Source organism: Cyclobacterium salsum (genome assembly GCF_010119245.1).
GTDB lineage: Bacteria > Bacteroidota > Bacteroidia > Cytophagales > Cyclobacteriaceae > Cyclobacterium > Cyclobacterium salsum.
Genome location: NZ_WNKG01000006.1, coordinates 346,030 through 403,700, shown reverse-complemented (window position 1 = coordinate 403,700; position 57,671 = coordinate 346,030). Strand labels below are relative to the sequence as shown.

Annotated in this window: 54 protein-coding genes (2 of these 54 only partly in view); 43 read left to right on the top strand and 11 right to left on the bottom strand. The window is 46.0% G+C overall.

Annotated features, from left to right (window positions below):
- The 13 genes in view from mraZ to ftsZ are tightly spaced (at most 46 nt apart) and all read left to right on the top strand, a layout consistent with a single transcriptional unit that may run on beyond the window.
- Positions 1 to 264, top strand: the 3' portion of a protein-coding gene (gene mraZ / locus GJS45_RS13025) for a division/cell wall cluster transcriptional repressor MraZ (RefSeq protein WP_162342276.1). Its footprint begins 186 nt before the window's first position; the window shows 264 of its 450 coding nt (coding positions 187-450); the start codon falls outside the window, past its left edge; it ends in the stop codon at positions 262 to 264.
- Positions 257 to 1,162, top strand: a complete 906-nt coding sequence (gene rsmH, locus GJS45_RS13020; protein WP_162342275.1) for a 16S rRNA (cytosine(1402)-N(4))-methyltransferase RsmH — start codon at positions 257 to 259, stop codon at positions 1,160 to 1,162. The genes mraZ and rsmH overlap by 8 nt, the downstream gene beginning before the upstream one ends.
- 2 nt (positions 1,163 to 1,164) lie before the next feature.
- Positions 1,165 to 1,545, top strand: coding sequence for an FtsL-like putative cell division protein (locus tag GJS45_RS13015; RefSeq protein WP_162342274.1), 381 nt, complete (start codon positions 1,165 to 1,167; stop codon positions 1,543 to 1,545).
- Complete coding sequence (locus tag GJS45_RS13010) at positions 1,542 to 3,650, top strand: penicillin-binding protein (protein ID WP_162342273.1); 2,109 nt, start codon at positions 1,542 to 1,544, stop codon at positions 3,648 to 3,650. The genes GJS45_RS13015 and GJS45_RS13010 overlap by 4 nt, the downstream gene beginning before the upstream one ends.
- Positions 3,647 to 5,113, top strand: coding sequence for a UDP-N-acetylmuramoyl-L-alanyl-D-glutamate--2,6-diaminopimelate ligase (locus GJS45_RS13005; protein ID WP_162342272.1), 1,467 nt, complete (start codon positions 3,647 to 3,649; stop codon positions 5,111 to 5,113). The genes GJS45_RS13010 and GJS45_RS13005 overlap by 4 nt, the downstream gene beginning before the upstream one ends.
- Before the next feature lies 1 nt (position 5,114).
- Entirely contained in the window at positions 5,115 to 6,326 is a 1,212-nt protein-coding gene (mraY, locus tag GJS45_RS13000) for a phospho-N-acetylmuramoyl-pentapeptide-transferase (RefSeq protein WP_162342271.1), read from the top strand.
- Entirely contained in the window at positions 6,327 to 7,688 is a 1,362-nt protein-coding gene (gene murD / locus GJS45_RS12995; RefSeq protein ID WP_162342270.1) for a UDP-N-acetylmuramoyl-L-alanine--D-glutamate ligase, read from the top strand.
- A complete protein-coding gene (locus GJS45_RS12990; protein ID WP_162342269.1) occupies positions 7,675 to 8,844 on the top strand; it encodes an FtsW/RodA/SpoVE family cell cycle protein in 1,170 nt (389 codons plus the stop codon). The genes murD and GJS45_RS12990 overlap by 14 nt, the downstream gene beginning before the upstream one ends.
- Before the next feature lie 4 nt (positions 8,845 to 8,848).
- The gene (gene murG / locus GJS45_RS12985) at positions 8,849 to 9,961 is read left to right on the top strand and encodes an undecaprenyldiphospho-muramoylpentapeptide beta-N-acetylglucosaminyltransferase (protein WP_235954742.1); all 1,113 of its coding nucleotides are present in this window, start codon (positions 8,849 to 8,851) and stop codon (positions 9,959 to 9,961) included.
- Positions 9,958 to 11,358, top strand: coding sequence for a UDP-N-acetylmuramate--L-alanine ligase (gene murC, locus GJS45_RS12980; protein WP_162342268.1), 1,401 nt, complete (start codon positions 9,958 to 9,960; stop codon positions 11,356 to 11,358). Before murG ends, murC begins: the two co-directional genes overlap by 4 nt.
- The gene (locus GJS45_RS12975) at positions 11,345 to 12,112 is read left to right on the top strand and encodes a cell division protein FtsQ/DivIB (protein WP_162342267.1); all 768 of its coding nucleotides are present in this window, start codon (positions 11,345 to 11,347) and stop codon (positions 12,110 to 12,112) included. The genes murC and GJS45_RS12975 overlap by 14 nt, the downstream gene beginning before the upstream one ends.
- 11 nt (positions 12,113 to 12,123) lie before the next feature.
- The gene (ftsA, locus tag GJS45_RS12970; protein WP_162342266.1) at positions 12,124 to 13,440 is read left to right on the top strand and encodes a cell division protein FtsA; all 1,317 of its coding nucleotides are present in this window, start codon (positions 12,124 to 12,126) and stop codon (positions 13,438 to 13,440) included.
- 46 nt (positions 13,441 to 13,486) lie between these two features.
- The gene (gene ftsZ, locus GJS45_RS12965) at positions 13,487 to 15,103 is read left to right on the top strand and encodes a cell division protein FtsZ (RefSeq protein WP_162342265.1); all 1,617 of its coding nucleotides are present in this window, start codon (positions 13,487 to 13,489) and stop codon (positions 15,101 to 15,103) included.
- A 2-nt stretch (positions 15,104 to 15,105) separates the two neighbouring features.
- Here ftsZ and GJS45_RS12960 read toward each other — a convergent pair whose 3' ends face one another.
- The gene (locus tag GJS45_RS12960; RefSeq protein ID WP_162342264.1) at positions 15,106 to 15,630 is read right to left on the bottom strand and encodes an NADPH-dependent FMN reductase; all 525 of its coding nucleotides are present in this window, start codon (positions 15,628 to 15,630) and stop codon (positions 15,106 to 15,108) included.
- A 120-nt stretch (positions 15,631 to 15,750) separates the two neighbouring features.
- On the opposite strand from GJS45_RS12960, the gene GJS45_RS12955 reads away from it, so the two are divergent.
- The 4 genes from GJS45_RS12955 (at position 15,751) to GJS45_RS12940 (ending at position 19,685) form a co-directional block, all read left to right on the top strand.
- Complete coding sequence (locus GJS45_RS12955; protein WP_162342263.1) at positions 15,751 to 16,596, top strand: purine-nucleoside phosphorylase; 846 nt, start codon at positions 15,751 to 15,753, stop codon at positions 16,594 to 16,596.
- A 102-nt stretch (positions 16,597 to 16,698) separates the two neighbouring features.
- The gene (locus tag GJS45_RS12950) at positions 16,699 to 17,364 is read left to right on the top strand and encodes an SDR family oxidoreductase (protein ID WP_162342262.1); all 666 of its coding nucleotides are present in this window, start codon (positions 16,699 to 16,701) and stop codon (positions 17,362 to 17,364) included.
- Between the two features lie 78 nt (positions 17,365 to 17,442).
- Positions 17,443 to 18,612: an FG-GAP repeat domain-containing protein gene (locus tag GJS45_RS12945; RefSeq protein WP_162342261.1), complete on the top strand. Its 1,170-nt coding sequence runs from the start codon at positions 17,443 to 17,445 to the stop codon at positions 18,610 to 18,612.
- Between the two features lie 44 nt (positions 18,613 to 18,656).
- Positions 18,657 to 19,685 carry a DUF3500 domain-containing protein gene (locus tag GJS45_RS12940; RefSeq protein ID WP_162342260.1) on the top strand — a complete coding sequence of 343 codons (1,029 nt, stop codon included), beginning with the start codon at positions 18,657 to 18,659 and terminating at the stop codon, positions 19,683 to 19,685.
- An 87-nt stretch (positions 19,686 to 19,772) separates the two neighbouring features.
- Here the strand turns inward: GJS45_RS12940 and GJS45_RS12935 are convergent, their stop codons facing one another.
- Together GJS45_RS12935 and GJS45_RS12930 are read right to left on the bottom strand one after the other, a co-directional pair.
- Positions 19,773 to 20,411, bottom strand: a complete 639-nt coding sequence (locus GJS45_RS12935; protein WP_235954741.1) for a glycoside hydrolase family 16 protein — start codon at positions 20,409 to 20,411, stop codon at positions 19,773 to 19,775.
- Positions 20,412 to 20,681: 270 nt separating this feature from the next.
- Positions 20,682 to 21,554, bottom strand: coding sequence for a sterol desaturase family protein (locus GJS45_RS12930; RefSeq protein ID WP_162342259.1), 873 nt, complete (start codon positions 21,552 to 21,554; stop codon positions 20,682 to 20,684).
- Positions 21,555 to 21,878: 324 nt separating this feature from the next.
- Here GJS45_RS12930 and GJS45_RS12925 point away from each other — a divergent pair, with 324 nt between their 5' ends.
- The 4 genes from GJS45_RS12925 (at position 21,879) to GJS45_RS12910 (ending at position 27,950) form a co-directional block, all read left to right on the top strand.
- Positions 21,879 to 23,813 carry a fumarate reductase/succinate dehydrogenase flavoprotein subunit gene (locus GJS45_RS12925; RefSeq protein ID WP_162342258.1) on the top strand — a complete coding sequence of 645 codons (1,935 nt, stop codon included), beginning with the start codon at positions 21,879 to 21,881 and terminating at the stop codon, positions 23,811 to 23,813.
- The gene (locus tag GJS45_RS12920) at positions 23,813 to 24,541 is read left to right on the top strand and encodes a succinate dehydrogenase/fumarate reductase iron-sulfur subunit (RefSeq protein WP_162342257.1); all 729 of its coding nucleotides are present in this window, start codon (positions 23,813 to 23,815) and stop codon (positions 24,539 to 24,541) included. Before GJS45_RS12925 ends, GJS45_RS12920 begins: the two co-directional genes overlap by 1 nt.
- 10 nt (positions 24,542 to 24,551) lie before the next feature.
- On the top strand, positions 24,552 to 26,084 hold the full coding sequence (locus GJS45_RS12915) for a Ppx/GppA phosphatase family protein (RefSeq protein ID WP_162342256.1): 1,533 nt from the start codon (positions 24,552 to 24,554) through the stop codon (positions 26,082 to 26,084).
- 126 nt (positions 26,085 to 26,210) lie between these two features.
- Positions 26,211 to 27,950 (top strand): SulP family inorganic anion transporter, encoded by a 1,740-nt coding sequence (locus tag GJS45_RS12910; RefSeq protein ID WP_162342255.1) that lies wholly within the window; start codon positions 26,211 to 26,213, stop codon positions 27,948 to 27,950.
- Positions 27,951 to 28,139: 189 nt separating this feature from the next.
- On the opposite strand, the gene GJS45_RS12905 is transcribed toward GJS45_RS12910, so the two are convergent.
- The gene (locus GJS45_RS12905; protein ID WP_235954740.1) at positions 28,140 to 28,739 is read right to left on the bottom strand and encodes a superoxide dismutase family protein; all 600 of its coding nucleotides are present in this window, start codon (positions 28,737 to 28,739) and stop codon (positions 28,140 to 28,142) included.
- A 284-nt stretch (positions 28,740 to 29,023) separates the two neighbouring features.
- Between GJS45_RS12905 and GJS45_RS12900 the strand changes: the two genes are divergently transcribed.
- Positions 29,024 to 30,586 carry an ArnT family glycosyltransferase gene (locus GJS45_RS12900; RefSeq protein WP_162342254.1) on the top strand — a complete coding sequence of 521 codons (1,563 nt, stop codon included), beginning with the start codon at positions 29,024 to 29,026 and terminating at the stop codon, positions 30,584 to 30,586.
- Here the strand turns inward: GJS45_RS12900 and GJS45_RS12895 are convergent.
- The gene (locus GJS45_RS12895; protein WP_162342253.1) at positions 30,576 to 31,292 is read right to left on the bottom strand and encodes a phosphatase PAP2 family protein; all 717 of its coding nucleotides are present in this window, start codon (positions 31,290 to 31,292) and stop codon (positions 30,576 to 30,578) included. The genes GJS45_RS12900 and GJS45_RS12895 overlap by 11 nt on opposite strands.
- Positions 31,293 to 31,609: 317 nt before the next feature.
- On the opposite strand from GJS45_RS12895, the gene GJS45_RS12890 reads away from it, so the two are divergent.
- Entirely contained in the window at positions 31,610 to 32,254 is a 645-nt protein-coding gene (locus tag GJS45_RS12890) for an ureidoglycolate lyase (protein WP_162342252.1), read from the top strand.
- 218 nt (positions 32,255 to 32,472) lie between these two features.
- Positions 32,473 to 32,682, top strand: coding sequence for a hypothetical protein (locus GJS45_RS12885; protein WP_162342251.1), 210 nt, complete (start codon positions 32,473 to 32,475; stop codon positions 32,680 to 32,682).
- A gap of 251 nt (positions 32,683 to 32,933) precedes the next feature.
- On the opposite strand, the gene GJS45_RS12880 is transcribed toward GJS45_RS12885, so the two are convergent.
- On the bottom strand, positions 32,934 to 33,146 hold the full coding sequence (locus GJS45_RS12880; RefSeq protein WP_162342250.1) for a hypothetical protein: 213 nt from the start codon (positions 33,144 to 33,146) through the stop codon (positions 32,934 to 32,936).
- Positions 33,147 to 33,578: 432 nt separating this feature from the next.
- On the opposite strand from GJS45_RS12880, the gene GJS45_RS12875 reads away from it, so the two are divergent.
- The 5 genes from GJS45_RS12875 (at position 33,579) to GJS45_RS12855 (ending at position 39,736) form a co-directional block, all read left to right on the top strand.
- A complete protein-coding gene (locus tag GJS45_RS12875; RefSeq protein WP_162342249.1) occupies positions 33,579 to 35,165 on the top strand; it encodes a PKD domain-containing protein in 1,587 nt (528 codons plus the stop codon).
- A 95-nt stretch (positions 35,166 to 35,260) separates the two neighbouring features.
- On the top strand, positions 35,261 to 36,496 hold the full coding sequence (locus GJS45_RS12870) for a M16 family metallopeptidase (RefSeq protein ID WP_162342248.1): 1,236 nt from the start codon (positions 35,261 to 35,263) through the stop codon (positions 36,494 to 36,496).
- Positions 36,493 to 37,134: an O-methyltransferase gene (locus GJS45_RS12865; protein WP_162342247.1), complete on the top strand. Its 642-nt coding sequence runs from the start codon at positions 36,493 to 36,495 to the stop codon at positions 37,132 to 37,134. Before GJS45_RS12870 ends, GJS45_RS12865 begins: the two co-directional genes overlap by 4 nt.
- 4 nt (positions 37,135 to 37,138) lie before the next feature.
- Entirely contained in the window at positions 37,139 to 38,707 is a 1,569-nt protein-coding gene (locus tag GJS45_RS12860) for a LysM peptidoglycan-binding domain-containing protein (protein WP_162342246.1), read from the top strand.
- Positions 38,708 to 38,752: 45 nt separating this feature from the next.
- The gene (locus tag GJS45_RS12855) at positions 38,753 to 39,736 is read left to right on the top strand and encodes a DUF3078 domain-containing protein (RefSeq protein WP_162342245.1); all 984 of its coding nucleotides are present in this window, start codon (positions 38,753 to 38,755) and stop codon (positions 39,734 to 39,736) included.
- Here GJS45_RS12855 and GJS45_RS12850 read toward each other — a convergent pair.
- From GJS45_RS12850 to GJS45_RS12840, 3 genes are all read right to left on the bottom strand, one after another.
- Positions 39,733 to 40,182 (bottom strand): DNA polymerase III subunit gamma/tau, encoded by a 450-nt coding sequence (locus tag GJS45_RS12850; RefSeq protein ID WP_162342244.1) that lies wholly within the window; start codon positions 40,180 to 40,182, stop codon positions 39,733 to 39,735. The two genes, GJS45_RS12855 and GJS45_RS12850, sit on opposite strands and share 4 nt — an antisense overlap.
- A gap of 125 nt (positions 40,183 to 40,307) precedes the next feature.
- A complete protein-coding gene (locus GJS45_RS12845; protein WP_162342243.1) occupies positions 40,308 to 41,453 on the bottom strand; it encodes a DNA polymerase III subunit gamma/tau in 1,146 nt (381 codons plus the stop codon).
- Between the two features lie 139 nt (positions 41,454 to 41,592).
- Positions 41,593 to 42,453 carry a GNAT family N-acetyltransferase gene (locus tag GJS45_RS12840; protein WP_162342242.1) on the bottom strand — a complete coding sequence of 287 codons (861 nt, stop codon included), beginning with the start codon at positions 42,451 to 42,453 and terminating at the stop codon, positions 41,593 to 41,595.
- 160 nt (positions 42,454 to 42,613) lie between these two features.
- Here GJS45_RS12840 and GJS45_RS12835 point away from each other — a divergent pair, with 160 nt between their 5' ends.
- The 4 genes from GJS45_RS12835 to GJS45_RS12820 all read left to right on the top strand — a co-directional run bounded on the left by GJS45_RS12835 (position 42,614) and on the right by GJS45_RS12820 (position 46,545).
- Positions 42,614 to 44,080: a DUF5687 family protein gene (locus tag GJS45_RS12835; RefSeq protein ID WP_317165105.1), complete on the top strand. Its 1,467-nt coding sequence runs from the start codon at positions 42,614 to 42,616 to the stop codon at positions 44,078 to 44,080.
- Positions 44,077 to 44,775, top strand: a complete 699-nt coding sequence (locus GJS45_RS12830; protein ID WP_162342240.1) for an ABC transporter ATP-binding protein — start codon at positions 44,077 to 44,079, stop codon at positions 44,773 to 44,775. Before GJS45_RS12835 ends, GJS45_RS12830 begins: the two co-directional genes overlap by 4 nt.
- Before the next feature lie 72 nt (positions 44,776 to 44,847).
- Positions 44,848 to 46,077 carry a sulfite oxidase gene (locus tag GJS45_RS12825; protein ID WP_162342239.1) on the top strand — a complete coding sequence of 410 codons (1,230 nt, stop codon included), beginning with the start codon at positions 44,848 to 44,850 and terminating at the stop codon, positions 46,075 to 46,077.
- A gap of 3 nt (positions 46,078 to 46,080) precedes the next feature.
- On the top strand, positions 46,081 to 46,545 hold the full coding sequence (locus GJS45_RS12820) for a hypothetical protein (RefSeq protein WP_162342238.1): 465 nt from the start codon (positions 46,081 to 46,083) through the stop codon (positions 46,543 to 46,545).
- A gap of 1 nt (position 46,546) precedes the next feature.
- Here GJS45_RS12820 and GJS45_RS12815 read toward each other — a convergent pair whose 3' ends face one another.
- Positions 46,547 to 47,809 carry a DUF3748 domain-containing protein gene (locus tag GJS45_RS12815; protein ID WP_235954738.1) on the bottom strand — a complete coding sequence of 421 codons (1,263 nt, stop codon included), beginning with the start codon at positions 47,807 to 47,809 and terminating at the stop codon, positions 46,547 to 46,549.
- A 273-nt stretch (positions 47,810 to 48,082) separates the two neighbouring features.
- On the opposite strand from GJS45_RS12815, the gene GJS45_RS12810 reads away from it, so the two are divergent.
- The 5 genes from GJS45_RS12810 to GJS45_RS12790 all read left to right on the top strand — a co-directional run bounded on the left by GJS45_RS12810 (position 48,083) and on the right by GJS45_RS12790 (position 54,249).
- Complete coding sequence (locus GJS45_RS12810; RefSeq protein WP_162342236.1) at positions 48,083 to 50,239, top strand: glycoside hydrolase family 31 protein; 2,157 nt, start codon at positions 48,083 to 48,085, stop codon at positions 50,237 to 50,239.
- 134 nt (positions 50,240 to 50,373) lie between these two features.
- Positions 50,374 to 50,820, top strand: a complete 447-nt coding sequence (locus GJS45_RS12805) for a hypothetical protein (protein ID WP_162342235.1) — start codon at positions 50,374 to 50,376, stop codon at positions 50,818 to 50,820.
- 117 nt (positions 50,821 to 50,937) lie between these two features.
- Entirely contained in the window at positions 50,938 to 52,746 is a 1,809-nt protein-coding gene (gene typA, locus GJS45_RS12800; protein ID WP_162342234.1) for a translational GTPase TypA, read from the top strand.
- 161 nt (positions 52,747 to 52,907) lie between these two features.
- Positions 52,908 to 53,882 (top strand): 6-phosphofructokinase, encoded by a 975-nt coding sequence (gene pfkA / locus GJS45_RS12795; protein WP_162342233.1) that lies wholly within the window; start codon positions 52,908 to 52,910, stop codon positions 53,880 to 53,882.
- 73 nt (positions 53,883 to 53,955) lie between these two features.
- Positions 53,956 to 54,249 carry a LemA family protein gene (locus GJS45_RS12790; RefSeq protein ID WP_162342232.1) on the top strand — a complete coding sequence of 98 codons (294 nt, stop codon included), beginning with the start codon at positions 53,956 to 53,958 and terminating at the stop codon, positions 54,247 to 54,249.
- Here the strand turns inward: GJS45_RS12790 and miaA are convergent.
- Positions 54,234 to 55,148: a tRNA (adenosine(37)-N6)-dimethylallyltransferase MiaA gene (gene miaA, locus GJS45_RS12785; RefSeq protein WP_162342231.1), complete on the bottom strand. Its 915-nt coding sequence runs from the start codon at positions 55,146 to 55,148 to the stop codon at positions 54,234 to 54,236. The genes GJS45_RS12790 and miaA overlap by 16 nt on opposite strands.
- A gap of 47 nt (positions 55,149 to 55,195) precedes the next feature.
- On the opposite strand from miaA, the gene GJS45_RS12780 reads away from it, so the two are divergent.
- The 5 genes from GJS45_RS12780 to GJS45_RS12760 all read left to right on the top strand — a co-directional run.
- Positions 55,196 to 55,954 (top strand): Hpt domain-containing response regulator, encoded by a 759-nt coding sequence (locus GJS45_RS12780; protein ID WP_162342230.1) that lies wholly within the window; start codon positions 55,196 to 55,198, stop codon positions 55,952 to 55,954.
- Positions 55,947 to 56,327, top strand: coding sequence for a response regulator (locus tag GJS45_RS12775; protein WP_162342229.1), 381 nt, complete (start codon positions 55,947 to 55,949; stop codon positions 56,325 to 56,327). Before GJS45_RS12780 ends, GJS45_RS12775 begins: the two co-directional genes overlap by 8 nt.
- 1 nt (position 56,328) lies before the next feature.
- Positions 56,329 to 56,607 (top strand): hypothetical protein, encoded by a 279-nt coding sequence (locus GJS45_RS12770; RefSeq protein WP_162342228.1) that lies wholly within the window; start codon positions 56,329 to 56,331, stop codon positions 56,605 to 56,607.
- The gene (locus tag GJS45_RS12765) at positions 56,604 to 57,365 is read left to right on the top strand and encodes an MBL fold metallo-hydrolase (RefSeq protein WP_162342227.1); all 762 of its coding nucleotides are present in this window, start codon (positions 56,604 to 56,606) and stop codon (positions 57,363 to 57,365) included. Before GJS45_RS12770 ends, GJS45_RS12765 begins: the two co-directional genes overlap by 4 nt.
- A 109-nt stretch (positions 57,366 to 57,474) precedes the next feature.
- Positions 57,475 to 57,671, top strand: partial view of an NFACT RNA binding domain-containing protein gene (locus tag GJS45_RS12760; protein WP_317165104.1) — the 5' end (the start) only. It continues 1,261 nt past the right edge of the window; 197 of the gene's 1,458 nt are visible here — the first part of the coding sequence; its start codon is at positions 57,475 to 57,477; its stop codon lies off the right edge, out of view.

Sequence of the window (57,671 nt, the reverse complement as noted above, 5' to 3'; positions counted from 1 at the left end):
AGTCTGGACGATACGGATGATGATGTCAGGCGCTTTAAGCGGTCCTTTTTCAGAAGGGAATCGCCTGTTGAGCTGGATACCGCGGGAAGATTTCTGATACCAAAAAACATGCTTCGGCATGGGCAATTAGAGAAAGATGCTGTACTCATTGGAATGGGTACCAAAATAGAAATCTGGAACCCGGATCTCCACGATGCCTATTCGGCCAAAGAGGAACAGGTATACAAAGATTTGAATAAAAAGTTTTTAGGAAAAAGTGGATAACCCGGCCTACCATATCCCCGTGATGCTTGAAGCCTGTCTTTCGGGACTGGCGATAGATCCTGATGGTATTTACCTGGACCTTACGTTCGGTGGAGGCGGCCATGCTATGGAAATCCTGAAGCGGCTGGAAAAAGGACATCTATATGCCTTTGACCAGGATCCGGATGCGGAAGCAAATATCCCTAAAGATGATCGGTTCACATTCATCCAGGCGAATTTTCGGGATATAAAACGCTATTTAAAACTTTACGGGGTAACGAAAGTAGATGGAATACTGGCCGATTTGGGAATTTCCTCTCATCAGATAGACGAACCGTCAAGAGGCTTTTCAACACGCTTTGAGGGGAAGCTGGACATGCGAATGAGCCAGTCCGGAGACCTGACGGCAGCGGAGGTTTTAAACACTTATTCCGAAGCAGCACTTCAAAAAATGCTTGGCCTCTATGGAGAAGTGAAAAATGCCAAAACACTGGCCAAAGCGATCGTAGCCTTCCGGGCAAACACTCGTTTCGAGAGCAGTACGGAATTCAAGAAACTACTGGATAAGTATGCCCCCAAAGGGAAATATGCGAAATACTCCGCTCAGGTATATCAGGCCCTTCGGATAGAAGTAAATCAGGAACTGGCGGCTCTGGAGGAAATGCTGGTCCAAAGCATTGACCTGCTGAACCCAGGAGGGCGTTTGGTAGTGATGAGCTACCATTCGTTGGAAGACCGATTGGTAAAAAACATTATGACCAAAGGTAAATTGCATGGAGAACTGGAAAAGGATTTCTATGGAAACCCGTTAAGACCTCTGGAACCGGTCAGCAGAAAAGCCATTGTTGCCGGTCCGGAAGAAGTGGAGGCCAATAAACGCGCAAGAAGTGCCAGATTACGAATAGCAAGGAAAGGATAACCATGAGTAGAAATAGTTTTAGAAAACCCATCAAACCCACCGGGAAACAAAAAAAGTCCTGGTTCAACCCTTTTGCTCTTATGGAGCAAAAGCTGGACATCAGCGGATTGGTAGGCGATAACGTACCAGTCAAGCTGGTACTTCCTTTTCTATACGCTGCATTTCTAGCTATGATTTACATCTGGAGCAACCATCAGGCGGAAAACACCATACGAAAAATTGACCGGCTCCAACAGGAAGTAGAAGATATCCGCGCAGATGTCACCACGTTAGAAGCAGAATACATGTATTCGAGCAAGCAGTCCGAAGTGGCCAAAAAAATACAGGTATTGGGAATATTTGAAATTGAAGAACCACCTCAACGAATTGTTTTAGAAAAGTGAATATAAAAAAATCCATATTGCTCCGGGTCAGGCTTTCCTTTTTGGTGGTAACCATGATAGCCGGTGCTATTTTTTATAGGATAGGCACCATTCAGTTTGTCGAAGGGGACAAATGGCGGCAATTATCGGAGGATATCCACCTGCAATACCGACCGGTAAAGGCCACCAGAGGGAATATCTATAGTACAGATGGCAGTCTGCTTGCTACCAGTTTGCCTTTTTACCGCGTAGCCATGGACCCGTCCATTGCTTCCGGCGCTCAACTTAAGGCAGGAATTGATTCCTTAGCCACCCTGCTTTCCGGATTTTACATGGACCGGTCCGCCGCCTCTTACAAGCGAATGATCCTGGATGCCCGAAATGAAGGCAAAAAATACCTGACGCTGAACAGGAAACAAATCGGCTACCAGGAAAAGCTTAAGATGATGAATTGGCCGCTATTCAGGGAAGGCAGAATGGGTGGTGGAATCATTTTTGAAAAAATTGACAAAAGGTACCGGCCGTTCAAAAACCTGGCTGGGAGAACGGTAGGCTTTTTAAACGAAGACCAATACGGAGTGGGCTTGGAATATAGTTTTAATGAGTACCTGGAAGGCAGAAATGGGGAAGCCCTTTTTCAAAAAATAGCAGGTGGCAGTTGGAAGCCGCTGCACGATGCGGAGGACATCAAACCTACCGATGGATTTGATATACACACTACGCTGGACGTGAATATCCAGGACCTGGCGGAGTCCGCTTTATTAAGACAGTTGATGAATAAGGATGCTGCCTATGGTTCGGTGATCGTCATGGAGGTAGCTACCGGACACATCAAAGCAATCACGAATCTCCAACGAAACAAAAACGGCTATGGCTATGGAGAATACTATAATTATGCCGTAGGAGAGCAAGGCCTCACCGAGCCTGGATCCACCTTTAAGTTGCTTTCCATGTTGGCCTTGCTGGAAGAGGGAAAAATAAATCTGGAAGACAGCATTGATACCGGCAACGGCAGCTATAAGTTTTACGACCGTTACATGCGAGATGCCAAACACGGGGGCTACGGAAAAATTACGGTTCGGGAGGCATTCGAAAAATCTTCGAATGTCGGCATTTCAAAAATGGTCCATGACCATTTTGGCCACCAGCCCCACCGCTTTATAGAATACATTTCCCAGGTAAAACTGGATGGGCCGCTCGGGTTTCAGATCATTGGTGAAGGCATCCCTTATTTTAAAAATCCCGACGATAAAAACTGGTATGGAACCACTCTCCCCTGGATGTCGATTGGATACGAACTCAAAATAACTCCCTTGCAGACGCTCTCCTTATACAACGCGGTAGCCAACGGAGGAACGCTGGTGAAACCCATGATCGTCAAACAGGTGTCCAAAGGCAATACGGTGGAAAAAAGCTACCGTACCGAAACCATACGAAAAAACATTGCCTCCAAAAAGACCTTAACCCAACTTCGAAGTCTATTGGAGGGCGTGGTAGCGAATGGTACCGCAAAAAATATTCATAATGAATCCTATTCCATAGCCGGGAAGACCGGAACAGCGCAGAAATTGGAGAATGGCAGGTATACTCAGAAATACTATACCTCCTTTGTAGGTTATTTTCCGGCAGACCGACCGAAATACAGCGCGATCGTGGTCATCGATAGCCCAAAAGGCTTCAATGCCTACGGAGGGGATATTTCCGCGCCGGTTTTCCGCGAAATTGCCGATAAGATCTTTGCGCAGGACTTGCACATACAGGAGGAGTCTACAAGCGAGAAGGAAATTCCGCAAATCGACAGGGAAGAATTTCCTTTCATTCAGGCGGGCAATGTAGAAGAATTACAAATGATCTGTAACCGCATGGGCATTTCAAATCATTACAGCGGTTCCGAGACCTGGGTAAAAACAAAGGTTGCCAACCGCTCCATACAATGGGTGAGCAATGCGGTAGAAAAACCAGTTGTTCCGGACGTTTCGGGAATGACCCTCCGGGACGCACTATACATATTGGAAAACAAGGGATTACGCGTGCAACATTCCGGAAAAGGGAGGGTTCGTTTCCAATCTTTGGCTTCCGGAAGCCGGTTTGAAAGCGATCAGGTGATTAAACTAACGTTACGTTGAACATACAGCTAAAGGACATATTGTACAAAGTTTCTTTGGTTTCAACCAAAGGCAACATGGAGGTTTCCGTCAACCAACTGGCTTTTGACAGCCGGAAGGTCGTTGCGGGGTCCGTATTTGTGGCTATTCCTGGCACTCAGGTGGACGGGCATGCCTTTATTAATAATGCGGAGGATAAAGGAGCCGTTGCCATCGTTTGTGAATCATTACCGAAAGAGCTACAAGAGGGAATTACGTACGTGCAGGTGGTGAATGCGGCCCAATCCCTGGGCTTGATGGCGGCCAATTTTTATGGAAACCCATCTGAAAAGTTGACGCTGGTAGCGGTCACCGGCACCAACGGAAAAACGACTACCGTCACGCTGCTCCACCAGTTGTATTCGGAAATGGGCTACTCTTGCGGGTTGATATCCACCGTCGAAAACCGAATCATGGATCAGGTGCTTTCGGCCAGTCATACCACCCCGGATGTATTGGCCATCAACGAATTGCTTCTGAAAATGCTGGAGGAAGGCTGTACCCACTGTTTTATGGAAGCGAGCTCTCATGCCATTGTACAGGAAAGGACGGCGGGGTTGAAATTTGCAGGGGCTCTATTTACGAATATTTCGCACGACCACCTGGATTATCACGGAGATTTTGATAGCTATATCAAAGCAAAGAAAAAATTATTTGATGAACTCCCAAGGGATGCCTTTGCCCTGATCAATGCAGATGATAAAAGGGGCCGGGTAATGCTTCAAAACTGCAAAGCCAGGCAATTTACCTTTGGCTTGAAGTATCCCGCTGATTTTAAGGCAAAAATACTGGCAAACTCGCTTCACGGGCTGGAACTTGACCTGGAAGGCAAGCAGGTTTGGTTCAGGCTTATCGGTGAATTTAATGCCTATAATCTGCTTGGGGTGCTGGGGATTTCCTTGCTCCTGGGTGAGGAGGAAGAAGAAATCTTGCGGCAATTATCGAAGTTAACCGGCGCGGCGGGTAGATTTGATCAGGTCGTTTATGCAGGTATCACCGCGATCGTGGATTATGCGCACACTCCCGATGCGCTGGAAAATGTACTGAAAACCATTCAAAAACTCCGGACGGGCGGTGAGACACTGATCTCACTGGTAGGCTGTGGCGGAAACAGGGATCGTAGTAAACGACCGGTAATGGCCAAAATTGCCTGTACGTTAAGCGATCGGGTAATATTTACCTCCGACAATCCGCGGGATGAGGATCCGATGGCCATCATACAGGAAATGGAGGCAGGTATTAACCCTATTGATCATAAGAAAACGCTTACCCTTGCCGATAGAAAAGCTGCCATCAAAGCAGCATGCAGCCTGGCCAAAAAGGGAGACATCATTTTGATTGCAGGGAAAGGCCACGAAACCTATCAGGAAATCAAGGGAGTCAAACATCCCTTTGATGATAAAAAAATGGTGAAAGAATTTTTAGAATTAATACATAAGGAATGACATGCTCTACCATCTTTTTGACTATATAGACCAAACGTATGATTTTCCCGGTGCGGGTGTATTCCGGTATATCTCCTTTCGAGCAGGTATGGCCGCACTGTTTTCGCTCCTGATTACCATTACGCTGGGAAAAGGGATCATTGACTGGATCCGGAAAAAATCAATCGGTGAAACCGTGAGGGAATTGGGACTGCAAGGCCAGTTGGAGAAAAAAGGCACTCCCACCATGGGCGGGTTGATGATTATGGCTGCCATAGTCATTCCAACCCTTTTGTTCGCCAATATTTACAACATCTATATCATCCTACTTTTGGTGACCACCCTTTGGCTGGGGGGCATCGGCTTTCTGGATGATTACATTAAGGTATTCCGGAAAAACAAGGAAGGGCTGGCCGGTTGGTTTAAAATTATCGGACAGGTATCCATCGGGATTATTGTGGGTGTCACCCTTTACTTCCATGAAGACGTGGTGGTCCGGGAATTTCAGGATACGGTATCCATCGCAGAAGGGATCGTAGCCACGCCTGCATTTCAGGATGCAAAGTCCATGAAGACCACCATTCCTTTCCTCAAAAACAACGAGCTCAACTACGACCTGGTATTCGGTTTTTTAGGTGAAAACTTCACTCCTGTGCTCTACATAATTCTGGTGATTTTTGTCGTCACAGCAGTTTCCAATGGAGCTAATATCACCGATGGAATAGACGGGCTGGCTGCCGGGACTTCTGCCATCATTGGCCTTACCATTGCCATTTATGCCTACATCAGTGGCAACGCCATCTTCTCCCAATACCTGAATGTAATGTTTATACCCAACTCCGGGGAATTGGTGATTTTCTGTGCGGCATTTGTGGGAGCCTGTGTGGGTTTTCTTTGGTACAACTCCTACCCTGCCCAGGTATTTATGGGAGACACTGGAAGTCTGATGATTGGTGGTGTTATTGCCGTGCTTTCCCTTACGCTTAGAAAGGAACTCTTGTTACCGGTTCTATGCGGTATTTTCCTGATCGAACTGCTTTCAGTCATCATCCAGGTCAGCTACTTTAAATATACGAAAAAGAAATATGGAGAGGGACGAAGGGTATTCCTGATGTCTCCGCTACACCACCATTATCAGAAAAGAAATGTTCCGGAGGCGAAGATAACGGTAAGATTTTGGATACTGGGAATCTTGTTTGCCATCATGGCATTGGCGACACTTAAATTGAGGTAAATGCAAAAAACGGCGATCATAGGATCCGGAGAAAGCGGTTTTGGAGCAGCCCTGCTTGCCAGGCAACAGGGTCACAGCGTATTTGTGTCCGATGCTGGCAAAATAGCTGAAGAAAAGAAAACCGTTTTCTGGGAAAAGGGAATTGACTTTGAGGAAGGACAACATACGGTGGGCTCCTTTTTAACTGCTGATACGGTGGTCAAAAGTCCGGGAATTCCCTATTCCAATCCGCTGGTTGCTCAGCTAATCTCCTCTGGTGTCCCCGTAGTGGATGAACTGGAATTTGCCTTTGGCTTTAGCCGGGGAAAGGTGATCGCCATTACCGGTACCAATGGCAAAACGACCACCACCCTGCTGACTTATCACCTCCTGAAAGCAGGGGGATTGAACGTAGGCCTGGCTGGCAATGTAGGGAAAAGCTGGGCACTGCAATTGTGCGAAAACGACCACGACTGGTGGGTCCTGGAAGTTAGCAGCTTTCAGATAGAGGGGTTTGTGAAATTCTGCCCTGCTATTGCCATGCTGCTAAACATTACACCTGACCATCTGGGCCGGTATGATAATGACCTGGCGTTGTATGCTGCGACCAAACTAAAATTGACGGATAAGATGGGAATAGCGGACCATTTTATTTATTACGATGAAGATCCAATCATTAAATCTACGCTGCATAACCGAAAAAGCCAGCCAGTGGACCTGCCTTATGGGTTAACCATCAGTCCAGAGCGAAAGGCTTTTGTGGAAGAAAAAAAATTGACTGTAAAAACCGATGAGGAGATCTGGACCTGGCCCATGGAGGAAATGTCCCTGCAGGGAAAGCATAACCTCTGCAATTCCCTGGCAGCTGTATTGGCGGCTAAAACGGCCGGAGTACCCTCCGAAAAACTCGGACCTGGACTGAAAACCTTCGTAAACGCGGCACATCGAATGGAATGGGTGGCTGAGGTTGACGGTATCCAGTTTATAAATGATAGCAAAGGTACGAATGTGGATGCTACGGCATTTGCATTAGAGGCCTACCAAAACGATCTCGTCTGGATTGCCGGAGGCGTTGATAAGGGAAACGACTACAGCCTGTTGGATGAAAAAGTCAAAGGGCACGTAAAAGTGCTGATTTGCCTTGGGAAAGATAACGAAAAACTAAAAGCGGCATTTTCTGGGAAAATACCCGAAATACTTACGACACAGGACTTGCGACAGGCCATTAACTGGGCTTTGGAAAAAGGTTCTAAAGGTGATCTGGTATTGCTATCTCCGGCCTGTGCCAGTTTTGATCTTTTTAAAAATTACGAAGACCGCGGCAACCAATTTAAGGAGGCAGTTTTGAACTTGAAAAAAGCATTTGAAGATGGCAAAAGTTAAAATCTGGCTGGAAGAAAACCTAAAAGGCGACCCCATTATCTGGGGTATCGTCATCCTGTTGTCCATGATCAGCATCCTGGCGGTGTATTCCGCTACGGGATCTCTTGCCTACCGCAAAATGGGAGGAAATACGGAGATCTATTTATTTAAACACAGTGCGCTGATTCTGACCAGTCTGGTGGTCATGTGGGCGGTGCACACCATTCCCTATAAATATTTCTCTAAACTGAGTTTGTTCGCTTTATGGGTAAGCGTCCCCTTGCTATTAATTACCTACCTTTTTGGGTCTACCATCAACCAGGCCAGCAGGTGGCTTACGATCCCCATCATTGACCAGGCATTTCAGCCCTCGGATCTGGCTAAACTGGCCCTTATAGCAGCCGTGGCCGGCATGTTGGCAAAACGGCAGCGGAAAATAACGGACATCAAAGGCACCTTTATTCCGATTATCGTATGGATCGGTATCATTTGCCTGCTTATTGCCATTGCTAACATGTCCACTGCTGTCATGCTGTTGGCTACCTGCCTTCTATTGATGTTTATAGGCAGGGTCCCCTTAAAATACCTGCTGGTTGTTGGCATGGTGGGCACGCTGGTATTATCCACCGCGATCCTAATGGGCCAGCGAGGAGGAGTGTTCTTTTCCCGGATAGAAAAATTCATGAATGATGAGCCCAAAGAAATTCCATTTCAGGCCAAGCACTCCTATATAGCGATCGCCACCGGAGGCATCACCGGCAAAGGTCCCGGTAAAAGTGAACAACGAAACATACTCCCGCACCCCTATTCAGACTTCATCTATGCCATTATCATTGAAGAGTACGGGATGGTCGGGGGAGGCTTTGTGCTCTTTATGTACCTGGCCTTGCTTTACCGCGGCATGCGCGTGGTAGCCATTTCCACCCGGCCTTTTGGAGGCCTGCTGTCTGCAGGGTTAAGTTTTTCCCTGGTCATTCAGGCCATGATTAATATGGGGGTAGCAGTGGGGCTTATCCCCATCACAGGATTGCCCCTCCCCATGGTAAGCATGGGTGGGACTTCCCTGATATTCACGGGCATATCCTTGGGTATTATCCTGAGCGTTAGCAGGGGAGATCATGAAGATGCCTTTCTGGGAGAAGAAAAAACGATAAGAAATAGGGTAAACGTAGCGTAAAATTTTGAAAAACAGCACCGAGACATATCGAATCATCATAAGCGGAGGGGGCACTGGAGGCCATATATACCCCGCTATAGCCATTGCTAAAGCCTGGAATGAAAGCTATCCGGAAAGCGAGGTATTATTCGTGGGTGCCGAAAACAAAATGGAAATGCAAAAAGTCCCGGAGGCAGGGTACCCCATTGAAGGCTTGCCGATTGCCGGATTGCAGCGAAGGTTCACCCTTGAAAACCTGAGTTTCCCCTTTAAGCTCTTGGACAGCCTTCAAAAAGCTCGAAAACTCATCAAAAACTTCAAACCACACCTGATAGTGGGTGTAGGAGGATATGCCAGTGGCCCGGTGCTTTTCGCCGCTCAGGCAAAAGGAATACCCACCCTGATCCAGGAGCAAAATAGCTATGCCGGACTGACCAATAAGTTGCTGGCCAAGAAAGCAACTGCCATTTGCGTGGCCTATCCTGAAATGGATCGCTATTTCCCCGCCGGAAAGATCCACTATACAGGAAATCCCGTACGAAAGGATATTTTGAGCCTGGAGGGCAAGAAAGAAAAAGGCTTGCAGCATTTTGGCCTGAATCCGGCAAAACCGGTGATTCTATCTATAGGAGGCAGTCTCGGGGCACGTACCATTAATGACGCGCTCCTGGCGAGTATGGCCAGCTTTGAAGCCAACGGATACCAGGTACTCTGGCAAACGGGCACCTATTATTACGGTAATGTGGTCAAAAAAGTAACGGACTCCGGTTTGAATTCTATTTTCCCCAAGGAATTTATCAAAGAAATGGACCTTGCCTATGCCGCAGCAGACATGGTTATATCCCGATCCGGGGCCCTTTCCGTTTCCGAGTTGAGCCTTGTGGGCAAACCCGTCATCTTTATTCCTTCACCCAATGTGGCCGAGGACCACCAAACCAAAAACGCCATGGCGTTCGTGTCCCAGGGTGCCGCCCTTTTACTTAAAGACAGCGAAGCCGTTCAAAACCTGGAACCGATGGTACATTCCTTGCTACAAAACCCGGAAAAACAGCAGGCCCTGTCGCAGGGCATTAAACTGCTTTCGAAACCAAATGCGGCAAAGGAAATCGTTCACGTAATGGAAACCCTGGTACAATGAACTTAAATAACCTACATAGCGTCTATTTTCTTGGCATCGGAGGGATCGGGATGAGTGCGATCGCCCGCTGGTTTAATCACATCGGGGTACCTGTCTATGGTTATGACAAGACCCCTTCTCCCCTCACAGAAGCACTGGAACGGGAAGGCATGCAAATCAGCTATGCCGATGACAGCAGTCAGATCCCCAACGAATTTAGCTCTTCTACCGAAAACAAACTGGTAATCTGGACCCCTGCCGTTCCTCAGAGTAGCCAACTTTTTCGCTACTTCGAAGGGCAAGCCTATCCCTTGATGAAACGATCTGCTGCACTGGGTCTGATTACCAAATCCATGGAAACGGTAGCTGTTGCAGGCACTCATGGTAAAACCACCACTTCTTCCATGATTGCGCACCTACTCAAGAATGCCGGTAGAAATACGGCTGCTTTCCTGGGAGGCCTCACCCAAAACTACCAGAGCAACCTGATCCTCCACGACGAAGGGAGCAAGGAAGCCCCTCTGGTAGTGGTGGAAGCTGATGAATTCGACCGCTCCTTTTTGCAACTGCACCCAAATGTGAGCATTGTGACGAGTATCGATCCCGATCATTTGGACATATATGGCGATCCGGATCAATTTCTGGACGGATTCTTAGCCTTTATAGGCCTGACAAGCCCGGATGGACACCTGTTTATCCATCATGGAGCCTATGAAAAAATTAAGGGAAAGGATTTTGGAAACGTCGCTGTCAGCACCTACGGCCTGGATGCCGGAACGGTCCGGGCAGAAAATATCCAGGCCGGCACCGTGGCTTTTTCTTTTGATTACCTTTCCGGGGATGACCGGATCGAAGGCCTGAAATTACGGGTACCCGGTTTTCATAACATTGAAAATGCGGTAGCTGCCATAGGGGTTGCCCGGTATTTCGGCCTATCGAAAGAAGCCATTAAAGAAGGGATTGCCACCTACAAAGGGGTAAAAAGAAGGTTTGAATGCATTCATTCAACTGATACCATCACTTACATCGATGATTATGCCCACCATCCGGAGGAGATCAGGTCCTTTTTGACTTCCGTCAAGGCGATGTATCCTTCAAAAAAGCTGACCGCGGTATTTCAGCCGCATTTATTTACCCGAACCAGGGATTTTGCGGCCGGGTTTTCCGAAAGCCTTTCTCTGGCCGATGAGGTCATCCTGCTCGACATTTATCCAGCCAGGGAATTGCCCATTGAAGGCGTGACGGCAGCCATGTTGCTACCTGAAATAAACAGCCCCAAAAAGCAGGTACTTTCAAAAGAAGCCCTTCTGCCCTATCTGAAGCAACAGCCTCCTGAAGTATTGGTAACCATTGGGGCAGGTGATATAGATCGTTTGGTAGAACCAATAGCAAAATGGATAGCAGATGACAAAGCTTAGAGGTAGAAAAATAAAAAAACCCATCCTCCTGATTTTGGTGGGACTGGTACTCTCTGGGTTTATTGCCTTTATAGAGCACAAAGCCGGGTCACATACGATCACGGGATTGGAAATTTACGTGGAAGGGGTAAGTGATGTTTATTTTGTGGACGAAAAAGAGGTAGCCAGCTTGTTAACCAATGCCTTTCCCGGCCTGGAAAAGAAGGCCGCTTTAAGTGAGGTTTCCATTAATGAGATGGAGAAAAAAGTAGAAGCCCATCCCTTTGTCAGAAAAGCGGAGGTGTTCCGGGATTTGAAAGGAGAAATTATGGTAAAAGTGAGTCAGCACGTTCCGATGGCAAGAATTGTGAGGCCCAAGGCTGCCGATGGCTATATCAGCACCAAGGGGAGAATATTGCCCACCTCTGCCAACTATACCAGCAGGGTGCTCATCCTTACCGGGCCAAGGGCTGAGCGTTTATTGAAGCTCGATGATTTGTCGGAGCAGGAATCCAGGTTACTGGCACTCATTCAGTTTATCAGTCAGGACCCTTTTTGGGCCGCTCAGATCAGCTCCCTGGAATTACTGGGGAATGGGGACATCAACCTGCACCAGCAGGTAGGAAAGCAGGTCATTGAATTTGGGGAACCAGAGGATATTAAGCTGAAATTTAGAAAAATAAAAACCTATTATAAGAGAATTCTTCCCGAGAAAGGATGGAATACCTATGATCGGGTAAATGTAAAATATAAGGATCAAATCATTTGTGAATAACTGTTAGCGCTATGGAAAACGAAAAACTCATTGTAGGACTGGATATAGGTACGACGAAAATCTGCGCGATTATCGGACGCAAAAACGAATATGGGAAACTGGAGGTTTTGGGAATGGGAAAGGCGGTATCCGATGGCGTGATTCGAGGCATCGTCACGAATATCGACAAAACCGTCAATGCCATCACCAAAGCGGTCAATGAAGCCTCCGAAATGTCGAATGTTGACATTGGAGAGGTGATTGTGGGCATCGCGGGACAACATATCAGAAGCGCAATTCACCATGGAGTCATCATCCGAAATCCCAAAGATGATGAAATCACCGTAGAGGATGTCCGTCGGCTTGCCAACGATATGGAAAACATCGTCGTTCCTCCCGGAAACAGCATCATTCACGTAATGCCTCAGGACTATACCGTAGACTACGAAGAAGGAATCCGCGATCCGGTAGGAATGTCGGGCGCCAGGCTGGAAGCCGATTTTCACATCATCACTGCCCAATCAGCAGCGATAAACAACATCGATCGCTGTGTCAAACGGGCCAGCCTTCTATCCAAAGCCCTGATCCTGGAGCCTTTGGCCAGTTCCCTTTCCGTGCTCAGTGATTTAGACAAAGAGGCCGGCGTATGCCTGGTAGATATCGGAGGCGGTACCACCGATGTGGCCATCTTTTACGAAAATATCATCCGGCATACGGCAGTCATTCCCTTTGGTGGAAACATCATCACGGCCGATATCAAGGAGGGCTGCATGGTCATGCAACATCAGGCAGAACTGTTGAAAACCAAATTCGGAAAAGCGATCGCTGAAGAAGCCAATCCCAATGAGATTGTATCCATTCCTGGCTTGCGAAACCGGCCGCCAAAGGAGATTTCCGTTAAAAACCTGGCTTCCATTATTCAAGCCCGTATGGAAGAGATCGTTGAAATGGTACAATCTGAGATTGCCACCAGCGGGGTGTACAAAAAACTGGCTGGGGGAATCGTCCTGACCGGTGGCGGATCCCTACTGCACGGCGTTGGTCCTTTATTTGAATACCTGACCGGGCTGGATACACGGATAGGCTATCCCAATGAACATTTGGGCAAATCCAAAATAGAGGACGTAAAAAGCCCCATGTATGCCACCACAGTAGGCTTGGTATTGGCGGGCTTCAAAGCCCTGGATGACCGGGAGGATACTTACCGACTGAAGGAAACCAGCGGCAACATGCCAGCCAGAAAAGGCTACCGATCGGACCAAATGGGAAGGGATATCTTTGGTTCCATTACCAAAAAATTAAAAAACTTCATCACGGATGATATCAGCGATGAAAACGAACATTATTAATTAACCATAGCGCAAACACTCGCCCAAGGCGGAAAAAGCATACATCATGAAAGACTATTCATTTGATATTCAAAAAAATCACCGATCGATCATCAAGGTCATTGGTGTAGGAGGAGGTGGTTCCAACGCCGTAAACCACATGTTCAACCAAGGCATAAAAGATGTGGAATTCGTTGTCGTCAATACGGATTCCCAGGCCCTCAAAAGCAGTCCCGTGCCGCTAAAATTACAAATCGGTGCCCACCTCACAGAGGGGCTGGGAGCCGGTGCCAACCCCGAAAAGGGGAAGAATGCGGCTCTGGAAAGCAAAGAAGAGATTCGTAAATTACTGGAAGACAACACCAAAATGGTCTTCATCACCGCCGGGATGGGCGGAGGTACCGGTACGGGTGCGGCTCCTGTAATTGCAAAAATCGCTAAGGACATGGATATCCTTACGGTGGGCATCGTCACCGCTCCTTTTGTATTTGAGGGAAGGAAAAAAACCTTTTCGGCACAAGCTGGGATCGAAGCCCTTCGGGAAAATTGCGACACCGTACTGGTCATTCTCAACGATAAGCTCCGGGAGATTTACGGCAACCTACCCATCCGTCAGGCTTTTGGCAAAGCCGATAATATCCTGAGTACGGCTGCCAAGTCTATCGCAGAAATCATCACCGAAACCCAGGACGTAAACGTCGATTTTGAAGATGTCAAAACCGTCATGAAAGATGCCGGTGCCGCCGTAATGGGTTCTGCCATGGAGGAAGGGGAAGACCGTGCCATCAAAGCCGCAGAGAAAGCCATCTCTTCTCCTTTGCTCAACAATGTGGATATCAAAGGAGCCGAAAAAATCCTCCTTTCCATTATGTCCGGTGAAGACGAAGAACTTTCCATGGATGAGTTGGTGGAAATCACCGAATACATTCAGGACCGGGCCGGAGACATGGCGGATGTTATTTTCGGCCAGGGTATCGATCCGGATCTGAAAAAAGCCATTCGAGTAACGGTAATTGCCACTGGATTCGAAACCGATTCTTTAGCTGATAAAAATTTCATGCAGCAAAAGAAAAAGGAAGAGGACCTGTCCAAAAAAGTGATCCATTTAGAATCCGGCAAAACGTCGAAAGTAGACGAGGAGGCAAGTGCAGGGCAAAAGGTGAATTTCACCGTCAAACAACCCCCACAGCCCGCGCCGGAAGAAGATGCCACCGAACAGCGGAACCCAACCAATGAATCCAATTCACAGAACTCAGCCCAATCAAAGCCCGCAAATAAAGAACGGGAAGATGAGGCTGAAGAATTTGAATATGTTTCCCGTGAACCTGCTCCGCAACAAAAAAAGGTATTGACCTTATTTGATACTCCCGAAAAAGCGGGAACCAATGAAAGGGCTAACGAAAAAGAGGAAACCAATATCTATCAAAACGACTATTTTGAGCAAATCAAGGAAAAGGCTTTGAAAAGGGCCCATGACCGGTTTGAAAAGTTACGTCAAATGCGTTCGATCAACCAGACTCCGGAAGAGTTTAAGGAAAAACTGGAAGTCCCTGCCTACCAAAGGAAGAACATCAAACTTCACGAGGTACAGCATAGCTCCGAAAGAAGTCTTTCCAAGTTTAACCTTAATGACGACAACGAGATCATTAGCAACAATCGTTTCTTACACGACAACGTTGATTAAGGTTAAAAATCAATCAGCAATCGGGCCTGCTCTTGTAGCAGGCTGATGTATAATTTATTTGAGAGCTGACCTTCGGTCATGTTTTCTTCAATTTTGGCCAATTTGATTTTATTAGCCAGCACATGCATTCCCAGGTAATTGAAAATATCGGTCAGGTGGCTTAGCCCAATGCTGCCACCTCCGATACCTGAGGAAATTCCTACCAAGGCGCATTTCTTAGATCTGAAGCTATTTGGATAGGTCATCCCGTCTATAAAAGACTTCAAAATCCCAGGAAAGGAACCGTTGTATTCCGGAACAATGAAAACATATTTCTGCCCGCTTTTAACTCGGTTATGAATGGTGTTGTACGCTTTGTTTTTGCCATTGTTCTCATAAAGCGCGGTAAACACAAAATCGTCTGGTAATTCGGTTAGGTTAATAATTTCGCTCTCCGCACCATTCTGATTCAGTATGTCCTGGTATAACTCGGCCATTTTCGCCGAAACAGCGTTCTTCCTGTTGGTGCTTACTATAATTTTGATCATATAGTCTTGATTTAAGTTACATAAATACAAACGAGGACCCCATAAAGTTTCCGAATTATTATATTTGGTTGGTAACCGGTTTGCGTTTCCTTCAGTCATTAATTGCTTGTTCCATCCATCATGCGTAAAGAACCAGAAATCACCTATCTCGAAAAAATCACCCATGCGGTGAACTACCTTTCCGCTTTTCTAAACGACAAACCTGAAACCGCTATCATTATTGGGACCGGTCTGGGAAGCCTGGCCAATGATATCGAAATAATAACCGAAATCCCTTATGAGGATATCCCCTATTTTCCGGTTTCTACCGTCACCTCTCACCATGGGAAATTAATTGTCGGTAAATGGGGCACCAAAACCATCCTTGCGATGAAAGGCAGGTTCCATTATTACGAGGGGTATTCCATGAAAGAAGTTACATTTCCCATTCGCATCTTACGAGAACTGGGCATTCTCAATCTTCTTATTTCCAATGCTTCCGGGGGATTGGATCCCATCCAAAAAGTGGGGGATATCCTGCTCATTCGGGATCATATTGATTTATTCCCTGAAAATCCCCTTAGGGGGCCCAACCTGGGGCAATTCGGTGACAGGTTTCCGGATATGAGTCAGGCCTACTTTCCAACGTTTATCGAATGGGCGTTAGAAATTGCCAGGGAAAAAGCCATTCCTATTCACCAAGGGGTGTATGTCGGTGTACAGGGACCCAATCTGGAAACCCCTGCAGAATACCGCTACCTTCGGATCATTGGGGCTGATGCGGTGGGTATGAGTACCGTTCCGGAAGTGCAGGTAGCCGTTCATTCCGGCATGAGGGTTTTTGCCCTGACAGCAATAACCGACCTGGGAACCCCTGGAAATATTAAAAAAATTAAGTTAGAGGATGTGTTACGCGCTGCAGCCAAAGCAGAACCGGCCATGCGCGAAATCATACATGGGATTTTGAATAAACTTTACCCATCCTGATTTCTGAAGGATGGGACAGGAAAATCACCCGGAGATTTGAAGCTCGGCCATACTTGGAACAATTTTTGGTCAAAATTTGGAAAACAAATAACTACTGAAGATATGGAAAAAGTATTGATTATTGGAGCCAATGGCTCGACGGGACGCTTGATAGCAAAAAGGTTGGTCTCTCACCCCAGCTATTCTCCGGTCGCGATGATACGGGATAGCTCCCAACAAGACTATTTTGAAAAAATAGGGGTACAAACCGTTTTGGGAGATTTGGAAAAGGATTTTAGTGAAGCGTTTAAAGGTATTGACAGGGTTATTTTTGCTGCCGGTTCCGGATCGAAAACCGGGAAAGATAAAACCCAGTTGGTGGACAAAATCGGTGCGATCAAAAGCGTAGACCTGGCAACTCAGCAGCAGGTAAAAAAATTCGTAATGTTAAGCTCCAGAGGGGCTGAAAATGCCGAAAAAGCCGATGAGTCCATGCAGCACTACTTGCTGGCAAAAAAAGAAGCGGACGAATATTTGAAATCTTCTTCCCTGCCCTTTGCCATCGTTCGCCCGGGAAAACTAACGAACGGGCCCTACACCGGAAAAATAAAGGTCTCCTCCGTTTTCAATGAAAATGGAGAGATTTCCAGAGAGGATGTGGCTGCGGTTTTGGTACACATGCTGGACCCTGCCATCGACGGCCGCCAAATCTTTGAAATTCTTGGCGGGAAAGTGGATATTCCTGAGGCAATAAAATTGTATCAGAAATCCGGTCAGCCAGTAATTTAATCTTCTTACCATCAAACAGGTAGCCATTTATCAATTTTTTGGTTAAATTTATTCAAACATAAACCCAAACCAAACAGCATGATACATTGGCTCTTCACCCTGGCAGTAATAAGTGCTTTCAATAACGATCCAAATCCCTCCTTTGAACCCCAGGTACTGGACGAACAAGTCGAAATAGGCTATGGCCTGGCCATCGGGGATGTAGATGGAGATGGCAAACCGGATATTTTATTGGCGGATAAAAAGCAATTCGTCTGGTATAGAAACGGAGACTGGAAGCGGTTCGTCATGGTAGACAACCTAACCCAACGGGATAACGTGTGCATTGCGGCCAGAGACATCAATGGAGACGGGCAGGTGGAGGTGGCTGTGGGTGCCCAATGGAACCCCGGCGAAACCAGCGATGAGAGCCAATCCGGATCGGTGCACTACCTGATCCGCCCTGAAGATCCTACCCAAAAGTGGGAGCCAGTGAAACTTCCCCATGAACCAACGGTACACCGGATGCGCTGGATAAAGGCAAAAGACGGCCTGTTCCACTTGATCATGCTGCCCCTTCATGGTCGTGGAAACTCCGGGGGTGAAGGCGCAGGAGTAAAGGTAATCGGCTACGAAATGCAAGATACGAAAGGAAGGGACTGGAGCCATTGGGTAATTGATCAATCCATGCACATCACCCATAACCTCGAGATTGTACCCCATGAAAATCAGGCAGAATCCTTATACATCGGAGGTAAAGAAGGAGTCAAAGCATTTTATTTTTCTAACGATCAATGGGAAATTCATCCCAACGGTGCCTGGTTGGTCAATGATCATGGTTTCGGAGAAATCCGAGTGGGAAAAACGGCTTCGGGAGATCGGTTCCTGACAGGGGTTGAACCCTTTCACGGGCCAACGCTCACTGCCTACCTTCCGAAGGGAAATACTTTCTCCAGAGAAAACCTGAATCGGCAGGTGCTGACCGCTGAGATGAATCAGGGACACGGCCTGGCCACCGGCGATTTATTGGAGCAGGGAAAAGACCAGATTGTCATCGGGTGGAGGGAACCCAACGATTCAGGGGAAATGGGCATAAAGCTCTTTTACGCTTTAGCTGATAATTCCTGGCGAGAACACTGGGTGGATAAAAACGGCATGGCTTGTGAAGATCTGAAAGTAGCCGACCTCAATGGGGATGGAAAACCGGACATCATTGCCTCCGGGAGAGCTACCCGTAACCTTAAAATTTACTGGAATACCAGCAACTGATTGGAAATAATCCTCTACTCTTACCATTCGTTAACCCAACCCTGATGAATAACCTATTAAAAATCTCCCTTTTTCTGTTTGCCCTCTTGGGTTCCGTCTTGCAAAGTTCTTCGCAGAATCTGGCCCCTTTAGCCAAGCAATTTATCGAAAGCCTGGATGCCGATCTCAAAAAGCAAGCCTGTTTTCCCTTTGACCATACCGAACGATTCAATTGGCATTTTGTCCCCAGAGAACGAAAGGGGCCTACTTTTCACGATTTTAATGAGCAACAGAAAGCAGCAGCACTGACGCTGATGCGGGCATCCCTGGGTGAACCGGGAATAGAAAGAACAGAGGCCATTTTTGCGCTTGAAAATATACTTCGGGAGGTAGAAAACCGGCCTCCCAATGACGCCTACCGGGATCCGTTAAATTACCATTTCAGCGTTTTTGGAGATCCTGCAGGTGCAAAGGAATGGGGCTGGCGCCTGGAAGGGCATCATCTTTCGCTTAATTTTTCCTCTGACAGGCATACCATCATCTCTTCGACACCTTCCTTTATGGGCTCCAATCCGGCGTTGGTGCTCTCTGGCCCGGAAAAGAATCGGCAGGTCTTGGCAAACGAAACCCATATGGGATTTGCCATGGTACATGCCCTGAATGAAACGCAAAAAAGCACCGCCATTTTTTCGGAAAAAGTCCCTTATGATATCCTCACATCCAACGATCGCCGGGCCTCTCTTTTGCAGCCTTTGGGCATCGCGTATTCCGCACTAAACTCAGATCAGCAGCAACTATTTCAGGAACTGGTGACGCTTTACCTTTCCAGATTTACACCCGCTTACCAAGGACTGTTACAGGACCGGATCCAAGAGCAAGGCTGGGAGGGTTTCACATTTGCCTGGGCAGGGAGCGAAATCAATGCGGTAGGAGAACCTCATTACTACCGCATTCAGGGAGCGGATTTGCTGATCGAATACGATAACATTCAGAATGATGCCAATCATGTACATACCGTCATTCGGGATCTTCAAAATGACTTTGGGGGCGATTTGTTATTAAGCCACTACCAAAAAAATCACCTCAGGCCATAAGAAGGTGAAACTGGCAAAATGACAGCTGCTGTAAAAATACTCTCAAAGGTCATCTTGCCTGAACATTTATATAACCTGAAATCCGGTTTATTCTTTCTGATATACCCTCACGTAATCCACCTGATAGGTAACTGGAAAGACCGTGGAATCCGGATTCCCCCCATTACTACCTATGGCTAGGTTTAACAATAAGTAATGGGGCTGGTGAAAAGGGTTCGTTCCATCCGGATTTACCGCGGCCGAAACATCGACCTCATTGATCAACGCGTCATCCAGGTAAATTTTCAGGTATTCGGCCGTCCAGTCCAACCTCCAGATATGAAATTTATCAGGCCATTCCGGATCTTGTTTTAAAAGGTCGGATAGTGGAATTTTAGCTTCATCCCAGGCAGCCCGCTTTTCCGGATGGGCCCAGGCTGCATTGGCCAGGATCGTGGGCTCTCCATCTGCCAGGTAATATTCCATCACATCGATTTCTCCGTTTGCCGGCCAGGGTCCTTCCACGCCCAGGGTCCAGATAGCTGGCCAAAGCCCGGAGGCGGTATCAATTTTCGCCCTTACTTCCATAAGTCCATACTGAAAGGAAAACTTTCCCCGGGTATGAATACTGGAAGAGGTGTATTGCGCAAAAGGCCGGTTCTTTTTCCAGTCCCGACTTCCTTCTTCAAAACCGGGATTTCTTACCCGCTCCCTTCTTCCCTCAATAAGCAATAAACCCTTTTCCAAACGAGCATTATCAGGTTGGTACCACTGTAGCTCCTCATTTCGTTCAAAACCATGTTCAAACGACCAAAAGCGGTGATCCGGTACGCTTTCTCCTGTAAAATCATCTGCCCAAACGAGTCGATATCCCGGCTTTTCCGGAGCTTCTGCCCCAATCTGAGCTTTTAGGTCGCCTAGGATAAGAAAAATAGGATAAGAAAAAGTAGTGTGCTACTAATCAATAGGTATTTCATCCGAACATAAGGTTAGACAGGCTGAAAGATAGCCCAAAAATCACCTTTTTTTCTTATAGGGATAGGTAATTTGTTCCCAAAATGTTTTTGGGAATTTTTCCATACCATCAAAGCCTAAGGGGATATCCCTTCCCTCGTGAGGGATGTATGCGGTGCCAAATAAATAATCCCAGATGCTTAAGGTCAGTCCGTAATTCACCCCATAAGACCCTTTTGGAAGGGTTTTGGCATGATGCCAGATGTGCATGATGGGGTTATTTAGCAGGTATTTCAACGGCCCGTAGGTTACTCGGAGGTTGGCATGATTAAGATGGCCAATGGCCGTGGTGAAAATATGCACTAAGAAGAAGTCTGTCAAACCAAACCCAATCATGGCCAGCGGAATGTATTGGGCACTTTTATAGAGAATGGTTTCCATCCAGTGAAACCTCAGGTGGGCTGCAAATCCCATTTGCTCTACGGAGTGATGCACTTTGTGAAATTCCCAAAGTGCTGGAACCCGATGCAACATGCGGTGAACGTTCCATTGAATGAAATCAGCCAGGATGAATAACAAGCCAAATTGTGCCCACCTCGGCCAGGAGCTGACCTCAATAGCTACCAGGTTGGTAATCCCAAATAGGCCAAGAAAATCGTTGAAAGCCTCCACGGCCACATTGGAAATGGCATTGTAGGCAATCAACGAAAAAAGGAAAAAGTTGAAAAACATGTAAAAGCCATCCAGCCAGAAATCTTTCCGCAGTGCCGGTTGACTTTTTCTCCAGGGAAAAACCAGCTCCAGCAGCCACACTGCCAGGGAAAGACCTACCAACCACCAGAAATAATTATTCCAGGAAGGATACATGATTTCATCCAGGAGGTAGGTGAAATATCCGTAGTAGGCGTCGGCAATTATTTTAATGTATTTTTCCATTTTTACTGCTATTCATAACAAGGTTTTGTTTTGTCAAGTTTAAAACCTTTCCCTCCGCGGCAGGAAAAACTCCCTTAACCAAACAGAAAGCCCCACGGGAATCCAAGCTTCGCCTAAATAAACTCAAACATGCCAAGAGGAGTTTATTTTTTTGAAAACTTGGCTTTCATTATGCAATGTAAAATTAGCAAGGAAAATTCATTTAATCAGTGACAGGAGTTACAGTAGCCAGGTCGTTACTAAATGCTTTCGCCTGGCACTTTCATTGGGAACAATGGATATAATTTAGTATTATTAACATATATCAGCAGTAAATAAGTTTTCATGTATTTCAGCACAGACACCGCGACGACCCCAATACCTAAAATTCCAGAAGGAGACTTAAAGGATAAATGGAGTAATTTCAAAACCCATGCACGTTTGGTAAGCCCCAATAACCGGAAAAACTACCGGATTCTGGTAGTTGGAACGGGGCTTTCCGGAGCTTCGGCAGCCGCTTCGCTGGCGGAACTTGGTTACCAGGTAACTACTTTTTGTTTTCAGGACTCCCCCAGAAGAGCCCATTCGGTAGCAGCCCAGGGTGGTGTAAATGCCATGAAAAATTACAAAAACGACGGCGACAGTGTGTTCAGGATGTTTTATGACACCTTGAAAGGCGGAGATTTTCGATCCCGGGAAGCAAATGTCTATCGCCTGGCCGAATGCTCTGCCTCGCTCATTGACCAGGCAGTAGCACAGGGAGTGCCCTTTGCCAGGGAATACAGTGGGTATCTCAGCAACCGATCCTTTGGGGGGGTGCAGGTAAGCCGGACATTTTACGCCAGAGGGCAGACCGGGCAGCAACTACTCCTGGGTGCCTATCAGGCCATGATGCGTCAGGTTCATTTGGGCAGGGTTACTTGTTACAGTCGGCACGAGATGTTGGATTTGGTGACAGAAAATGGGGTAGCCAAAGGAATTTTGGTGCGAAACCTGGATACGGGGGAGATCAGCCGGCATGCGGCCCATGCAGTCGTGTTGGCCACCGGCGGTTTTGGGAAAATTTACTATTTGTCTACGCTGGCCATGGGTTGCAATGGATCGGCCATTTGGCGTGCTCATAAGAAAGGAGCATGGGCTTCCTGCCCTAGTTGGACCCAAATCCATCCAACCTGCCTGCCTCAATCCGGAAACCATCAGTCCAAGCTCACGCTCATGTCCGAATCCCTCCGAAACGATGGGAGGATTTGGACCCCGCGGGTTAAAAATGAAGATCGAAAACCCCTGGATATTCCCGAAGAAGACCGGGATTACTACCTGGAGCGAAGATATCCTTCTTTCGGAAACCTGGCACCGCGAGATATTGCATCCAGGGCTGCCAAGGAGCGCATTGATTCCGGTCATGGCGTGGGGCCGTTAAAAAATGCCGTTTTCCTGGATTTCAAGGATGCCATTGCCAATCAGGGAAAAGAGACGATCGTAAAAAAATACGGTAACCTTTTCAGCATGTACGAAAAAATAACCGGTATAAATGCCTACGAGCAGCCCATGATGATTTCGCCTGCGGCCCATTTTTCCATGGGAGGTCTTTGGGTAGACTATGAGCTCAGTTCCAGCATTTCCGGTTTGTATGTTATCGGAGAAGCTAACTTTTCAGACCACGGAGCCAATCGTCTTGGCGCTAATTCCCTGCTTCAGGCTTGCGTGGATGGTTACTACATTTTACCACAAACCCTGCCCCATTACCTGGCACAGCTAGTAAAAAGTGAAAAACCGGAAACGAATACCCCTGCCTTCGAAGAAAGTGAAAACAAGGTGAGAAAGCAACTCAGTGAATTATGTCAAATAAACGGCAGCAAAACAGTGGATCACTTTCACCGGGAACTGGGGAAAATTCTCTACGACAAATGCGGGCTTTCCCGGACCGAAAAGGGCCTTACGGCCGCAATCGAAGCCATCCGCAGCCTTAGGCAGGAATTTTACCAGAATTTAAAAATTCCTCCAAACGAAAACGGCATCAACGAGGAACTGGAAAAAGCCGGACGGGTGGCTGATTACCTGGAAATTGGAGAATTAATGTGTATTGATGCATTGAGCAGGCAAGAATCCTGTGGGGCCCATTTCAGGGAAGAGTTCCAGACCCCGGATGGGGAAGCAAAACGAAATGACCGGGAATATGCCTTTATATCCTGCTGGAAACCTGGGAATCCAAATCCGGTCCTTATCAAAGAACCGCTACATTTTGAGTTTACAGAACCCACTGAAAGAAGCTACAAATAATGAAGTTTAAATTAAAAATCTGGAGACAGGAAAGCACATCCGCCAAGGGGAAATTAGTCGATTATGAGGTAAAAGACATCTCAGCAGACACTTCCTTTCTGGAAATGTTGGATCAATTAAACGAAACGTTAATTCTCAGAGGAGAAAATCCGGTTTCTTTTGATTATGATTGCCGGGAAGGAATCTGCGGGCAATGCTGCCTATTTATTAACGGAAGAGCGCACGGACCCCTGGATCAAACCAGCACCTGCCAATTGCACATGCGTTCCTTCAAAGACGGGCAAACTATCTACGTAGAGCCTTTCCGCGCATCCGCATTTCCTATTAAAAAAGACCTTCGTATCGACCGGCAGGCACTGGACAAAATCATTGCCTCCGGCGGATACATTTCGGTATCAACCGGCCAAGCCCCGGAAGCGAATCAAACCCGCATCAGCAGTGAGGAGGTGGAAAGTGCCTTTGATGCAGCTTCCTGCATTGGATGTGGTGCTTGTGTCGCCTCCTGCAAAAATGGAAGTGCCGCCCTGTTCACCGCTGCGAAAATCAGCCACTTGTTTCAATTGCCTCAGGGGAAAATAGAGCACAAAAAAAGGACCCAAAACATGGTAAAAGCCATGGACCAGCTAGGCTTTGGTGCCTGTAGCAATACCGGTGCCTGTGAAGTAGAGTGCCCCCAAGGAATCTCTATTCGCCACATTGCCCTGATGAACAAGGAATATTGGAAATAACCAGGAAAAAATGAATCTGGCAGCAATAGATATTGGCACCAACAGCATCCACATGATCATCGTGAAGTTGCAACCCGAAAGTCGTTTTGATATTTTAATGCAGGAAAAAAGCATGGTCAAATTGGGAGCAGGCGTTTTTGCAAATAACGAACTGAGCCCTGAAGCCCTGGATACCGGCGTGGAAACCATCAAAAGGTACGTGCAACTGGCTGATCAATACGGCGTGGATGATATCATTGTAAACGCAACCAGTGCCAGCCGTGAGGCCAAAAACGGCAGGGAATTTCTAGACAGACTAATCCACGAGGCCGGTATTTCTCCCAGGTTGATCTCAGGAAAGGAGGAGTCACGCCTGATCTTTAAGGCCGTTAAAAAAGCGGTCTCCATCAAAAAAGAAAAAGTACTGGTACTGGATATCGGGGGAGGGAGTACGGAAGCTGTCGTGGGTGATGAAAATCAGGTGTATTTTGGAAACTCCATGAAACTAGGAGTGCTCCGTTTGCTAGACAGGGTGGGACATCAGGATCCCTTGTCTAAAAAAGAGCAACAGGCATTGAACCTTCACATACGGCAGGCCGCTTCAAAAATAATGGAAAAAGCGCTGGAAATCGGTTTTGATAAAGTCGTGGGCACCTCCGGCACCATCCGATCGCTGGCAGAAGCCTGCCTGGAAAAAAGCCAGAATCCTTCGCCGGAAAGTGTCAACGCAGAAGAAATCCACCTAAATGACCTGATCAAACTCCGGGATAAATTATCGACCGCCAGCCCGGAAGCCCGTGCCGCCATTCCAGGCATCAGTTCCAATCGGGCAGATGCGATTCACCTGGGAGCGATTTTGCTGGTAGCATTGCTCGAACTGGCAAAAACCGATAAAATCACCATTTCAGATGCTTCCCTTCGGGAAGGTATGATCCTGCAATACATCGAAAAACACAGGCTGCAAATTGGCGATGAAAACCAGGGAAAAAACCTGAAAGAAAAAAGCTGCTTCTGGCTAGCCAATCGCTATGAAACGGAGCTGGATGCCAAAAAACACATTTCCGGTTTGGCCCTACAGCTCTTTGACCAGCTCAAACACCTGCATCAGGCTGGGGATATGGAACGGAGTCTTCTCTACCATGCCTCTCTTATTTTTGATGTGGGACTTTATGTTAAATTCCAGGATTACCACAAACATTCCCGATACCTGATCAACAACAGTCAACTCCGGGGCTTTACGAACGAAGAAGTACTGCTTTTGGGCCATTTAGCAAGATACCATCGGAAAAAAGGACCCAAAAAGAAACACAAAAAGTTTAAAAAACTAACCTCTTCACACCGTAAACAAGTCAAGCTACTGGCTGGTATATTAAGGATTGCGATAGGACTGGATAAGACCAAAAACCAATGGGTGCAAAACGTCTATTGCCTTCCGGAAGCCTCCAAAATCCAGATACAGGTTTTTGCAGAAGAAAATATTGCCCTCGAACTATGGGAAGCCCGGCGGTTTTCGGATACCCTGAGCAGCTATCTGAAAAAGGATATTGAACTGGTAGCTGGCTGACGGCATTGCTGCTTGTGATAAAGATCACTTATTTTTAAAGGGATTTGAGTCAAATTTGTAGCTCTTAGATACTATTGCACAAAAAAATGCAATTCCAGTAATAGAAGTATACAAAAGAAGACTCCAATGGAAATAAAAAAATATTTACCCTTTTTGCAATGGCTTCCTCATTACGATAAAACGTATTTTAAGGGGGATTTATCTGCCGGCATCACAGTTGGAATTATGCTAATCCCGCAAGGCATGGCTTACGCCATGCTGGCTGGCCTGGAACCTATTCATGGCTTGTACGCGGTTACCATTCCGCTGCTATTATACGCTATTTTTGGCAGTTCCCGCCAACTGGCAGTAGGACCTGTAGCCATGGTCTCCCTGTTGACTGCTGCGGGCATCAGCAGCCTGGGCCCCGCATCTCCGGCCGAATATTTATTGTATGCGCTGACACTGGCCTTTTTAGTGGGATTAGTTCAGTTTTCCATGGGAGCACTTAGGCTGGGGTTTGTTGTCAATTTTCTTTCCCACCCCGTTATCAACGGCTTTACCTCAGCAGCAGCGATTATCATTGGACTAAGCCAAATAAAGCACCTCTTTAAAATTAACCTTCCCAACAGTGAACACATTCAGGAGATGCTACTGGCTATTTACCAAAATATAGGAGACATTCATTGGCTCACCTTTGGTATTGGAATGCTGGGAATTGTGATTATCAAGTTTGGAAAAAAAATTCATCCGTCCCTTCCCGCTCCATTAATCGCAGTGGTAATAGGGATTCTGTTGGTTTGGGGATTTGGATTAACACAAAGCGGTGTGAAAATCGTGGGAGATGTTCCCAGTGGTTTACCTGGCTTTTCCTTGCCCTCCTTTGATATCAATGGCTGGTCTACCCTGCTCCCCATAGCACTCACCATCTCCCTGGTTGGCTTTGCGGAAAGTTTTGCCGTGGCAAAAACCATTCAGGCAAAACACAAAAATTACCGGCTGGATGCCAATCAGGAGCTAATGGCTTTGGGAGTGGCCAATTTTGGTGCTTCCTTCTTCCAGGGATATCCCGTTACCGGTGGTTTTTCCAGAACGGCCGTGAACAACCAGGCGGGCGCAAAAACGACCATGGCTTCCGTGATCAGTGCCTTGCTGATCCTATTGACACTGTTGTTTTTTACCGGTTTATTTTATTACCTCCCCAGTGCCATTTTAGCGGCAGTGGTGTTAGTAGCTGTAGCAGGTCTAATCGACCTCAAAGAACCTGTCAACCTCTGGAAAAAAGATAAAACGGATTTTGCCATGCTAATCGCTACCTTTCTGATTACCCTTACGATGGGTATTGAGACGGGCATTATTGCGGGCATGGTGCTTTCCCTTTTGGTAGTCATTTACCGAGCCTCCCGGCCTCATATGGCCCAATTAGGCCGCGTACCCGGCACCAAGATTTATCGGAATATCAGGAGGTTTTCTGACCTGGAGATTAACCATAACCTGCTGATTGTTCGAATCGATGGCCCCATTTATTTTGCTAACGTTGAATATATTCGAGACAAAATGGGTCAATGGCTTATCGAAAGAAATCAACAAACCAAAATGATCATATTCAACATGGAAAGTGTCACCAGCATGGACAGTACCGGAGCGCATGCGCTTTATGAATGGATACAAGATTGGCGGGCCGAAAAAATAGATGTGTGTATCACCGGAACGAAAGGCCCCATTCGGGACGTGCTGAACAAATGGAACCTCATTGAATGCGTTGGCGCAGACCATATGTTTATAGACGACCATTCGGCTACGTCCTATTTTGAAAAAACGCTGGACAGCAAAAACCGAGAACACCTGGCTCCCTATGCCTTACAAAGTAATATTAATAAGAAGTGAGATTGGGTATATAGTATTTGGTGGTGACAGTTTGACCGATAACAAAATAAATCCCGATGGAAACTCCACCGGGATTTATTTTTCTTGGGTTAACAAGGACAATTATAAGGTATTATACATTCTCTAAAATAACGGTCCTTATCGTTAAACCAAAAGCTTTTTTTAGTAGGATTTTTATATCATTCGGGATTAACTCCCAGCCTGAATCACACCGCAAGCAACTCTGGCCCCTGCGGCTCCGGAAGGTTGAGATGTAAAGTCATCGGCATCGGCATGGATAATAACCGCTTTATTTACGATGTCCGAACCGGAACCATCACCGATGGTCCAGCCCTCCACTTCCATTTCAAGCGTACCGACACCATCGTCTCCGACTACCATATTGTCAATATCTCCACTATGGTATCCATCTTCACCTCTTTTGCCGTGAGGATCTCCCGTAGGATTCCAGTGCCCTCCGGCAGAAGTAGCATCCGCTGCACTGCAATCGCCATTCTCATGAAGGTGCAGGGCATGTTCTCCTGGACTCAGGTTTTCCACATCCATTACGAGACGAACCTTGCCATTTTCCAGGCTCGTAAAGGTGGCGGTACCGGTGACATTGCTACCACTGGCCCCAGACAGGATGGCGACGGCGGATTTGGTCTCCATCTCAGTAGCCATCATATCCCCCCTACCCATTTCGTCTTCCATAGTTGTTTCTTCTCCGGAATTATTGTTCCCTGAGCCACAGGCAAAGGCAAAACTGGCAATTCCTATAACGAATAAATAATTTACGCTTTTCATCATGATCCTTTTATTTTAATTAATTAATGGACAAGGTTAAATACAGAAAAAAATGTGCCAATTGTTACTATAACCAAATTTACTTAAAATTGATTGAGGTGGCGGCTTGAAATTTTCAATGCTCGGCTCAGATAAAAGGAATCAATAGCCAAATTGAAGTAGTTCACTACATGGCATTCAACCTGATAAACGAAAAATCATGCATTCATACTTAATGATTTTTTAATATACCTTCGAATACGTTGATTTTTTTATTCTCTACCTTCAGAATCAATTTATTGTTGCTTATGAAAAAAAGGGTATACTGGCTAATACTCGCTTCTTTTGTTATTCACTTTAGCAATATCGGAGGATATAGTATATACGCACTGGATGAGGCAAAAAATGCCACGGCAGCCATTGAAATGTGGCAATCTAACGAATGGATTTTGCCCACCTTCAATTCGGAACCCAGGTATGACAAACCACCATTACATTACTATGCCTTTGCCCTGGCCTACTCTTGGTTTGGCATCAGTCCTTTCGCCGCCAGATTTTTTCCCGCTTTACTTGGTTTTTGCTGCATTTGGCTGGTTTATGGTTTTACCAACATTGCGTTGAACAAAAATTCAGCATTTTGGGCTGCATTTGTTCTATGTTGCACCCCCCATTGGGTGATTCAATTCCACATGGCCGTGCCCGACGCTTTCTTGATATTTTTTTTAACCTGCTCTTTACTTAGTTTTTACACCTATTTGGCCAGGGAAACGAAACCGATTCACCTAATTCTACTGGCTTACGCCTCCCTGGGTCTGGCCGTTTTGAGCAAAGGACCGGTAGCCATGGTACTCACAGCCGGGATTTTATTGTGCTACCTCGTGGTAAGCAAGATTAGGCAATGGAAGCACTTACTGACTATCCTTTATCTTCCAGGCATTGTGCTCTTTCTTACGATAGCATTGCCCTGGTATGTGCTCGTTTCCCTCCAATCAGATGGGCTGTGGATTTCGGAATTTTTTATAAAGCATAATTTGAGCCGGTTTTCCGCTCCCATGGAAGGACATGGAGGAGGTCCATGGGTTACGTTTGGATACGTTATCGGTGGCACGATCCCGTTTTCAGCTCTATTATTTTTTAGAGTCAGAAGACTTAATGCCCTTTTTAAACCAAAAAACGATTTTCTTCTTTTTGCTGCCGTCTCTGTGGGAGTAATAGTGGCTTTCTTTGCCTTTTCAGGAACCAAACTTCCCAATTATACCGTTCCTGCGTATCCTTTCCTCGCCATTCTTTCAGGTTATAGTATACATCGAATGACCCAATCAACTAACCTAAGACCTATTAAAACGTTTGGCTATATCTCTGCGATCCTTCTGGCGTTGATCTCCATACTTCCTTATTTTATTTTTCAATCCAAGCAGGACCTTAATACCTACACGGAACCGGCTGTTTGCCTATTGATCGCTGGCATTGTATCCCTATGCCTCCTGATAGGGATGCTATTTCGAAAAAACCAGGGTTCTGATACGATAATCGCTGCAGGCATGGGATTTTATCTGTTTTCAGTTGCTTTTCTATACTTCACCGTTCCGGCACTCGACCGATTTAATCCGGTTTTAAACGCAGATATTCAGGCCTTGCGTCAAAATAAAACCTACTATTTTAAAATATACAATCCCGCCTTTTCCTTTTACTTGCAGAAGGAAATTGAAAACATTGAAAACATAACATCAATCCCCGGAAAAGGCTTTGTCATCACCCGGGAAAAGCACCTACAGGAATTTGACCGCATGGATATTCCGTTTACCGTCATGCACAAACAGAAGGATCTTTTTGAGAATCCGGTAACGGTGGTCTTACAGATTAACCCTTAGAATTAAAATTTTTCCACTTCGGCGCTGGAGGCAGCGATAGATTTGGAATTTTAATTACCAGGCGCTTGTCCCACCAAATTTGATAGGGAAAAGAATAAAGCAGGTAGTAAGCCGCCAAAGCTGAAAAAATCCCAACCATTGAACCGACGTATACATCCCAAATAAAATGTTGAAGTAGGTAAACGCGGCTGAAAGCGACCAGGATGGCCAGGGCCAAATAAAACATTTGCCACCGCTGTTTGATAGGTCGAATGATCAACAACAGGGCGACATATAAAAAAATACTGGCGGTATGACCTGAGGGGAAGGAATGGTAAAGCGCATTGGTCACTCCCTCAAATCGATGGAGGTCCTCCCCGTCAAAAAAAGCCAATGGTCTTGGACTATCTGGAAACCAAATTTTTTTTCCTAAATGAACCAAAATCGCATGAAGCAGAAAACCTATTCCCAGCATCAAGGCATCTGCATACCGGGATAAAAGCAACACCATCACAAGAAACAAGGCTACCAAACCATCTCCCAAATTCGTCAGGATTTTAAAAAACTGATCCAAAAACGGGGTTCGCTGGCCATTGATCCATAATTCCCAATATCCCTTTTCATGCGCTGCCAAAAAAAAAGGTAAAATAAGAAGTAATAACAGATAGCAAATCAAACAGACAGAAGAAGACGAAAGACCGCTTCTCTTCGAAAATCCAATTTTCATGATTTTAAGAATAAATTACAATATTTAAATCGCTGAAAATTAGGTAATTATTTATCCGGGTGGGTTAGGGCAAAATAATCAAATCGTTAAAATTGACTCGTGTTTCTAGTGCCAGAGCGATGGCATTTTAAAGATAAAATAATAAGCATTTTTTGTATTTCTAAGAAAAAAATAGGCATGCAAATCAGATCAAATCATCTTTCGATTACCGGAATTAGATACGTTTATTTCTTTAGCATCTTTCCGTAATTGAATGCAATTTCTTTATTTTTAGGTCCTGACAAATCAAGTTACAACCGCTCCTTTCCCCTTAAAAAATGAAAATTGACTATAAAAACCCACAGATCCCACCCGGAATCAAGACAGTAAAAGTACCTTTGGTTCAGGCTACCGAAACCTCGTTGAAAGGTTTTGGACAGCTGGTAAGCAAAGAGGAATACCAGCACTTCCCGATAGAAATTGTCCGCTGGCCTGCTTCTGGCTGGAGGAAAATAGACGAGGGTACCGGAGACGAGGCCGGAACCGTTTCAGGTGACTTCGAATTTTACTGGGAGGGTGATTTTTTCAAAGGGAAAAACCATGCCGTAGGTTCGGAGTACTTATTCGGTTGGAGTAAGTTACCGGAAATGGCAGACGCAGCCTCCACCGAAAAACCAAAAGAAGTATTGCTGTGGCATGCCAACTACCACCCTGACGGCGGGCAGTTGTTTTTCCCGCTTGATGGCAAACCGTTTATAACCGCACTGGCCCTACCTGGGGACGGGGCCAGGCCGGAGGATTTTGTAGCCTTTAGGGTGACCGGAGGAATGGGCCTGTATATTCACCCAAATGTATGGCACGAAGCCATTGTGCCCCTGGAAAAGAAAGCTGTATTCTATGACGAACAGGGGGCGATCCATGCCCGGGTAAGCATCCACTTCCCGAATGAATTCGGAGTCCTGTTACGCGTCCCCTTTGAATAACTTCCCCAGCCAAAAAGAAGTGGAACAGCAGCAGTTACACTAGAAAGAGCTCCGGGAAGCTTCTGAAAACTAATCAAATATTACTTTACTAAAACTTATTTAGTATCTGAAATTTATTATTTGATGCGTTTTTGTCAAGTAAAAGTCCTAATTCGGCATCATTTTTGGACAAATTAATATAAAGTAAACGAATAAAATTTCACCAAAATAAACCCATCATGTTTGAGAATTATTATGTAAACACGAACGCCCAACCGAATGGGGACCATGAGGTACATGTGGAAAGTTGCGATCACCTACCGGAATCGCAAAACAGAAAAGAATTGGGTAGATTTACCAGGTGCCAGGATGCTGTAAAAACCGCAAAAGAAACCTACCAACATTCCAATGGCTGCTTCTACTGTTGCCCTGCCTGCCATACCAGTTAAATACTGCACTTATCTACCGAATTTTTTTAGCTAATACCCTTTCGCAAAGACGGGGAAATTCATACCGATTAGCTGGAGGTATGCCCCGATAGCTACCCAGGGAGAATAGAAAGAATTGAGGAACCCTAAACCGGAGCCCTCCGATTTTCACCAACTTTCCTGGCATTCTACAAAAAAAATACCGCCCACCTGTCCCCCTTCTTAGCGGGCAGATGAGCGGCAACAACCGAAATATAAAACCGTTCAAAAAGTCAAGCCAAGGCTTCCTGACTTGTAACTCTGGAAGCTTTCCAAAGCAGATAAACAAATCCCGCTTGGGGAACCAACACCAACATAACCTGCGGAACCAAGGCTCCCGAACCCCAGGTCAAATCTAGGTTGAACATACTGGAAACCGCTAAGATTAGGGAAACCGAAACCAGCGCAAACAGATTGGCCAACATTAATTTTGTTTGATTTTTCATAGTAAAAAGAATTAAAAATTAAACCCTAAATACAGGCTATTTTCACTGCTAAAAGCCTATTTCATTGCTAAGGTCGGTTATAAAAACCGAATCACCAAACCCACAAATATGATGAAAAACAGGTATTTAGCCCCATTTTCATTACAAAAAATAAATAATGTAAATCGATTTAGGTAAACTGCATTTCACTTCAAAAAAAATTAAATAAAATAAAATCATTTTTTTTCTGCTTACGATTAAAAGCGAAAATTTCTCCAAAAAAGCCACTGACATCTACCAAGAAAAGCTTCCAGCCGAAACGGTGTCAAATCCTAAAATATATTGGAAATTGAAATTATATTCCGCATATTTACTGATTAGTGAATTCAATATGTAATTTTTAAAATTATATAGAATTTTATACCGTTAAAAATGGTTTTGGTCAGGAAAATAATGCTTTTGGTAGTTATGATTTTGGGGTTTTCCATCCTTGGATTCTCCCAAAACCAAAGCGAGCTTCTGGACCTGAGAGATTGCGAGAAAAGTTGCAGCTCCAGCAATTACACTGTCGAATCCGTGTACCTGAGTGATTCCAGTGGAACTCCGATCACCAATTCCCTGCTCACCTGTACTCCCGGAACGGAACAAACTACTTACATATCCTTCACCTACACCACCAGTTCTACTAGTGATGCACATAATGGGCGCTTGTTTGCCGACCTGCTGGTGGGGGATTCCACCCTCTTTTTAAATTATTATTTTGGAACGATCCCTTCCGCTAAAACCACTGCCGACACCCTAACCCTTGCTGCATTCCCCCTGACCTGGACATGTGGGGAAGTAGTTACCCTTCGAAACCCACTTTTGGCATGGACCACCAGTGCCTCCGCTGACCTTTCCGAATCCTACATCTGCAACGATTATCCTACTGCCCAGTGCCAGAATACCGTGGATATCGTGGTGGATGCTCCTTTAGCGGTGCAATTTGAATACAGTGCTGCCTGTCCGGTAAGTGGCAGCTCTGAGGTTACCTTTACCAGTACCACTAATGGAGGCCGAGAAGCCTACCAGTATAGCTGGACCTTTACCAATGCCAGCAGCAGTACTTCCAGCGCTGCCGATCCTGTCGTTCAGTTTACTTCCCCGGGCACTGCCGAACTGACTGTTACCGATGCCAATGGGACTCAAAACACCTTCAGCTCGGTGGTGGACGTTCCGGTAACCACCAGTCTGACGGGTACGGTCACCGACCATACCGATGATGAGAATCCTGATGGAGCCATCGATATAGAGATGCTTAGCACGGGAAACTATACTTTCTCGTGGACCGGACCCAATGGATTTAGCAGCAGCCAGCAAGACATCAGTAACCTGATTGCAGGTGATTACTCCCTCCTCGTCGCCGATGAATTCGGTTGTACCAGCACCTGGGATTTCGAGGTACTGTATTTTGGAGCCTTGCCCATTACCTGGGGAAAGGTAGAAGCACTGGTCCAATCTGATGCCTCCACCGTCAGCTTACAATGGTCGACGTTAATGGAAAGGGAATCCAGTCACTTTGAAATCCAGCGATCCATTGGGGATGTAGCCAATTTCGAAACCCTGGGAAAAGTTACCAGTAAAGGAAATAGCAACAAACTAACTTCTTACTACTTTGACGACCTGCTAATAGCCGACTATGCGTACCAGCGGGCTTATTACCGAATTTGCCAGTACAATATGGATGGATCCTTTGAATATAGCCAAACCGTAGCGGCACTACTACCTCAAGCCCCAAAAGGAAAAACAGACTGGGCCGTATACCCAAACCCTACACGTGGAAAGCCTTTGTATCTGAATTACTTTGGAACGGATTTACCTCTGAAAACTCCCCTCCGGATAGAAATCATCGGGCCCGCCACCTCTCTTGTTGTGGAAACAGAATGGAACAGGGTTCCATTACTATTGGATCAATGGGTACAGCGTCTCCCGCGAGGCTTGCTAATAGTAGAAGTCCGGTATGCTGCTACCATCCAACGGCTAAAATTGATCCGTGAATAAATGCTATCGCATCTGATGCACTTCGGTTCAATTTTTTATTTTCCCGGTTTCTTTCCCCATATTTGCTGTTATTTTTGTGTCTTGGAAAGCGAAGCATGGTATATAAGATTAAGGAACTAGATAACGGAATCAGAATAGTACACCAGGAAGTAAACAGCACCCGATTGGTGCATTGCGGGTTTATTCTGGATATCGGCAGCAGGGATGAAAATAAAGAACAGGAAGGGTTGGCCCATTTTTGGGAGCACATGGCTTTTAAAGGCACGAAAAAAAGGAAAGCTTTTCATATCATCAATCGGCTGGATTCGGTAGGAGGCGAGTTGAATGCCTATACCACTAAAGAAAAAATCTGTTTTTACGCCTCGGTATTGCGGCAGCATTGGACAAAGGCGGCAGAACTACTTTGTGACATCACTTTTAACAGCACCTTCCCAGCAAGACAAATCGATAAAGAAAGGCAGGTAATCCTGGAGGAAATGGCCATGTACAGGGACGCTCCGGATGATGCCATACAGGATGAATTTGATAAGTTACTTTTCCCGAACCACTCCCTGGGATACAATATTCTGGGAACCGAAAATACCGTCGGTCAATTCAGCCAGGAGGACTTCCTGAATTTTGTTGGCCAGCACCTGGACAGTTCCCGGATCGTCTGCTCTGTAGTGGGGAACATTAGCTTCCAAAAAGCCCTTCGTACGCTGGAACCGCTGCTAAGCAGCATACCGCCTACGAAAAGTTTTGCAAAAAGACGGCCCGTCCATGGCTACGCACCGGCGACAGGCATTCACTACAAGGAGATTTCCCAAACACATTGTGCTTTGGGGAAACCCGCTTTGTCTACATTTGATGAAAGGCGGTTTAAACTGTATTTGCTCAACAACATTTTGGGAGGCCCCAGTATGAATTCCCGGCTCAACATGGCATTGCGGGAAAAACACGGCCTGGCCTACAGCATTGAGTCTGTTTACCAGGCTTTTACCGATACCGGATTTATTGGCATTTACTATGGCACTGAAGAAAAAGCAGCCGCAAAAGCCAGAAAAATTGTCTTACGAGAGATTCAAAAGATTCGGGAGAAAAAACTGGGGACCATGCAACTGCATATGGGAAAAGAACAGACTATTGGACAGATGGCCATGGCTGAGGAGAATTACTCCGGCCTGATGCTGGTATACGGCAAGAACCTGCTTGACAAGGGGAAAATTGAATCCCTGGAAGAAATTTTTAAGAAAATCAGATCCTGTACTGCGGAGGAATTGCAGGATTTGGCCAACGAAGTGTATGATGTGGACCAATTCAGTTTTCTAACCTATTTACCTAAACCGATATGATAAGCGATGATTTATGGGAATATTGTGAAGCCTACAGCAGCCCGGAAGATGAATTACTTGCGCATATTGCCCGTCAGACTCACCTCAAGGTACTGAAACCGCGTATGCTATCCGGGCCACTGCAGGGTAAATTTTTAGAAATGCTGGTCAAAATGAGTGGTGCCAGTAAGGTTCTGGAAATCGGAACATTTACCGGCTATGCCACCATCTGCATGGCCCGTGGGCTCTCCGAAAAAGGGACGATTGTCACCTTGGATATCAATCGGGAACTCGAACCCATGGTCCGTGAATTTTTCTCGAAGTCGGGATTGGAAAACAAAATTGACTATCGATTGGGAAATGCCCTGGAACTGCTAGCCAAAACCGAGGAGACCTTCGATTTTGTATTTATCGATGCAGACAAACAAAACTATACCAATTACTACGATTTGGTCGTTGAAAGACTGGAACCGGGAGGCTTGATTGCAGCCGACAATATTCTTTGGTCGGGGAAAGTCCTTGCCAGGAACCGGAAAAAGCTTGATAAAGACACGGCTGCCATCATGGCATTCAATCAAAAGGTACTGGAAGATTCGCGTGTAGAAAATGTCGTATTACCCATTCGGGATGGCATCATGCTGGCAAGAAAGCATCCGTAACACCATGAAAATAACTTTTTTATTTGGTTTCCTCTTTACCGTTTTAAGCCTCTCGATGGCAGTGGGACAGGTGCCGCAGGTACCTAAAACCATCTACTTTGCAGGTATGACGCTACGGCTAAATAGTGCCGTTCAGAACGAGATTCAGGCAGAAGTAAATGCACAATACCGAAGCCCTTCTCATTTTCAAACGAAGCTGGACCGGGTCAATCTCTACCTGCCCATAGTCGAGCGGGTTTTGCACGAAGAAGGGGTGCCAACTGACTTCAAATACCTGGTCATCCAGGAAAGTAGCCTGATTTCAGATGCGGTCTCTACTTCCAACGCCGTTGGTTTCTGGCAATTCAAACAAGGAACCGCCGAAGAAGTATCGCTTCGCGTAGACCGGGAAATAGACGAGCGAAAAAACATTATATCCTCCACCAGGGGGGCTGCCACTTACCTAAAAAAGCACCAGAAATACCTGGACAACTGGGCCATCACACTCGTATCCTACCAAATGGGTCTGGGCGGTGCCAATAATTACTACAAGGGGCGCTATAAAGGGCAGCGCGAAATGGACCTGGACCGAAAAACCTACTGGTACCTAAAAAAATTCCTGGCCCATAAAATAGCCTATGAAGGCCAGATGGGCAAGACCGTCAGCAACGGTGATTATTTGCACGAATACCCGGTCAAGGGACCTACCGATTTAAAGGCAGTCGCAAGAAACCTCGGGCTGAGTGAGAGTCATCTCAGGAATTACAACAAATGGGCCATCCGAGGAAAAATTCCCGGAGATCGTACCTATGTGGTTACCTACATTCTGAGCGGAATTGTTCCGGAAAGACCAGTACTGGCCAGCAACCCACCGGTAGCTGCCGCTGATGGATTGATGCCGTTGCGAAAAAATGCTCAGGGATTCCCCAGGGTAACCGGCAATACAGCAAATGCCAGGCAGCCCAAAGAAATTAAAATCAATGGCATCAGGGGGATTTTATCAAATAGCGACAGCCAAAGCCAGCTTGCCTCCCAGGCTGGAATAAGCGAAAGAAAACTGAGACGTTCCAATGATTTAAAACCATCGGATCCGGTAACGGAAGGCAGGTACTACTATACCCGAAGGAAAAAGAGCAAAGGCGAACCGGACGAACATATTGTGCAGGTAGGCGAAACGCTTTGGGGGATATCTCAGCTGTATGGAATCCGACTTCACTCCCTTATGGCAAAGAACCGGGTCTACCGGGATGAGCAACTTTTGCCCGGAATGGTGCTGCGCCTGCGGAAGTATTACAAAAGAAATGAATCGATTGCCAGGGTGAAATTAACTCCCCCAAAACGACAGGCCACAACCCCGCTGCCGCCAGATAGAAGAGAAATCAATACGGCACCCAAGTCGCCTGCGGAAGTGGCCATCCCGGAACGCACCAAGGAACCGTCTGAACAGGTATTGGAATATTTGGTCCAGCCCGGAGACACCCTTTACGCTATTTCCAGAAAATATGGTATCACCGTGGAGGAGTTGAAAGCCTGGAATCAAATTGGGCCGGACAATATACTCTCCGTGGGACAAAAACTGAAAATTAGAAAATAAATCAAAGGAAATGACCGTATATTTGCCATTCACCTGAAAAAAACCATGTCTTACCGGATTTGTTTTACGATACTTTTATTGTTGATTTTCCGCTTTGGATACGGACAGGATTTATCCAAAGCGGATACTGTCATCATTGGTGGCGACACCCTGGTCATGTTGGGAGATTCCCTCATATTTACCACGGAAGACCCTCCCATTTATTGGGAAACCGGAGGGAATTTCAATCTCAGTCTGCAGCAGGTAAGTTTAAGTAATTGGGCTGCGGGGGGAGCCAGTTCTTTTGCGTTAAATACCGGTTTACAGCTTTCGGCGAGTTATAAAAAAGACAATATTATCTGGGACACCCAATTGGCCATCAACTACGGTATCAACCGGCAATCCGGCCGGGCCTTTCCTACCCGAAAATCAAACGATAATTTCAATTTCTCCAGTAAATATGGGCGGCAGCTAAGTGAAAAAATTTACCTGTCCACCCAAATAGATGCCAGAACGCAATTACTGGAAGGATACCGGTATTTTAGGCCTTCCGGAGCAGAAAGAGATAGTAGAAATCGCATTTCTGACTTACTGAGTCCGGGTTACGTACAATCCTCAACGGGGTTAAATTACCAGACTACTTTAGAAAATAACGGGAAATTCTCAACAATACTTTCTCCCTTTACCGGAAGGTTTACCATTGTTCTGGATGACTCCCTTAGCAGACAGGGAGCCTTCGGAGTGGTCCCCGGGGAGAAGGTGCGTCCGGAAGCAGGGGTGTCCTTGGGCACATCAGCCGACATACAACTAATGGACAATGTCCGCTGGAAAACCGACTTAAACCTCTTTTCCAATTATGAAAAGTTAGGCAATATGGTAGTAAACTTTAATTCCGTTGTAAGCCTTAAAGTTAATAAGTACATCACTACCCGAATAGAATCCATCCTTATCTACGACGAAAACGTGTTTATAGAGCAGGAAGATGGCTCTTCTGCCAGGGCCGTGCAGTTTCAAAACCTAATCAATTTTGGTATAGGCATTGATTTTTAAAAATCCGTTTGCAAACCAAACCGGTTTTTTAACTCTTTCAATGCAGGAGATTTTTTCAACAGGTAGCTCAGTTTCTCACTGGAGGTATACAACGATTTTGCCGGATCCATTGCCTCGGCTTTTACTTCAAAAATCACCTCCAGGTCTGGTTGATGTAGTTTTCTCCGAAGAATCCCGGTCAATTCAGGTTTGAGCTTGGGGAAAAGGTCTTCCTGCAATCCTCCCTGCAGGTAAAAAACAACCTGGTGATTTTTCACCTCAAACGGCTGTTGCAGCAGTGCCATTTCCATGTTTTTATGGCCGACTTTAAAGTCATCTTTCACCTCCTCCAGCGCAGTTTTCACCTCCTCTTCGCTGAGTATTCGTTGCGGACTCTCATTAGGGCGGCTTTCAATGGTCTCCTTTGGCGCTTCCTGCTTGACCTGTTGTGCTGGCCGATCCTTCATTTGTCGTTTGACATCTCCCAAATTGGAAGGGATGGGCTGGGACTTCTTCAGCGAAGGAGGCTGCTGTTCCTTGGGAGGTACAGGGGCATTAGCGACCGGTGTACCTGACCCGGAGTTTTCAGATGCTACGCTTTTTTTTTTGAAGGATCCTCGGCAAGGGCAGCCAGGTTGATCGCATGGGGAAGTTTTGCCAATTTCATCAAAACCAATTCCACATGCAGGCGTTGGTTTTTACTGCTCTTGTAGGCCATGTCTGCCTGATTGCAAATGGAAAGGGCTGAAAGTAAAAACGAAAGCGAGGTTTGCGCAGATTGCTCTATATACCGGTTTTTTGCCGATTCAGAAACCTGTAGCAACTGGGCCGTGTCCGGATCCTTGCAAACCATTAACTCCCGGAAATGCTCGCTGAGACCAACCAGAAAGTTGTGTCCGTCAAACCCCTTTTTTAGAATTTCGTCAAATATTAACAAGGACCTGGAAATACTTTCCTCCAATAAGGCTTCTGTTACTTTAAAGTAATAGTCATAATCGAGTACATGGAGGTTATTAATGGTTTCCTGATAGGTTACTTTCTTTCCGGCAGAAAAAGTAACAATCAAATCGAAAATGGAAAGCGCATCCCGAAGTGCCCCATCTGCTTTGGTAGCGATTAGCCTCAAGGCTTCTTCCTCATAATCTATCCCCTCCTCCTTTGAAATGTACTCCAGGTGTTGACTGATATCCTGGATCTGAATCCGGTTAAAATCAAAAATTTGACACCTGGATAAAATAGTAGGGATAATTTTATGCTTCTCGGTGGTAGCCAGTATAAAAAGGGCATGCTTGGGCGGTTCTTCCAGCGTTTTCAAAAACGCATTGAAGGCCTGGGTGGATAACATGTGCACCTCATCTATGATGTAGATTTTGTATTCCCCCTTTTGCGGCACGTACCGCACCTGATCTACCAGGTTTCGCATATCATCCACGGAATTATTGGAAGCAGCATCCAGTTCGTGCACATTAAAGGAACTATTGGAATTAAATGCTTCACAGGAACTGCAGGTATTGCAGGCCTCTCCGTTTTCAAGCCGTGATTCACAGTTTATCGTTTTGGCAAGAATTCGCGCACAGGTGGTTTTCCCTACCCCTCTGGGACCACAAAAAAGAAACGCCTGGGCCAGGTGTTCGTTTTTAATCGCATTTTTCAGGGTGGTGGTTATGTGGCTTTGCCCCACCACACTTTTGAAGTCCGAGGGTCTGTACTTTCGGGCAGAAACAACAAAATTTTCCATCGCTGCAAGTTATAAAATTAATCGAACTTAAATCCCTTCCCTCCGGGATTTTAGGTATTTACCGGAGGTAACTTACTGAAAATTTGACACTTAAAATACGCTCCTTCTTTCCCCATTATACTTACCAAAATAGCTTTCCCTATCCAAACTCCGGACCGGCTATCAGATAGTATTTTTCAGGTATCCCTGAATAACGGTTGTCCTGTAAATACATTCGAACCAATTCCCTCCGCTGTTCGAAGCCCCGATTCACCAACCAAGACATCAATTCTTGCCTGCTAGCGGCTACATCCAGCACCAGCGCGTGTTCATTTAATTGAGCAAGTGCCTGACTGATCAATCTTCTGGCTACCGTTTCATCTTTTGCCACCAAAGGACCTAGCTGTGTATAATCGCTCCCTTTTCTACTGAACAAAAAACCTTTTATTTCACCCCCTTCTTCCAGCATAAATGCTCCCGCCGGGAAGGCTGCCAATAAGTAACGGAGGACATTATCCCTGCCAGCTCCGAACACCATGGTATCCAATTTTTCAAGTTTTGGAAGATCTGCCACGGAAACCGGGCTGATTCCCGCATCCCGGTCAGGTTCCCGACGCGAAGGGTTCTCCTTTCTGATAAATCGCCACAGTGAATACTCCTTTTTAAAACCCAGCTGTTGGTAAACAAACCGGCCCTCCGGCGTTGCATCCAGTTTGATGGTGGAAAAGCCTTCCAACCGGTGAAGGATCTCTCGCATCAACATCTTGCTAATCCCCTTTCTGCGGAATTTCCGATCTACTAACATCATTCCGATCCATGCCAGCCTGCTCTGATAAGCAACTGCAGTAACCGTACCCACCGGTTTGTCTTCGACCACTGCCACCAGACAGAGGCTGGGCTGTTGTCTTAAAAAAAACTGCCAGTCCTCCCTGGTTTGGTTCCAGCCCTCGGTTTTTTTCAACACCAAGGCCAGGTCGAGGTCCTCAGGCAGCATTTGTCGAATGTAAATTTCAGCATCCATAGGCTTTTATCGATTCTCAAAGATCTACTATTTAAGAGTAAAGGGGAAATTTTTAAGGGCCGTTGCTATTTTTTTTCTATTTTAGAAAAAATATCCGCTGCCAGAGCTGGCAGCACTTCTAATAAACCCGAATTCCCAAATGCTGATAACCCTTTTAAAATTGGAACTATTAAAAAGAATGCGGAGCAGTTCTTTTGCCAAAAGTCTGGCTATCGGAGTGGTGGTTTTCATTATCGGCTTGTTTTTGTTAGCCTATTTATTTCTATTCGGCCTGGTATTAAACCGATTGGTAAAGGAAATTTTGGGAATCCCTGACGCGGTACATTTTATAAATAGCTGTCTGCTCTATTTTTTTATGCTGGAACTTATTTACCGGTATTTTATTCAGCAGTTACCTGTGTTCAGCCTGGAAAATTTTCTACACCTGCCCCTTTCCAAATCCAAAATCATCCATTTTTTATTAGGAAGCAGTTTTATTTCTCCCCTAAATTTCATTTCCCTTTTGATATTCGCACCATTTGCGGTGGTGGAAATACAGCAGGCTTATGGGCTATTTGCTGCCATTACCTGGCTGGTGGCAGTGGTGCTTACCAGTTGGTCCATTCATTGGTTTATTTTATGGTTTAAACAACGGTTTGAAGATAGCCTGACCGGAACTCTTTCCGTATTTTCCGCACTGCTGCTGGGAATAGGGCTTAGCTATTTCGGCTTTTTTGATCTGGGTGCTTTTTTTGAGCCGGTCTTCACCTTTGCCCTCGAAAGTCCGGTACCGGTTATTCTGCTGTTTACCGTTCTAATTTTGAGTTACTTCTTATGTTTTGCCTACTATCGCCAAAACGCTTATCTGGAGGAGTTGAGCGAAGGAGAGCACCTGCAGTTTGCCAACAGAGACCTGGGGTTTTTATCAAAATTTGGCCTGGCGGGAGAGGTCGCTAATCTGGAGTGGAAGCTCATCATTCGTCACAAGAAGAGCCGTACCTACCTCACCTTATGCCTGGTATTTCTCTTGTATGGCTTGATTTTTTATAACAATCCGGCCTACCAGACGGAGACGGGTTTTAGTAATGTGTTCATCTTTGTCGGCACCTTTATCACGGGTATTTTCATGACACAATACGGACAGCTTTTTCTAAGCTGGAATTCGCCTGCATTCGATTTTTATGTTCACCAACGAAACGGTTTAAGAGCACTGGTACGTGGAAAATACCTGTTGTTTATCGGTATATCCTTAATGTGCTTTATCCTTTCACTTCCCTATGTATATTTTGGGTGGGATATTTTGCTTATCCATATCGCGACCTTTCTATTTAACATGGGCATCACCATGCATCTGGTCATTTTTCTGGCCTTGTGGAAACCCAAACCCATGGATCTGAACAAAGGCTCTGTCTTTAATTATGAAGGCATGGGGCTCTCCCAGTTTTTGATCATCATTCCACTGTTAGCTGCTCCTTATGGTGTTTTTCTTCCTTTTTCCTATTGGTTTAATGATTATGTAGGCTTGATTGCGCTTGGATCTACCGGTGCGTTTGGATTAATTATTCTTCCGCGAATTTCCTCCCTGATGGCTGAAAAGGTGATCGAGATGAAATATGAAATAGCATCTTCTTTTCGTCAGGAATTATGATACAAATAACCGCTTTAAAAAAAATCTACGGTGAGGCTACCGTTTTGGATATCCCTAGCCTCAGCATTCCCAAAGGTCAATGTTTCGGCTTGGTTGGAAATAACGGTGCGGGTAAAACCACCCTGTTCCGCACCATTCTGGACCTGGTTCGGGCCACCGAAGGTGTCGTGACCATAGACGACGAAGATGTTAGTAAAGATGAGCAATGGAAAATAAAAATGGGTGCCTACTTGGATGAAAACATGCTGCTCTCCTACCTCAGCCCAGATGAATACTTCCAAACACTTCGAAAAATCTACCACCTGTCAGAGGAGGATTTGCAGCTCCACTTGAGCAAATTCACGGACTTTTTTAACGGCGAAATCGTCGGTAATAAAAAATACATCCGGGATCTCTCCAAAGGCAACATCAAAAAGGTGGGAATCGCCGCCGCCTTGCTCGGCAATCCGGAAGCGGTGCTGCTGGATGAGCCGTTCGAAAACCTGGATCCCAGCTCTCAGATCCGGCTGAAAAAGTTGATCCAAAAAGAAAATAAGGATCACCTGGTCACTTTTTTACTATCAAGCCACGATCTCAGCCATGTGACAGAAATTTGCGAACGGATCGTGCTTTTGGAAAAAGGGCGGGTAATCAAGGATCTACAGGACAGGGACCTCATGCAGGAGGAACTCAACTCGTATTTCAACGTCACTTAAGATTAGCAGATTTCGGGGTTGAAAAAACCTGAAAAAAAGCCTATTTTGCTGCAAAAATTAAAAGGGGAATTCATGAAGAAGTCTTTCAATAGAAGAAAGTTTATAAAAAATGCAAGTCTGGGTTCCATGGCCGCCTTGCTGGGAGCGGAAATTGTATACGCGCTTCCCGATGGGTACACTCCGCTTGCCCTGCAGCAAAATCAGGACCCCGGAAAACTTTTCGGAAAACACAAAGAGATGCGGGTGCTAAATGATCTGCCCTGGAATATAGAAGCACAAGCCCATTTGCTCGACGATTCGGTCACCCCGGCAGCTAAAATGTTTATTCGGAATAATGGTTTAATCCCTGAAGAAATAAATCCTGAAACCTGGACGCTGACCATTAAGGGAGAGTCGGTGCCTCAGGAAAAGACTTACAGCCTCGAAACCCTTAAATCTCAATTTCCTACGCACACCTATCAACTGGTTCTCGAATGTGGCGGAAACGGCAGAAGCGAATACTATCCTCCCGCAAAGGGAAATCAATGGACCATTGGTGCCGTTTCCTGTGCCAGTTGGACCGGGATCAGGTTGCGGGATGTCTTGCGGGATGTAGGAATCAATGAGGATGCGGTTTACATCGGATATTACGGAGCAGACACCCATCTGAGCAGGGATCCTGACAAAAACCCCATCTCCAGAGGGATTCCCCTGAATAAGGCCATGGAAGATCAAACTCTTCTTGCTTTTGCCATGAATGGAGAAGATATACCGGTGGCACACGGCCACCCGCTCCGCCTGATCGCCTCCGGTTTTCCGGCCTCTGCATCGGGCAAATGGATTCATACCCTTTCCATTCGAAACAAAATCCATGACGGAGAAAAAATGTCCCCTCCCTCCTACTCCGTTCCCTGCGAACCGGTTGAACCCGGAATCGAAGTACCCAATGAAGATATGTGTATCATCGAAAACATGCCGGTAAAATCGCTGATCACTTATCCCAAGTCAGGAGCATTGATCGGAGCAGGGCAACCCCTGTCCATTAGAGGCCATGCCTGGGCGGGCGCCAAGAAGGTTCAAACCGTGGATTATTCCATTGATTTTGGTGCTACCTGGAAGTCATGCAGCTTACAAGAACCGGTTAACCCTTTTGCCTGGCAACGTTTTGAAGCAACTATTTCTTTTCCCGAAAAGGGCTACTATGAAGTCTGGGCCAAAGCCACGGATACTGATGGGATCAGTCAACCCATGTTGACACCCGGCTGGAATCCAAAAGGCTACCTAAACAATGCCTGCCACCGAATAGCCATTAAAATCTCCTGATCCATGCAACACCTTCCTACCAACCTGCGGCTTTTGATGGGTGCTGGCCTTTTGATTTTAGTATTGATCGGAATTGGCGTTTATTTTCAAACAGAACAATCGGAAACCGACACCATTCCAAAAGACGGGGAAATCCGAAATGCTGTAGCACCCCTTCAGGTGGATGGAATTGAATCGCAGGTCAAAAATGGCATCCATGAACCGACAGGTTTTATTGCTGGTGAGGGGCTGAGTCTGGTTATCGCTCACTGTACGGCCTGCCATTCTGCAAAACTCGTCACGCAGAACCGTGCGGACAGGGAAGGTTGGGAAAAAATGATCCGATGGATGCAACGGACACAAAACCTCTGGGATTTAGGTGAGCAGGAAGCCGCCATTTTAGACTACCTCTCTGAAAATTACGCTCCGGTACAAACCGGCCGGCGCCCGCCGCTTACCAATATTGACTGGTACGAGTTAAAGGAATAAGTCAAGGCCTATCCGCCAGGAAAATCTGGACATACCCGTCCACATAACGGTTAAAAGCCAATCGATCACCGTCCCGGGAATAAATTGGCGAAAAGGGTTTGGTGTCAAAGGTAGGGCTGATCTTTTTCGGAACCTCCGGTTTACCTCTAACGTCAAGCTGACAAAGGTACAGGCTTTGATTGCAAACATAAACAAACTCCCTTTGTTCCGGGTGCCAGCGCACCATGCTTTGTACGGAAGTATCATGATTACTGACCTGGATTGGCTCTCCCCCGGCAGTGGCTATCAAAAACACTTGGACGATTCCGTTGTCATCTTTCGCCAGGAAACTAATATAGGATCCATCCATCGAAGAACTCACCCAATGCCGGGGTTCGGAAGCCACTCCGGGAAATTTCTTGTGTTCAGTAAAAGTAAGCCGTCTAACCGTGGCTCCTTTCGGAGGCATGGGCATGGTTTTATCCGTTCCTTCAAGGGGTCCGTTTTTACCGGGTATATCGATGTTTTCCGGCACATCTACCATAAATACTTCGGTGATTTTCGCTCCTTTCTCGCTTATCAAATCTCCTAAAAAAGCCCTGGCGCGCTGAAAGGTCCCGTCTTGCCTGCGGTACCCCTGTTTACCAACCCACCAATCACTGTAAGCACGGCTGATTTCCCCACTTCCGGCTTTAGGGTCGGAAACTACTTTTACCAACAATACTGAAAACCAGCTTCCCTGAATGTTTTCATCGGAATGGGCAATATCCACCTTTACAGCCGGGCTTATTCGCTTGGACACCCCCAGGGTCCGTAAATCGTGAACTCCTCTTGTTTTTTCCTCCAGGGCGACCATTAAGGCATCATTATACGTAAATCCTATCCAGTTTCCGTCCGCACTCCATTGGTGCCGGTGTGTTCCGCCACGTAAGGCCCCGGGAGTGAAAGGCTGTATCACATCCCTGCTATCCATCCAGTAAGCGTGCTTCCCCCTCGATTCATCGACTATTCTCCCCAGTCGTCGGTGTCCCGCATAGGGCTTCAGGGAATCGGCATCCGGTAGACCATGAATAAAAACAAACTGATTTTTTAAAGGATGGTAACTCACCGCTCCCACTCCCGGCCCGAAAGGATTGGCTCCCTCCACCTGATACACGATTTTCGTGCGTCCATTTTCAACATCTACCTTTTCGATATGCTGATTCCGGGCTATACCGGAAGGATCCGGGCGGGTGTCGTACACAATCCATTGATCATCCGGAGAGAAATTCTGGTTATGATCCAATTCATGGTTTTTCTCAGCTGCTGTCAGTTGCCTTATTTTCCATAATTCTTGGGCAGGACAGCTTATGAAGGAAATGAGCGACAGGACAGGCAAAAGGAAAAGGAGTAACTGGTTGGAATTTATATGCATTGCGAGAGGAAGAACTGATTTATTTCTTAGAATACGATTCCATTTGCGATTTGTACCACCGCTGAGAACTACTCTCCCAAAATAAAAAGTTTCAATATTCCGTTTTTTTTCTCAATTTACTTTCCATTAACCAACCCAAACCCGATGAAACAAGCCATTTGTTGTTTTCTCCTGTTATTTTTTCTCGTTTTACCTTCCTTCTCTCAGGATATCCGCTGGGAAGTCGTCGCTCCGGGTGTGTGGAAAGGTACCACCGGCACCCCGGAGGCCTATGATTTGTGGTCTGCGGCAGAACCAAGTCCCAACATGGCTTCCTTGGAAAAATTGGGAGGAGCGGAATTCCCGTTAAGCAAAGAAGAAATCATAGGCAGGCAACAGGATGGTAACACCTACTTGAAATTCCCGCTGCAAAGAGAGGAACAATTGTTTGGTTTTGGTTTGAATTTTAAAACAATCCATCAGAGAGGGCGAATTTTAAGGCTTCATGTGGACCATTATGGTGGTGAGGACAATGGCCGCACCCATGCTCCTGTTCCCTTTTATGTTTCGGATCAGGGTTATGGTATATTTATTAACTCAGCCAGATACCTGGATGTCTATGCTGGCTCCGCTTCCCGACTGGACAGCAAAGACCCTGCCGAGGCCAGGGACCGGAATACCGATCCAGATTGGACCGCTAGTCCTTATTCGGATGGGGTAGAAGTGCTTGTTCCGGCCGACGGTGTCACCTTTTATGTTTTTGCCGGACCCTCCCCATTGGAAGCGATTCAGCGATTTAATTTACTAAATGGCGGCGGCCCCATCCCTCCGCGTTGGGGCTTGGGATTTACGCAGCGTGTACACCGCTTATACGATCAGGAGGAAGTTATCCGGGAGGTTGATGAATTTGAACAGAAAGGCTTTCCGCTGGATTTTGTAGGCCTGGAGCCGGGTTGGCAAAGCAAATCCTACCCGAATACCTTTGCCTGGGACCCGGTACGATTTCCTGACCCCGAACTGCTTGCCGAAACCCTGAAAGAAAAAGGAGTGAGTATAAATCTCTGGATGAACCCGTATGTTTCTCCGGAGGCCACTTTTTATGATACGCTCAAACCTTATTATGGAAGTCATACGGTATGGGCAGGAGCGGTTCCTGATCTAAGCATGGATAGGGCGCAGGAGATTTATTGGGCAAATTTTAAACGCGACCATTTAGAAATCGGCGTGGGCGGCTACAAAATAGACGAAGTAGACGGATATGACCGCTGGCTATGGCCCGATGTGGCGACCTTTCCTTCCGGCCTGGCGGCCGAACAAATGCGACAGACGTATGGGCTTCTCGTACAAAAACAGAGTACGGAGCTTTTCAGGCAACAAAATCGCAGGACCTGGGGCCTGGTAAGGGCCTCCAATGGCGGAGGGGTTTCCTTTCCATACGTGCTTTACAATGATTATTACAATCATCGGGACTTTATCACCGCTTTAATTAACAGTGGGTATTCCGGCATTTTATGGACCCCCGAGGCGAGGGCATCGGACACGGCGGAAGAGTGGCTCCGAAGGTTTCAAACGGTGGTATTTTCACCCATGGCGATGATCAATGCCTGGGCCAGCGGCACCAAACCCTGGACCTATCCCGAGGTGGAAGCGGAAGTAAAAGCCATGGCGCTATTACGCATGCAGATGATCCCTTATTGGTATTCCAGTTTTGCACAGTATCATTTCGAGGGGATTCCACCCTTCCGGGGGATGAATCTGGAACCCGGGTTTAACCAGGTGAATGGATCTTCCGGTTCTTTGGAAGGGCCTGCCGACCTCGAATCCAATCCCTATGCAGAGGCGGTGAGAAAAGAAATGAAGGACCAATACATGGCGGGTCCTTCCCTGTTGGTCGCTCCACTATTTTCCGGTGAGACATCCAGAAAAGTGATCCTGCCTAGAGGCAATTGGTATGATTTCTATGATGGAAGTTTTGCTGGAAATGGAGAAATCATCGACGTGCAGGCCCGGCTGGACCGCATTCCTGTTTTCGTGAAAGAGGGCAGCATCATCCCCTTGATGGAGCCACGACTCCACGCTCCTGCAAAGGGGGAGGTAGTAGACCTGGAAATCAGACATTATGGTAGGGAACCGGCTACGTATCGGTACTACGATGACGATGGGTACTCCTTCGATTTTGAAAAGGGCGCATACACCTGGCGGGAGTTCAGAGTAGAAAAAGACGCTAAGGGGCAGTGGGAAGGTTTTCTGACACCCGTAGCCAAAGGGAAACCGACTACCATCGGAGCAGTTCGCTGGAAATTCATGACATCCGAAGAGTGACCATCATGTCTGGACCCCTGTTAGAAGCATGAATCCTACAAAATTGTGAAGTTAAATAACTAAAATGCACGTACCTTTGTTAGGTACCTGTATTGGATTTATATCTTCACTTATTTACTAATCTTTTATCTTTTATGATAACCTTACCCAATAGCACTTCATTTTCGTCGATCAGCTTTATTCTCGTTTTGATTTTTTTCAGTTTTTCCGCTTGCTCTACGAAAATCACCTTTCCGGTTTCGCGTGTCGCACCGGCAGCAGAGCCTGAAGCCAAAGTAAGTAAAACGAAGGAGGGGACCTACGAACTATCCTTGAACGTCTCGAATCTGGCCCTGCCCGAAAGGTTAAGCCCTCCCAAAAAGTTTTATATGGTTTGGATCGATACGCCAGATCAGGGTATAAAGAAGCTGGGCGAAATTGCCAATAACAGTGGGATTTTCAGAAACCGGGGAAAAGCTGCCTTCGAAGCCAGCACACTTTATCGGCCCAGTATGATCCTGGTCACTGCCGAAAATAACCTGGAGGTTACTTACCCCGGATCACATGTAGTATTAAAAAGCAGGCCTTTTGAGGTGAAATAAAGGTCGGTCAAAATTGCTGCCCTGTGGGTGTAAGGAGTTTAAGAAATAATTATCAATCCGAACATTCGATATTTTTTCGAAATATTATTCGTACTTTTGCACCTTAATTTAATTAACATGCAGAGTATCCGTAATATTGCGATCATCGCACACGTTGACCATGGAAAAACGACCCTGGTAGACAAAATCATCCACATCTCTAAAATCTTCCGGGAAAACCAACAGTTTGAAGACTTGATCCTTGATAGCAACGATTTGGAGCGTGAGAGAGGCATTACCATTCTTTCTAAGAATGTTTCGGTAAGGTACAAAGACACTAAGATAAATATCATTGATACGCCTGGCCACGCCGACTTTGGTGGCGAAGTGGAGAGGGTGTTGAAAATGGCCGACGGGGTTATCCTATTGGTGGATGCCTTTGAAGGCCCCATGCCCCAGACCCGATTTGTCCTTGGCAAAGCACTTGAACTGGGCCTAACCCCCATTGTTGTAGTAAACAAAGTCGATAAAGAAAATTGCAGACCTGATGAGGTCCAGGAAGCTGTATTCGAACTGATGTTCAATTTGGATGCCACAGAAGAACAGCTTGAGTTTCAAACCTTGTATGGATCCGCTAAGAATAACTGGATGGGTCCGGATTGGAAAAATCCAACGGACAGCATTATTCCCCTTTTGGATGCCATCGTAGAGCACATCCCGGAGCCAAAAATCGATGAGGGCACTACTCAGATGCAGATCACCTCGTTGGACTATTCTAATTTTGTTGGTAGAATTGCCATTGGCAGGGTAAAAAGAGGTACCGTCAAAGAAGGTGCCCAATATGCCCTTTGCAAAGCTGATGGGAGTACCAAACGCGTAAAAGTAAAAGAGCTGGAGGTATTTGAAGGGTTGGGAAAGGTAAAAACCCAAGAGGTACTGGCCGGAGATATCTGCGCGATAACCGGTGTGGAAGGTTTTGACATTGGCGATACCATTGCCAATCTTGAAAATCCAGAGCCCTTGCCACGGATTTCCATAGATGAGCCGACCATGAACATGCTTTTTACCATCAATAACTCCCCATTTTTTGGTAAAGAGGGTAAATTTGTCACCTCTCGCCATCTTCGGGAAAGGTTGATGAAGGAAACAGAAAAAAACCTTGCTCTTAAAGTAGAATCTACCGACAGTGAGGATAAATTCCTGGTATATGGAAGAGGTATTCTCCACTTGTCGGTACTAATAGAGACGATGAGGCGGGAAGGCTATGAACTTCAGGTAGGGCAGCCTCAGGTTATTATTAAAACCATAGATGGGGTCAAACACGAACCGATTGAAACCCTGTATGTAGACGTTCCCGATGTCAGTGCCGGTAAGGTGATCGAATTGGCTACCCAACGGAAAGGAGAATTGCTGGTCATGGAGCCGAAAGGGGATTTGCAGCATCTGGAATTTAAAATTCCTTCCAGAGGATTGATTGGCCTCAGAAATAATGTCCTCACCGCTACACAGGGCGAGGCCATTATGAATCACCGTTTTTCCGCCTATGAGCCTTTTAAAGGCACTATTCCCGGACGGATAAACGGCTCCCTTATCTCTATGGATGCCGGACAATGTACGGCTTATGCCATTGATAAACTTCAGGACAGGGGCACGTTTTTTGTGGATCCCGGCGAAGAACTTTACACCGGTCAGGTAATTGGGGAACACTCCCGAGACAACGACATTGTGGTGAATGTTCAAAAAGGAAAACAGTTGACCAACATGAGGGCTTCCGGTTCGGATACCAATACGAAAATTGCTCCTGCCAGGAAATTTTCGTTGGAGGAGTCCATGGAATACATTCAGAAGGACGAGTACCTGGAAATTACACCTAAAAGTATCCGGATGCGAAAAATCCACTTGGATGAAAACGAACGGAATAAAGCTTCTAAAATGCAAAATGCATAAGCAAGTAATAAAAGGATGGATATTTTCCATCCTTTTTTTTATGTGATGGTATTAGATTGCGCTTATTTCTTTATTTTTATATCCCAATCCAAGTCGGTTCAGGTAGCACAGCATTCGGCTGTCTTTTAATTGATTTACTGAATTAAAATGAGAACATACCTATGAAAAAAATTGCAGTGTTTACCTCAGGAGGAGATTCTCCCGGAATGAATGCCTGCGTTCGGGCAGTGGTCAGAACAGGCATTTACCACAACCTGGATGTATATAGCATCATGTATGGTTATGATGGGATGATCAAGGGGAATATCAAAAAGATGCAATCTCATTCAGTCAGCAATATTCTCCAAAGAGGAGGTACCATCCTGAAATCAGCCCGAAGTACTGAGTTTAGAACAAAAGAAGGAAGGCAAAAAGCATTCGAAGAGCTTAAAAAACATGGAATTGATGGCCTGGTAGCTGTCGGTGGGGATGGTACATTTACCGGAGCCAAAATTTTCTATGAAGAATTCGGTATTCCTACTGTTGGTTGTCCGGGAACCATTGATAATGATATCTTCGGTACGGATTATACGATTGGCTTTGATACCGCGGTAAATACTGCCCTGGAAGCCATCGACAAAATCAGGGATACCGCTGCTGCTCACGATCGGATTTTCTTTATAGAAGTAATGGGGAGAGACAGCGGGTATATCGCTATCGAATGTGGTATTGGCGGAGGGGCGGAATTGGTCATGGTACCTGAAACCACCACTACCATCCATGATGTGGTGAAATCCCTGAAAGGGCTCCGGAAATCCAAAACATCCAGTATCGTTGTAGTGGCCGAAGGAGACGAAGAAGGGGGAGCTGCGGATATCATGGAAAAAGTAAAATCCGAATTCAAAGGAGAGGACAAAGAATTTAAAGTAACCACCTTGGGGCATATACAGCGGGGTGGTAGTCCAACTGCCAAAGACCGGATCCTGGGAAGCAGAAGTGGAATGGCTGCCGTGGAAGGGCTCATCAATGGGAAATCTAACTGCATGGCCGGAATCATTAACGATCAGGTGGTCTACACACCCTTCGAAGAGTGCATTACAAAAAGCAAGCCGCTGAAAGAAGAGTACCTGAGACTTCAGGAGCTATTAAGTATTTAATATGGGATTTGTTCCGATTTTCATTACGCTGGGAGGTTTCATCTTTTTATTTGTGCTGCTCGTTCACCAAAACATGAGGCAAAAAAAAAGCACCTTTTTGGCCGCCTGGCAAGACCTTGAATTACAAATCCAACAACATCCGAACACTGGCACCGGTAAATTGGATACGGGCGACCTGGAAGCGGCGGAAAGGACTTACCGTTCTCTTCAGAAATCAGTTCCCTCAGATGCCGAACGAACAGAGGATGCTAAAAAGGTCAATAAATTGCTTATACGCTCGAAAAGAGCCCGGTATGAATACAATAATCTGGTTCGCATGAAACCTTATTCGTTCGTAGCCAAGCTTTTTGGTCACCGCCCTCTCTGACTCGAAATCCATTCTAAGATTTGGTTCCAATCCTCCGGATGAAACCAGGCATAATCCAAATCTCTCCTAAACCAGGTCAATTGCCTCTTGGCATACCTCCTCGAGTTTCTTTTTAACAGCCGGATGGTTTCCTGTTTATCGTAGGCTCCCTCCAGGTAACCAAAAATTTCTTTATATCCTACCGTTTGCAGGGCATTAAGCTGCCGGAACGGGAAGAGCTGTGTAGCCTCTTCAAAAAGACCATTTCGAATCATATCCTCCATCCGGCTGTCAATTCGATGGTAAAGCTCAGCCCGCTCCCGGTTTAAGGCTACTTTAATCGTCCGAAACGGCCTGGTTTTCTTTCGCTTCTGCCTGAAGCTACTGAAGGTCCTGCCGGTGCCCAGACAGACTTCCAGGGCACGGATTAAGCGATGAGGATTGTTCCGGTCTACGGTCTGATAGTATGTCGGGTCCAGCTTTTCCAATCTTTGCTGTAGCATCGAAAGCCCCTGATTTTGAAAGTCATGGTTTAATTGCTCCCGAATATTGGAGGGTATTTCAGGCATCTCATCAAGGCCCTCCACTACCGCATCAATGTACAATCCGGAGCCTCCGGTAAGGATCAACAGCTCCTTTTCAGCAAACAGTTTGGTCAATAGGCAAAGTGCTTCCTGCTCAAATGCGCGCACATCATAGGGCTCATGGATGGACTTATTTCCTATAAAATAATGAGGGGCTTTTTCCAGGGAATCGCGGTCCGGCTTGGCTGTACCTGCATTCATTTCCCGAAAAAATTGTCTACTATCCGAGGAAATGATAGCAGTATTAAATTTTTTGGCTAAATTTATGCACAAATCAGTTTTGCCTACTGCAGTTGGACCTGCGATGACCAAAAGTATTTTATTCAAGGAAGTCACTATTTGTCAGACCTAAACTAGAATCCCGAAGTTAAGGAATTTCAACCATGAAAAACAAAAAAGTCCTGATCGTAGACGACAATGCACTGAACCGCAGGGTTTTTGAAAACGTAATCGGACACAACTATTTTTTTGATTCAGCTTCTGATGGCATAGAAGCCATCGAAATGCTAAAGAATAATAGGTACGACATTGTCCTGATGGACATTCAAATGCCCAAGCTGGACGGTATTTCCTGCCTGAAAATTATCAGAGAAGAGGAAATTACCGATATTCCGGTGATCGCCATCTCCGCTTACTCTAACCAGGGCGATCGGGATTATTTTTTATCTACCGGGTTTGATGATTTCATCGCTAAACCCGTCAAGCCCAAAGATCTACTGGAAACGATCCATTTTCACTTACAACCGGGAGTCAGAAGAGCCGGAATTACCGGCGTGGAAGCGGACGAAAACTCGGACTTTAACGAAGGGGTAATTATCCAATTACTTAAATACCACACCCTGGATAATATCAAAGCGGTGTACCATGATTTTCTGGACGAAGCGGAAAATCTCACCCAAGAGATCCGAACATTGGTAGATTCGGGAAAATTTGATGAAATTGGTGAGAAACTTCATATTTTAAAGGGAAATTCCGGTACTTTAGGCGTTTTGGTGATTTACAATGCTTCGGCAGGGTTTGAGAAAAAAATCAAACAGTCCAACCTGAAAGAACTGGAAGAAGATCTTGAAAATTTGGAATCGGGGCTAAAAACCTACCAAAAAATAATTGAGAACGATAAAATTTTTACGAAATATGAGTGAACCCAAAAAAGTACTAGTGGCGGAAGACAGCTCAGTGATTATTAACTTAACGAAGAATGTGCTGTTATTTGAAAACTTTCACATCACGGCTGTGAAAAATGGGCAACAGGTTTTAGACAAGTTAGGTAAAGAAGATTTTGATCTGATTCTGATGGATATCAACATGCCAGTGATGGATGGGATTGCCTGTACCAAAGCGATCCGCCAGCTTTCTGATCCCGCCAAATCCGAAATTCCCATCATTGCCATTACCGGGAATTACAAGAATTTCACCTTGGACGACTTCAAGAAGGCAGGGCTAAACGATTATGTTCAAAAGCCCCTGGATTATGACCTGTTACTGGCTACGGTAAAGAAGCATATTTATAAGTAACATGTATATTAAGTATACCAAAGGCTATCTGGACAAACTGGAAGATATTTTTGCTGCCTCGGATTACCACCTGCGGTATGAGAAAGGTAACTTCAAATCCGGTTACTGCATTTTGAAGGATACTAAAATCGTGATTATCAACAAGTATTTCACGATGGAAGGCAAAATCAATGCATTACTAGATATCCTGAAGACGCTTGATTTCAATCCCAATAGCTTTCCTAATCAAAAACAGCAGGATTTTCTTTCCGAACTTAAACAAACCGAGCTGAAACTTTGAAAATCACCTTTTTAGGAACCGGAACATCCCAGGGCGTACCCGTCATCGGTTGCAATTGTGAAGTCTGCCAGTCCCTGGATTTTCGTGACAAACGTACCCGAACATCCCTTCACCTGGAACATGAAGGAAAGAGTGTCGTCATCGATACGGGGCCGGATTTCCGGATGCAGATGCTCCGTGAATCCATCAACCGGCTGGATGCGGTGGTATACACCCACGAACATAAAGACCATACCGCAGGCCTGGATGATATCCGGCCTTTTAATTTTATGCAGCAAACGGACATTCCCCTCTTTGGCACTCCCCAGGTACTCGACCAAATCAAAACGGAATTTTCGTACATTTTCTCGGCCAACAAATACCCGGGCATCCCCCGGGTACTGATCAATGAAATCCGTAACCAGCCTTTTGATGTGTTAGGGATGCCCTTTAGCCCCATTCAGGTGATGCACCACAAATTACCCGTTTTTGGTTTTAGAATTAAGGACTTTACTTACATTACCGATGCCAACTATATTGCTCCGGAGGAAATCGAAAAGATTAAAGGAACGAGAATCCTTGTGGTGAATGCGCTTCAAATCAAACCACACATCTCTCATTTTACCCTGAATGAAGCCCTGGCATTCATCGATGAAATCGGACCTGAAATGGCTTACCTGACACATACCAGCCATCGAATGGGCATGCATCAGCGGGTTCAGGAACACTTGCCGGAGAATGTAGCATTGGCATTTGATGGGTTGAAAATCGAACTCTAATATGCACCTGAACTACCATTTTTTTCGTTTTTTATGCCCTGCTTTGGAATCAAGAATCAAGGGAGCCACCCTTGCTGCTTGCTTTTCGCAAAATAAGGAGGAATTGATAATGGAATTTCATCTCCCGGACAGGACACCCTTTTTTATCCGGGCCTTACTCCTTCCCTCGGCTACCTGCTTGAGTTTTCCCGAAGATTTCAGGAGAAGCAAAAAAAACAATGTGGACCTGTTTCCCGATCTTGTCCATCAAAAAGTTCGGCAGGTTTGCTTGTTGGATTATGAACGGGCGTTTTACCTGGAATTCGA

What these genes read in the sequence shown, in the direction of transcription:
- ftsZ (WP_162342265.1), top strand. Translation starts at nt 13,487, where the DNA reads ATGAAAGACTATTCATTTGATATTCAAAAAAATCACCGATCGATCATC.
- GJS45_RS12850 (WP_162342244.1), bottom strand. Translation starts at nt 40,182, where the DNA reads ATGAAGGATCGGCCAGCACAACAGGTCAAGCAGGAAGCGCCAAAGGAG.
- GJS45_RS12925 (WP_162342258.1), top strand. Translation starts at nt 21,879, where the DNA reads ATGTATTTCAGCACAGACACCGCGACGACCCCAATACCTAAAATTCCA.
- GJS45_RS12975 (WP_162342267.1), top strand. Translation starts at nt 11,345, where the DNA reads ATGACAAAGCTTAGAGGTAGAAAAATAAAAAAACCCATCCTCCTGATT.
- GJS45_RS12870 (WP_162342248.1), top strand. Translation starts at nt 35,261, where the DNA reads ATGGTATATAAGATTAAGGAACTAGATAACGGAATCAGAATAGTACAC.
- GJS45_RS12865 (WP_162342247.1), top strand. Translation starts at nt 36,493, where the DNA reads ATGATAAGCGATGATTTATGGGAATATTGTGAAGCCTACAGCAGCCCG.
- GJS45_RS12960 (WP_162342264.1), bottom strand. Translation starts at nt 15,630, where the DNA reads ATGATCAAAATTATAGTAAGCACCAACAGGAAGAACGCTGTTTCGGCG.
- ftsA (WP_162342266.1), top strand. Translation starts at nt 12,124, where the DNA reads ATGGAAAACGAAAAACTCATTGTAGGACTGGATATAGGTACGACGAAA.
- GJS45_RS12890 (WP_162342252.1), top strand. Translation starts at nt 31,610, where the DNA reads ATGAAAATTGACTATAAAAACCCACAGATCCCACCCGGAATCAAGACA.
- murC (WP_162342268.1), top strand. Translation starts at nt 9,958, where the DNA reads ATGAACTTAAATAACCTACATAGCGTCTATTTTCTTGGCATCGGAGGG.
- GJS45_RS12945 (WP_162342261.1), top strand. Translation starts at nt 17,443, where the DNA reads ATGATACATTGGCTCTTCACCCTGGCAGTAATAAGTGCTTTCAATAAC.
- mraY (WP_162342271.1), top strand. Translation starts at nt 5,115, where the DNA reads ATGCTCTACCATCTTTTTGACTATATAGACCAAACGTATGATTTTCCC.
- GJS45_RS12900 (WP_162342254.1), top strand. Translation starts at nt 29,024, where the DNA reads ATGAAAAAAAGGGTATACTGGCTAATACTCGCTTCTTTTGTTATTCAC.
- GJS45_RS12780 (WP_162342230.1), top strand. Translation starts at nt 55,196, where the DNA reads ATGAAAAACAAAAAAGTCCTGATCGTAGACGACAATGCACTGAACCGC.
- GJS45_RS12990 (WP_162342269.1), top strand. Translation starts at nt 7,675, where the DNA reads ATGGCAAAAGTTAAAATCTGGCTGGAAGAAAACCTAAAAGGCGACCCC.
- GJS45_RS12770 (WP_162342228.1), top strand. Translation starts at nt 56,329, where the DNA reads ATGTATATTAAGTATACCAAAGGCTATCTGGACAAACTGGAAGATATT.
- GJS45_RS12940 (WP_162342260.1), top strand. Translation starts at nt 18,657, where the DNA reads ATGAATAACCTATTAAAAATCTCCCTTTTTCTGTTTGCCCTCTTGGGT.
- GJS45_RS13015 (WP_162342274.1), top strand. Translation starts at nt 1,165, where the DNA reads ATGAGTAGAAATAGTTTTAGAAAACCCATCAAACCCACCGGGAAACAA.
- GJS45_RS12840 (WP_162342242.1), bottom strand. Translation starts at nt 42,453, where the DNA reads ATGGATGCTGAAATTTACATTCGACAAATGCTGCCTGAGGACCTCGAC.
- GJS45_RS12915 (WP_162342256.1), top strand. Translation starts at nt 24,552, where the DNA reads ATGAATCTGGCAGCAATAGATATTGGCACCAACAGCATCCACATGATC.
- GJS45_RS12955 (WP_162342263.1), top strand. Translation starts at nt 15,751, where the DNA reads ATGCGTAAAGAACCAGAAATCACCTATCTCGAAAAAATCACCCATGCG.
- GJS45_RS12905 (WP_235954740.1), bottom strand. Translation starts at nt 28,739, where the DNA reads ATGATGAAAAGCGTAAATTATTTATTCGTTATAGGAATTGCCAGTTTT.
- pfkA (WP_162342233.1), top strand. Translation starts at nt 52,908, where the DNA reads ATGAAAAAAATTGCAGTGTTTACCTCAGGAGGAGATTCTCCCGGAATG.
- GJS45_RS12845 (WP_162342243.1), bottom strand. Translation starts at nt 41,453, where the DNA reads ATGGAAAATTTTGTTGTTTCTGCCCGAAAGTACAGACCCTCGGACTTC.
- murD (WP_162342270.1), top strand. Translation starts at nt 6,327, where the DNA reads ATGCAAAAAACGGCGATCATAGGATCCGGAGAAAGCGGTTTTGGAGCA.
- GJS45_RS12930 (WP_162342259.1), bottom strand. Translation starts at nt 21,554, where the DNA reads ATGGAAAAATACATTAAAATAATTGCCGACGCCTACTACGGATATTTC.
- GJS45_RS12855 (WP_162342245.1), top strand. Translation starts at nt 38,753, where the DNA reads ATGTCTTACCGGATTTGTTTTACGATACTTTTATTGTTGATTTTCCGC.
- GJS45_RS12880 (WP_162342250.1), bottom strand. Translation starts at nt 33,146, where the DNA reads ATGAAAAATCAAACAAAATTAATGTTGGCCAATCTGTTTGCGCTGGTT.
- GJS45_RS12775 (WP_162342229.1), top strand. Translation starts at nt 55,947, where the DNA reads ATGAGTGAACCCAAAAAAGTACTAGTGGCGGAAGACAGCTCAGTGATT.
- GJS45_RS12895 (WP_162342253.1), bottom strand. Translation starts at nt 31,292, where the DNA reads ATGAAAATTGGATTTTCGAAGAGAAGCGGTCTTTCGTCTTCTTCTGTC.
- GJS45_RS12825 (WP_162342239.1), top strand. Translation starts at nt 44,848, where the DNA reads ATGAAGAAGTCTTTCAATAGAAGAAAGTTTATAAAAAATGCAAGTCTG.
- GJS45_RS12805 (WP_162342235.1), top strand. Translation starts at nt 50,374, where the DNA reads ATGATAACCTTACCCAATAGCACTTCATTTTCGTCGATCAGCTTTATT.
- GJS45_RS12920 (WP_162342257.1), top strand. Translation starts at nt 23,813, where the DNA reads ATGAAGTTTAAATTAAAAATCTGGAGACAGGAAAGCACATCCGCCAAG.
- GJS45_RS12790 (WP_162342232.1), top strand. Translation starts at nt 53,956, where the DNA reads ATGAGGCAAAAAAAAAGCACCTTTTTGGCCGCCTGGCAAGACCTTGAA.
- GJS45_RS12820 (WP_162342238.1), top strand. Translation starts at nt 46,081, where the DNA reads ATGCAACACCTTCCTACCAACCTGCGGCTTTTGATGGGTGCTGGCCTT.
- GJS45_RS12910 (WP_162342255.1), top strand. Translation starts at nt 26,211, where the DNA reads ATGGAAATAAAAAAATATTTACCCTTTTTGCAATGGCTTCCTCATTAC.
- GJS45_RS12830 (WP_162342240.1), top strand. Translation starts at nt 44,077, where the DNA reads ATGATACAAATAACCGCTTTAAAAAAAATCTACGGTGAGGCTACCGTT.
- GJS45_RS12810 (WP_162342236.1), top strand. Translation starts at nt 48,083, where the DNA reads ATGAAACAAGCCATTTGTTGTTTTCTCCTGTTATTTTTTCTCGTTTTA.
- GJS45_RS12950 (WP_162342262.1), top strand. Translation starts at nt 16,699, where the DNA reads ATGGAAAAAGTATTGATTATTGGAGCCAATGGCTCGACGGGACGCTTG.
- GJS45_RS12885 (WP_162342251.1), top strand. Translation starts at nt 32,473, where the DNA reads ATGTTTGAGAATTATTATGTAAACACGAACGCCCAACCGAATGGGGAC.
- GJS45_RS12860 (WP_162342246.1), top strand. Translation starts at nt 37,139, where the DNA reads ATGAAAATAACTTTTTTATTTGGTTTCCTCTTTACCGTTTTAAGCCTC.
- typA (WP_162342234.1), top strand. Translation starts at nt 50,938, where the DNA reads ATGCAGAGTATCCGTAATATTGCGATCATCGCACACGTTGACCATGGA.
- GJS45_RS12875 (WP_162342249.1), top strand. Translation starts at nt 33,579, where the DNA reads ATGCTTTTGGTAGTTATGATTTTGGGGTTTTCCATCCTTGGATTCTCC.